We start from the raw sequence: 57,671 nt of genomic DNA, 5'->3' as shown, positions 1-57,671 counted from the left end.
ATATCATTTAGGAGGATAAAAAATGGATTATGAAAAGGAATTGAGCAAATTAAAAGATGATTTAAACAAAGCCACAAATCTAAAATATAAAGCAGAAGCGCAATTAGAACAGCTAAAAAAGCAAGAGGAAGAGATAATTAATGAACTAAATAAGTTAGGAATAAAACCAGAGGATTTAGAACAAGAAATTGATAAATTGAAATTGGAAATAGAATCTATGTTTAAAGAGGCGAATGAATTATTGCCCAAAAATTTATTAGAAAATAAGTAGGTACTATTATGGTTATTGAGCTTGAAAAACTAAAAAATGATATTAATTTGCTCGGTGAATTTGTCAATAAAGAACAAGGAAAAAAAGAAAATTTATTAGAACTAAAAGAAAAGATTTTAATAGATATAGAAAAATCAGATGAAGAACTAAAAATTTTAGATGAAGTACTTATTTTGCTTAATAAGACTTCAGAATATGCAAGGTCCCAAGCGAAGAATCAAATTGAATTAATTGTTACAAAATGTTTGCAGTATATATTCGAATCAAATATTAAGTTTGAAATTGAAATTGAGGAACTACGAAGTAAGGCGAGTGCGGAATTTTATGTTATTAATGAAACAGAAGATTTCTCATTAAAGACTAAGCCGGAGATATCTAGGGGTGGAGGGGTCGTTGATATTGTTTCTTTAGCCCTTAGAATAGCCTTTTTACAAACTCACAAGCCATTAATAGAAGGCCCATTAGTACTAGATGAGCCCGCTAAACACGTTAGTGAGGATTATATATATAACTTAGGTGAATTTATAAAACAGACTTCAGAAATGTTTCATAGGCAAATAATTATGGTTACACATAACTCTCATCTTGCAGCACTTTCAGAAGTTTCTTATAGAGTAGATTTAAATGGATCGGTAAGCGTTGTAAAACCGATAACAAGCTCTTAACAGTTGACAGTTTAATATAAAAGTTATAAAATTAAATTGTATTTAACCATATGTAATATAAAATGTGTATCGTACAATCTGAGGCAACTGATTGTACTTGATTTTTAATGTAGTTTTGCATTAATAATTTAATAGTATTATTATATGGAACTTGAAAACTAAATATGACGGAGGTGTTAACTATTGATAAGTTAATTTATGCTGTATTAGCGTTAATCATCGGCATTGTTGCTGGTTATCTAATAAGAAGATATATTAGTGAAGGAAAAATAAATAATGCTGAAGAATTAGCGAAAAAAATAACTGAAGATGCGATTAAAGAAGGCGAAGCTCGTAAAAAAGAGCTTTTATTAGAAGCCAAAGAAGAAATTCACAGATCAAGAAGTGAGTTAGACAGAGAAATCAGAGAAAGAAGAAATGAGATTCAAAAATTAGAAAAGAGACTTCTAAACAAAGAAGAATCTCTAGACAGAAGAAGTGAAATGTTAGAAAAGAAAGAAGAAACTCTTTCTAAAAAGATTAAAAACTTAGAAGATAAAGAATTAGAAATTGAAGAACTTCATCAGCTACGAACAAAGGAATTAGAAAAAATATCAGGTTTAACTGTAGATCAAGCTAAAGCTATATTATTGGATGAAACGAGAAAAGAAATATTGCAAGAATCTGCAATGATGATTAAAGAAATGGAAGCTAAAGCAAAAGATGAGGCTGATAGAACAGCAAGGGAAATTATTTCCAGAACTATCCAAAGAGTAGCTGCGGATCATGTAGCAGAAACAACAGTAACAGTTGTAAATCTTCCAAATGATGAAATGAAAGGAAGAATTATTGGGAGAGAAGGACGAAATATTAGAGCTTTGGAAACTTTAACTGGTATTGACTTAATTATCGATGATACTCCAGAGGCTGTAGTTTTATCTGGATTTGATCCGATAAGAAGAGAAGTGGCGAGAATTGCATTAGAGAAACTCATTGTAGATGGTAGAATTCACCCTGCAAGAATAGAAGAGATGGTAGACAAAGCACAAAAAGAAGTTGAAAATTCAATGAAAGAAGCAGGAGAACAAGCTGCTTTTGAAGCTGGAGTAAACGGTTTACACCCAGAACTAATAAAGCTATTGGGCAGACTAAAATATCGAACAAGTTATGGCCAAAATGTATTAAGACATTCTGTTGAAGTAGCTCAACTTGCAGGGATGATGGCAGCAGAATTAGGAGCTGACGTAAAAATTGCAAGAAGAGGAGGACTACTTCATGATATTGGCAAAGGTGTTGATCATGAATATGAAGGCCCTCATATTGAGATTGGAATTGAATTAGCAAAAAAATATAAAGAATCTAGTGAAGTAATTCATGCAATAGCAGCACACCATGGTGATATAGAACCTGAAACTGTTGAAGCTGTACTTGTACAAGCAGCAGATGCTATATCTGCAGCTAGACCTGGGGCAAGGCGTGAAACATTAGAAGCATACATTAAAAGGCTTCAAAAACTAGAAGAAATAGCAAATTCATTTGAAGGTGTTGAAAGATCTTTTGCTATACAAGCAGGTAGAGAAATAAGGATTATGGTAAAACCTGAACAAATAAGTGAGGCAGAAATAATTCATACAGCAAGAGAGATTGTAAAAAGAATCGAATCAGAACTCGATTATCCAGGGCAAATAAAAGTAAATGTTATTAGGGAAACTCGAGCTATAGAGTATGCAAAATAAAAATTGAAAACTAAACAAACCTGCATGTGGGCAGGTTTGTTTTTTAAATTTTAGGCGAAAAATTAGGAGAAAAATATGAGATTATTCGATTTACATGTTCATACAAATTATTCAGATGGAATATATTCTGTAGAGGAGATTATTGAAAAGGCATCATCTAAAAAAATAGTTGGTATTGCAATAACTGATCATGATACAATAGATGCAATAAAATATATTGCCAACAATTCGGTAGATACCAAAAATATTTTTATTGTTCCAGGGATTGAGCTTAGTGCAGACGTAGAAGGAGAAGAGATACATATACTCGGATATTATTTAGATTGTGAAAACGATATGCTCAATGAAAAATTGTCTATCTTAAAAAGAGATCGCTTTTACAGAGGACTAGAAATTATCGATAAGCTATCTTCACTAGGAGTAGAGATAGATAAAGAAAGCATAATATCAGAAAGTAAGCAACATAACAATTTCATAGGTAGAGCACTAATTGCAAGAAAACTTGTTTCAGAAGGCTATGTAATGAATATTAAAGAAGCTTTCGACAAATATTTAGCCGAAGGGAAGCCTGCATTTGTTAATAGAAGAAAATTGTCTTTAGAAGAGAGCATATCTTTAATAGAAAATGCAAATGGCATACCCATACTAGCGCACCCAGGCATTATAAAAAATAAAAGAGTAATAACTATGGCAATAGAATTAGGTGTTAAAGGAATTGAGTGCTTTACTTCTAAACACTCTAAGATAGATGAAAAAAGATTCATAGAGTATTGTAAAGCCAATAATTTAATTATTACGGGTGGTTCTGACTACCATGGAGATAATGAAATCTTAGGACAATATTACATTGATATAGATAAAATTGAAGCATTTAAGAATAGAGATTTTTTATATAATAATTAAGATAATCATTTTGAATTAGTTTATTATTTTATATAATAATTAAGATAATCATTTTGAATTAGTTTATTATTTTTTAGAATAATATAAATAATATGTTAGGAGATGATTAATTTGCCAAGTTTATCAAAAAAAGGTCTTTCTATTGAACCTTCAGTTACACTTGCAATTGATGCAAAAGCTAAAGCTATGATTAGTTCTGGAGAAAACGTAATTAGTTTTAGCATTGGAGAACCTGATTTCAACACTCCCAAGAATATTCGAGAAGCAGGTATTGAAGCAATTGAAATGGGAATAACTAAATATACGCCTGCTAGTGGCACATTAGAATTAAGAAAATCAATATGTAAGAAATTTAAAGATGATAACAATTTAGATTATTCACCATCACAAATTGTTGTTTCTAATGGTGGAAAACATTCAATATATAATGCATTAATGGCAATTTTAAATCCGCTAGATGAGGTAATTTTTAGCATTCCCTACTGGGTAAGTTATCCAGAATTAGTTTCGATTGCCGGTGGAACTCCTGTAATGATAAAAACAAAAGAGGAAAATGGTTTTAAATTTAATTCTGAAGATTTAGATAAAGTTAAGTCGGATAGGACAAAAGCTATAATAATTAATAGTCCAAATAATCCAACTGGGTCAGTATATACAAAAGAAGAGCTCCTTGATATAGCGAATTGGGCAGTTAAAAATGATGTATTTGTTATTTCTGACGAACTTTATGAAAAACTAGTATATGATGGAGAAGAACATATTAGTATTGCTTCTTTAAATGATGAAATTAAAAATTTAACCATCGTTATAAATGGAATGTCAAAAGCATATTCTATGACTGGCTGGAGAATTGGTTATGCAGCGGCTAATCAAGATATTGCTACAATTATGGCAAATTTACAAAGCCATACAACGTCCAATCCATGTAGTATCTCACAATACGCAAGTGTTGAAGGACTTACAGGGCCCCAAGATAGTTTAATAGATATGAAAATGGAATTTAACAATAGAAGATTAAAAATGACAAAGTTAGTTAATGAGATAAAAGGAATAACTTGTAATATACCAAAAGGTGCTTTTTATATCATGATGAATTGCTCTCAATATATTGGAAAGGAAGTAGCAGGCGTTAAAATTAATTCATCTGTAGATTTTTCAGATATGCTTTTAGAAAAATGTAAAGTTGCTGTTGTACCTGGTCTTGCATTTGGAGATGATAATTACGTCAGATTATCTTATGCTACATCAATGGAAAATATTGAAGAAGGAATCAAGAGAATTAAAAATTTGCTCGGAGAAAAATAAAAATAGGCTATAGATGTAATATCCGGTTTACATAATTTTATTATGTAAACCGGATATTTGTTTTATCAATTCTTTAATAATTGATTGTGCAATTTATTATAAAATTATTATAAAAAAATTAATAAAACTTCATGCTAGCTTTTATTTTATGTCTTATTGAAATAAATAGCCTCAAAATAGCCCCTATAACGAGATTATTTATATAAGATATACATTTATATTAATAGAGTGTTTAAATTCAAATATGAAGCTGTTTTAGCCATTTAAATTTATTAAACTTTATTTCGTTTTAAATTGATATAAAATATACTTTATTTGATGTTTAGACAAGTATTAAATAAGAAATGATTAAAATTACGTGTGTAAATAAAATATTAATCTAAATAGATTTTATAATATAAGATAAATAAATAAGACATATAAAAGATGTAAAAGATTTCTTATAGTATAGTAAAAGTTAACAGTAAAAATTTGTACAAGATTTAATGCAATATTAATTTGAAATAATAAATTATATTGTAAAGTTCTAGTATTTATATTATAATATATATTAGTCACAAAATACTTATTTTGTGACTAATATAAGGCTAAAAAGAGGTGTATTTATGCAAAATCCCATTATTTTAGATGATTTCTTAGATTATTTAGAAACGATTAAAGGTACTTCACCTAATACAGCTAAAGAATACTACTATGATCTAAAAACTTTTTTTAAATTTTTGAAAATCAGATATGCATCAGAGCAAGCAAATGTTGAATTTGAAGATATAGATATCAGTGATGTAAATATAGAGTTTATTAGAAAAGTTAATATACAAGATCTTTATGCTTTCATGTCCTTTTTAGACAAAAAGAAAAATAACAGAAATTCTACACGATCAAGAAAAGTTGCCTCCATTCGATCGTTTTTCAAATATTTAACTGACAAAGTAAACTTACTAGAAAAAAATCCAGCTGCACAATTAGAATTTCCTAAAATAGAATCAAGACATCCAATTTATTTAACTTTAGACCAAGCTTTAAATTTATTAAAAATAGTTTCTCAAAATACTAATGAGTATTTTCGAAAAAGAGATTATTGTATTATAACTTTATTTTTAAATTGTGGTCTTAGACTGTCGGAATTAGCGAGTATCGATGTTGATAGCTTCAATGGCAAAGACACCTTAACCGTTATAGGAAAAGGAAACAAAGAAAGAACAGTTTTTCTAAATGAATCTTGTGTTAGTTCAATTAAAAATTATCTTCAAATAAGACCTGTTGTAGCTAATGAAAAAGCATTATTCTTAAGCAAAAGAAAACAAAGGTTAAGCAATCGAGCAATTCAACACATGATTGATAAATATTTAGAGAAATCTGGACTAGACCCTACTATCTATTCTACTCATAAATTAAGACATACTGCTGCTACTCTAATGTATAAATATGGTAATGTCGATATTCGTGCTTTACAAGAAATTTTAGGGCATGAATCTGTTTCAACAACTCAAATATATACTCATATAGATGATGAAAGACTTAGAAAAGCAGTGAACAGCAATCCTTTAAGTGAAATATCTGTTGAAGATATTGAGCAATTAAAAGATATTGATATTACAAACAATAACCAAGATGACGATATAAATAATAATATTAAAAACAAGAAAAACAAGACAGATAAAAAAAGTAAATAGTTTTTTATTTGTTAACATTGTGTTATAAATCAGGTAATTTGAGTGTATCTCCTTCGTAAATGATATTATCTTCCAATTCATTTAGATGTTTAACTTGATATATTAATTTCCTAGGATCATATTTATTGGAATAATGATTATTAACTATGCTCCAAAGTGTATCTCCTTTTTTTACTACATAATAATCATAATCAAACTCTTTATTTGCATATTGTCCGTATGATTTATTTAAGTTAAAAATATTAGCAATGATAATACTAAAAATCAAAATTAATATTGTAGTAAATAAAAAAAATCTTTTTGGGTTATAAATGACAATTCTTTTAGATTTCATTAAATCATCTCCTATTCATTGATACATATGTTCGATATATTAATTATATCAAACATATGTTCAATGTCAATAGATTTAATCAATTTTATCGAACTTTTGTTTGATTATAAATCTTATATATGCTATAATGGTCATAAGTTAGGCAGCTATGCTTGTTCAAACAATTTATAGAGGTGATTATATGTACGAAGATTTATCAAAAATACAGATTGAAATACTATCTTATATAGTTACATTTACTTCTAAGCAGGGCTATCCCCCTTCAGTAAGAGAAATTGGGCAAGGTGTTAATTTACATTCCACATCATCTGTTCATAATAATTTAATTGCACTAGAAAAAAAAGGTTATATAAGAAGAGCATCTGATAAACCTAGAGCAATTGAAGTATTAAACGTAAATGATAGCTTGTATCCAAAAAAAGAAACTGTAGATATACCTATATTAGGAAAAGTAACAGCCGGAGCTCCTATATTAGCAGTTGAGAATATTGAAGATACTTTTCCACTTCCGGTTGAAGTTGTAGAAGGCCATGATGTCTTTTTCTTAAAAGTAAAAGGCGAAAGTATGATTGATGCAGGAATTTTAGATGGTGATTTAGTATTAGTAAGTTCTCAATCATATGCAGAAAATGGCGATATAGTAGTTGCACTACTTGGCGAAGAAGCTACAGTTAAAAGATTTTTTAAGGAAAAAGACTATATAAAATTACAGCCTGAGAATCAATTCATGGAACCTATTTATGCTAAAAATGTTCAAATATTAGGTAAAGTTAAAGCTTTGTATAGGACGTATTAAAAAACAAATGGATTTAAATATGAGATTTAAATCCATTTGTTTTTTTTATTTCAATGTAATTAAGTTTTTATTTAATAAATTATTTAAAGTTTTCATCACTCCAAGTTTACATTGTTCATAATTTACTCCGCCTTGATAATACACATAGTATGGGTCTCTCATAGGCGCATCAGCACTTATTTCAATTGATGATCCTTCAATAAAACCCGCAGCAGCCATAATTACTTTGTCTTCATACCCCGGCATATCCCAAGCTTCAGGAGTAATGTAAGAATCAACAGCACCTGATTCTTGTACACCTTTGCAAAATTCAATTACTTTTAATGGATCTTCAAATCTTATAGATTGAACAATATCGTTTCTTTCATCTTCAATTGAAGGAGTTACCTCAAATCCTAATTTTTGATAAGTGGCCCCCATTAGAATAGCTCCTTTTAAGGCCTCAGAAACAACGTTAGGAGCCATGAATAGTCCTTGCAATGTTATTCTGTTCGTACCAAACGTCAATCCACAGTCTTTGCCTAATCCTGGAGCTGTTAGTCTGTTTGCTATGCGCTCAATATATTGTTGTTTCCCAGCTATGTAACCTCCTGAAACAGCTATGCCTCCCCCTGGATTTTTTATCAAAGATCCAGCTATAATATCGGCTCCAATTTCTATTGGCTCATTTATTTGTGTAAATTCTCCATAACAATTGTCAACGAAAATAATGATATCATTGTATTTTTCTTTTATCTGTAAAAAAGTTGTTTCCATTTCTTTAAGCGAGATTGCATTTCGATCACTATAACCTGTGGATCTTTGAATTGCAACAATTTTAGTTCTCTCATTAATTTTATCAAGTGTTTTGTTGATATCTATATGACCGTTAATTAAATCTACTTGTTTATAACATATCCCATTTTCAATTAAATTACCAGGTTCATTACCTTTAATTCCAATGACTTTTAACATTGTATCATACGGAGATCCAGTAATATACAGAAGTTCATCTCCAGGTTTTAATAAGCCGCTAAAAACTAAACTTATTGCATGAGTTCCCGATGCTATAGACGGTCTGACTAAAGCGCTTTCTGCTTTAAAAACTTCAGCATATATATTCTCTAGCTTTTCTCTGTGTACATCTCCATATCCATAACCAGTATTCCACCCAAAATCAGTACTCCCTAATTTCATTTTTTGCATTGCATGTAAAACTTTGTATTGATTATACATTTTAATTTGGTCAATCTCAGAAAACTTATATAAAATGTCTTTTTCAACTTCATTAACAAACTCTATTACCTGCTTGTCAATATTAAAATGTATAATCAACTCATCTTGTATTTCTTTCGACATATTTTCACCCTTTAAGTTAAATTCTTTAATTATTTATTCTTTTATTTTTAAAATTTTTGAAGGAATTATTGTAGATATCGCGTGTTTATATATAATCATTTGCTTACCTTCACTATCAAGAACAATTATAAAATTATCAAAACCTATTATCTTACCTGTCATTTTATAGCCATTTATTAAATAAACTGTAATTTCATTTTTACTGACCCTTGCTTCATTTAGTAAATGATCCTGAATATTAATTTGTTGATTCAAAATAATTACCTCCTTTAGTTAACTTCTTTTTTATATCCGAGCATATCCATACACATAGATCTTCAACATCCGAAAATTCATCAAGGTTTATCCATCTATATCTTTCGTCTCTCTTAAACCAAGTCAATTGTCTTTTTGCATAATTTCTACTCCTTTTCTTTATTAATTCTACTGCTTCATCTAAACTAATTTTGTTTTCAAGATAATCTACAATTTCTTTATAGCCTATCCCTTGCATAGAATTTAAACTCTTTTCATATCCTAATTTTAGTAATGTTTCTACTTCATTTATTAATCCATCCTCAATCATTTTATCTACTCTTGCATTTATTCTATCATATAGTTTATTTCTATCCATATACAACAAATACATCGATAAATTGTATTTTGTAGAAGGCTTTCTGAAATCTTTATTTTGCTTACTCATAGGTGTTTTAGTAACATCATATACTTCTAAAGCTCTAATAATTCTCTTTGTGTCATTGATATTTAATTTTCTTGCAGTTTCATAATCTCTCTCTAATAGTAGTTCATATAGGTATTGTTTTCCTTTTTTTAATGATATAGATTCATAATATTCCCTAATTTCTTTGTTTGATGCAACATTTGTAAAATCAATGTCATAAACTATAGAATTAATATATAAACCTGTGCCGCCTACTAATAATGGGATTTTTCCTTTTTTATTTATATCATCAATAATTTCCATTGTAATTTTTTTAAAATCAGATACACTAAATTCTTCATTTGGATCTACGATATCTATCATATGATGCTTTATCTTATCTCTATATTCTTTTTCTACTTTTGCTGTACCTATATCCATGTATCTGTATATTTGTCTACTATCAGCTGAAATGATCTCTCCATTTATTTTATCAGCTACACAAATAGATAAATCAGTCTTACCTACTCCAGTTGGTCCTGCAATTACTATTAAATTATTATTCATAGATTATCTCCCAATATAATATTATATTATTCGCAAAAATTTCTTTTCTATATCTTTTCGATTGAATTTAATAATAGTTGGCCTACCATGAGGGCATGTGTATGGGTTGTCACATTCATTTAATTGTGTTAACAAGGATTGTATTTCCATTTGCTTAAGATTGTCTCCAGCTTTAACAGCAGAAGTACAGGCTATTTTCATGATTTTTTCAAGTTTAGTTGAGTAAATTCCTACATTATTATCCTCTAGGCTATCAAGAATGTCTAAAAACAATTTTTCTCCATCCGGTTTGCCAAAAACCAAAGGTATCCCTCTTAATATAATACTTTTGTCGTCAAATAACTCTATGAGAAAACCAATTTGATTAAAAATTTCAATATTATCTTTCACATTTAAATAATCTGGTGGAGACAAATCAATTATTTGTGGTGTAAGCAATTGTTGAACCACTATTGATTCAGTATGGAATTCTTTCATTAATTTTTCGTACATAACACGTTCATGAGCTGCATGCTGATCAATAATAAATATTGTATCAGACTCATAGTTTTCTAAAATTATATAAGTGCTGAAAGCTATGCCGATAAGTTTTAATCTGTTAAAATTTATCAACGTATTGTTATCAGAAGATACATCATCTTTCTCTCCAATATTAGAATTTTCTATAAAATCAACAATAATTGTTTCATTAACTATATCATTATCTTGGTATAAAACGTCTTTAAAATCAGTTGATGTATAATCCTCAAAATCGAAAGATTTACCTTCTCTTATCACTTGTTGATTTTTTGTGATATTTGAGTCAAAATTATAATCATTATTATTTTGTAATTCCCATATATATGGATATTTTTCAGTTTGCTTTTTTTCTTTTTCCTCTAAGTTTGGACTTGGGATATTAACAATTTTATTAATATTCTTTTTAATTTGATTTGCAATTATTGAATATATCTTGTTTTCTTCAATAAATTTTATCTCCTGCTTAGTTGGATGTATATTCACATCAATCAAAGCTGGATTAATATTGATATAAAGAATAAATATTGGATGTTTATTTATAGGTAACATAGAACTATATTGTTCTTCAATTACTTTCGCTAGCTTATAATCATAAACATATCTGTTGTTAACAAATAAATACTGAGAATTTCTATTACTTCTATAAATGTTATTGTTTGAAAAATAACCTTTAAAACTTAGATCATCATCTTCGAATTCTATCAGGTTAATTCCTTTAGCAATATCTTTGCCTAACAGCTGATATATGACATTTGTCTCCTCAGATGAACCATTTGTATTTAATGCTAATTTACCATCTCGAATTAGCTTGATTGATATACTAGGATTTCCTAAGGCAATTTTTGTTACAATATCAGCAACATATCTTTCTTCAGTGGAATTAGTTTTTAAAAATTTTTTTCGTACTGGTATATTAGAAAAAACATCTTTTACTATTATCGTTGTTCCAACATTTGCACCTATAGGTTCTATGAATTTAAGTTTTCCATCTTCAAAAACCGCTTTATTACCTACTGAATTTTCTTTTGTTCTAGAGATAATCTCGACATTTGATACTGATACTATACTAGACAGAGCTTCTCCCCTAAAACCCATAGAAACAATTTTATATAAATCTTCAATATTCTTTAGTTTTGAAGTTGAATGTCTTTCAAATGCTAAAATGATATCTTCTTTTTCCATTCCTATTCCATCATCTGTTACCCTTATATATGTTGTTCCACCATCTTTTATTTCTATTATTATTTGACTAGAATTAGCATCAATTGAATTTTCGACTAATTCCTTAACAATTGATGAAGGTCTTTCTATCACTTCTCCAGCTGCTATTTTTCTTATTGTATTATCATCTAATAAATTAATTTTAGGCATACTATGACTCCTTTAATTTTAAAGCTTCTTTTACTAGATCATTTAATGTGTTCATCGCATTTATAGGAGTTAATGATTCTATATTGATTTTAGATATTCTTTCAATAAAATAATTTTTCTTATAATCCAATAAACTTATTTGAGATTCATTATTATTCAAGCTTTCCGACTCCTGTTTAGTTAGCTGACGATTTTCTATTACCTCAAGAATTTCATATGCTCTTTCTATAATGTTTTGGTCTAAACCAGATAATTTTGCTACTTGTATACCAAAACTTTTATTTGCTTTTCCTTGGATAATCTTTCTTAAAAATACAATATCATCACCATTTTCTCTGACAGTGACGTGATAATTCTTAACTCCTTTTATCTTGTCTTCTAATTCAGTCAACTCATGGTAGTGCGTTGCAAACAATGTTTTAGCTTTAATATTTGATGCAATAAATTCAACAACAGCCCAGGCTATGCTTATCCCATCATAAGTGCTTGTTCCTCTACCAACTTCATCTAGAATTATTAAACTTTTTGAAGTGGCATTTTTAATTATGTTTGAAACTTCATTCATTTCAACCATAAATGTGCTTTCTCCTTGCGATAAGTTATCTGACGCACCTATACGTGTAAATATTCTATCAACAATAGATATATTAGCACTTCTTGCCGGAACAAATGATCCTATTTGTGACAGCAGAGTTATAATAGCAATCTGTCTCATAAATGTAGACTTACCTGCCATGTTTGGTCCAGTTATTATATGAATCATATTATCTTTTCCATTTAAAAAAACATCATTAGGTATAAACATATTATCTTTTATGACATTTTCTACTACAGGATGCCTACCGCCAGATATCTCAATGATTCCATCATTATTAAACCTCGGACGTGTATAATTATTGTCAATTGCAACTTGAGCAAAACTTGATAATACATCTAAGTATGATAAAGTTCTGCCACATTCTTGTATTCTCTTAATTTGTGATTTAATATTTTCACGAATACTCTGAAATAATTCATATTCTAGTTGTATTGCTTTTTCTTCGGCATTAGTTATTTTTTCTTCAATTTCTTTTAACTCTTGTGTAAAGTATCTTTCAGAATTAGATAAAGTCTGTTTTCTGATATAATAGTTTGGTACCAAGTTCAAATTAGTCTTAGTTACCTCAATATAGTATCCGACGACTCTATTATATCCAATTTTTAAATTTTTAATTCCAGTCATATTCCTTTGTTTAGTTTCAAATTCAGCTAATAATTGTTTTGAATTAGTAGAAATATTTTTTAATTCATCCAAGTCCTTATTAAAACCCGGCTTTATGATGTTACCTTCTTTAAGTGAAATTGGAGGATCATCTTCTATAGAATTTTCGATAATTAAATAAATATCTTGTAAGTCGTCTAAACTTAAACTTATTTTTTTTAATATATCTGAAGAAGAATTTATAAGCAATTTTTTTAGTTCTGGCATTATTTCTATTGAAAGCTTTAAAGATAATAGATCTCTTGCATTGCAAATCCCATTTGTTATTTTAGTTGATAACCTTTCAATGTCATATACTCTTTTTAATAAATTCCTGATTTCATCAAGCAAGATAAGATTTTTTGTAAAATATTCAACAATATCCAGCCGCTCTTCTATTTTATTTTGATCTATTAGAGGCTGTTCAAGCCATTTTTTCAATAGTCTCCCGCCTATAGCTGTTTCTGTTTTATCAATTATATCTATCAATGCACCTTTTTTTGTTTTCCCTCTTATTGTTTCATTTATCTCTAAGTTATTTCTCGTATTTATGTCCATGACCATAAATTGATCTGGTTCATAATATTGAAAGTAGTTTATATGTTCAATCATATTGAATTGCGTGTCTTTTAAATAAATTAAAAGTCTAGCTAGGCTTAATAAACAATATATTTTTTCGTTTAAATTTGATTTTACAATGATCTTTTCATCAAAAAAATCATAAATCAATTCTTTATACTTGTTTAGGTCAATGGTATTATCCTCATATACATTAATAAAAGGATTCAATTTGTTTTTGATTAGGTTTAATTCTTTTTTTTCCTTAGAAAAATTCGAGTTAATTATCAACTCAGACGGCATTATCTTTCCTAGCTCATCTATAATAAATGACATTCTATATCTTTCATCACCAATGAACTGGGTTGTATACATCTCGCCGGTTGAATTATCAACATATGACAGACCAACACCATAATCATCGTAATATATGCTAGCTAAAAAATTATTGCTTTTCTCATCTAACGACATTGGGTCTAGTATTGTTCCCGGAGTTACTATTTTTATAATCTCTCGTTTGACAATTCCTTTTGCTGTAGCAGGATCTTCTACTTGTTCACAAACTGCAACTTTATAGCCCTTATCAACTAATCTTGAAATATATTGATCAGCTACATGATGAGGAACTCCACACATTGGCGCTTTCTCATCTAAGCCGCAATCTCTCCTTGTAAGTGTAATTTCAAGCTCTTTAGATGCAATTATTGCATCATCAAAAAACATTTCATAAAAATCGCCTAGTCTGAAAAATAAAATAGAATCTTTATATTGTTTTTTTATACTCATATACTGTTTCATCATTGGAGTCAGTTCATTCATTGTCTTAACCTCCGGATATTACACTAATCTTCCTTCTAAGGTGAAGGTTTTCGCATCTGTAATCTCTACATCTACTATCTGGCCAATAATATTATTGTTGCCCTTAAAATGGACTAATTTATTACTTTCAGTTCTTCCAGATAATATATTCTCATCACTCTTACTAGTTTCTTCAACTAATATTTTTTGTACTGTATTAATCAATTTTTGGTTAGATTCAAGCCCTATTGGATATAGTACATCAAGCAGTCTTTGAAACCTTTCATGTTTAATTTCATCTGGGATTTGATTGGTCATCTTTGCTGCATTTGTACCCTCTCTAATAGAATATAAAAAAGTAAAAGCAGAGTCAAATTTAGCTTTCTTTACTAAGTCAAGAGTTTCTTTAAAATCTTCCTCAGTTTCTCCTGGGAACCCAACTATTATATCTGTTGTAATTGCTATATCTGGAACACATTCCCTTATTTTGTATATCTTATCAAGATATTCTTCTTTAGTGTATTTTCTATTCATTAACTTTAAAATTCTATTACTACCAGATTGAACTGGCAAATGTAAATGGTTACATAACTTATCTAAACTTTTGTAAGCATCAATTAAATCATCGGAGAAATCTTTTGGATGAGATGTCATAAATCTAATTCTTTCAATACCTTCAATATTATTTAATATTGTTAATAATTGAGAAAATGTTATTTTCTCATCCAATGTCTTGCCATATGAGTTGACATTTTGCCCCAATAAAGTTATTTCCTTGCAACCTGTTTGCGCTAAATTCTCCACCTCGTTAATTATAGATTTAACCGATCGGCTTCTTTCTCTTCCTCTAGTATAGGGTACTATACAGTAACTACAAAAATTGTTGCATCCATACATTATATCTACAAAAGCTTTATAAAAATATTTTCTATTCGAGTCGATATTTTCTGATATTTCTTTTGTATCTTCTATTACATCTATCACTTTTTCATTTGTACGTAGATATCTATCTATTAGCTGAGGCAATTTATGAATATTATTTGTACCAAAAACAATGTCAATATGTCTATGCTTTTTTAGAAAATAGTCTCTTATCTCTTCCTTTTGCATCAAGCACCCACAAACTGCAATTATTAGGTTAGGATTTTTTCTCTTCAGGTCCTGAAGTTCACCTAATTGGCCAAATACTCTATCTTCAGCTGTCTTTCTAACAGCACAAGTATTAAATATTATAATATCAGCTTCGTCTCGATAACCAGTTTGCTGATATCCTATTTTTTCTAAAGTCCAAATTATTTTTTCTGTGTCATGTTCATTCATTTGACAACCAAATGTACTTATATTAAACTTCATCATTAGTTTTATCTCTCCTCATTATGTTTATAATACCACTATATTATACCATAAAGAATTAATTACTTAATTAAATATAAATTAAAAACAATCAAGTAGATTTGTATTTTTACTTGATTGCTTTTAATTTATACTAATATATTTTTGCAATATGATTTATTTGCTTTGTGCCGCTAATTCTGCAATATTTTTCTTAAAAACTCCCAACAACAAAGCTGTTACTACTGTTCCGACTACTATAGATATAATATAACCAACTAAATTTTCAACGGCAAAGAAAACAAATATCCCACCATGAGGAACAGCTAGGGTAGCTTTAAAAGCCATACTTAAAGCGCCTGTGATCGCGCTACCAACCATCAAAGATGGAATTACCCTAATAGGGTCTGCAGCTGCGAAAGGAATTGCTCCTTCTGTAATGAAACTTGCTCCAAGCACCCAACAAGCTTTACCCGCTTCTATTTCAGCTTTTGTAAATTTATTTTTAAATAAAATAGTTGCTAATGCAATTCCTAAAGGAGGTGCCATACCTGCTGCCATAACAGCAGCCATAATTTCTGAACCAGTTCCCACAGCAGCTGTCAATGTTGCGGTTCCAAATGCGTAAGCAGCTTTATTTATTGGTCCGCCCATATCTACAGCCATCATTAGTCCAAGAATAGCACCTAAAATAATTGCATTTGTACCAGACATACTCATAAGGAAGTTATTCATTCCGTTATTGATTGCAGCTACTGGTGTACCTATAACATAAAATAATAACAGACCCGTTGATAATGATCCTAAAACTGGTATTATTAAGACTGGCATAATTCCTTGTAAATTCTTTGGTAATTTAATATATTTTTTAATAGCTAATACAATGTATCCAGCTAAAAAGCCTGCAACTAATCCTCCTAAAAATCCAGCATTTATCTGTGTTGCTACCATTCCACCAATCATACCTGGTGCTAATCCTGGCCTATCAGCTATTGAATAAGCTATATATCCTGCTAATACAGGAATCATTAATCCAAACGCTCCAGTCCCTCCGCCAATGCCCATCAAATATGCTGCTAAACTTCCTTCATTTGATGCAGAATCATAACCAAATAGAAAACTAATTGCTATTGCTATTCCTCCCGCAACTACAAATGGTATCATATAAGATACTCCATTCATCAAGTGCTTGTAAATACCTGTTGGTTCTTTTTTATTTGGTTCTGAGCTGCTAATATTTTCTTGATTTTTTACATTTGGCTTGTATATATTTGCATTTAATGATCTATCTATCAACTCATCAGCATTTTTTATAGCCTCAGAAACTGATACATTTAACAATTTTTTACCTTCGAATCTCTCCATTGGTACTGCGGTATCGCAAGCTAATATAATTGCATCAGCTTCTCTTATTTCAGCATCTGTCAGCTCATTTTCAACACCGACTGAGCCTCTTGTCTCAACTTTGATGTCATAACCTCTTTTCTTTGCTGCTTCTTCTAAAGCTTCTGCTGCCATATAAGTATGTGCTATTCCAGTAGGGCAAGCTGTTACTGCTAAAATTTTCATAGGATCACCTCTTTTAATTTATAATTGTTTGATAATTATACTTTCTGCCATATCTTGGATATCCATTTTAGTTAAGTCGTCTATAGAGTCTTTAGATACCGCTAATGTACCACATGCTGAACCAAATTTAAGAGCTTTGTGCTTATCCATGTTGTAATTTAACATTCCATGAATAAAACCTGCAACTAAACTATCTCCAGCTCCAACAGTGCTTCTCAATTCTACTTTTACAGGTTCGGCTTTTAAAACTATTTCTTTTGACACTAGAATGCTTCCATCACCTCCCATTGAAACTAGAATGTTTTCAATTCCGTATCTATATATTAAGTCTAAACAAGTTGTGACAATTTTTTCTATGCTATTGAGTTCTATGTTAAGAGCATCCTCTAATTCATGTATATTTGGTTTTATTAAATAAGGACTATTTTTAAACACACTTATCAACTGTTCTTCCTCAGTGTCTACAACAAATTTAGTGTTAAACTTGGTATTTTCAATTATTTTTGAATATATATCACTTGGAACACCTTTTGGTAAGCTTCCACTTAATACAATAAAATCTGATTTAATTAAATTGCTTACTATAAATTCTACAATATCAGGTATTATAGCTTGTTCAATCTCAAAACCAATCTCATTTATGTCAGTTGTTATGTTATTCTTAAGGTCAACAACCTTTGTATTAGTTCTTGTCAATCCTTCCACTTCATAATATATAGAATCTATATTTGCTTTATTAAGTAGTTTTTTTACATAGCCTAAATTGTCACGTCCTAATATGGTAATAGCACTAGTAGCATCATCTAATTTTGATAATATCTTTGATACATTTATACCCTTTCCACCAATATTTTCTCTACTTCTTAACACTCTATTTACTTTTCCCAAGTTTAACTCATTTAATATGAGTGTTTTATCTATTGCAGGGTTTAAAGTAACTGTAGTAATCAATTTTTCACCTTCTTTTTATTGGTAATAATCTTCACATCCAAATTAGTGTATTCTTTTAAAGTACTGTCCTCTAATTTACTATCAGTAATAATCGCGTCAATCTGAGATAAATCTGATATTTTAACCATTGCAACAAGTCCAAATTTTGAGCTATCCGCTAATACAAATACATTATTAGAGATTGACATCATAGCTTTTTTTATTTGAGCTTCCTCTAAGTCAGGAGTTGTTAAACCTTTCTCTATACTTAAACCATTAGTCCCAATAAATGCTATTTGAACATTAAAGTTCTTGATGAAATCCACGCTGTAATTGCCTACACTAGCTAGAGTATTATTCTTTAGTTTTCCTCCCACTAGGTAAATAGTACAATTTGGATTAAGTGATAAAGCATTTGATATATCTGATGAATTCGTAACAACAGTTACAGCTAGTTTTGATTGACCGATAAGTTTTGCCAACTCTAATGTTGTTGTACCTGCATCAATTACTATTGAAATATTTTCTTTTATTAAAGTAAAAGCTATTGATGCAATTTCTTTTTTCTCATCTAGGTATTTATTGATTTTTTGTTTAACATTTTCTTCATACTCTAAAGTATAAAATTCTTTTAAAATCGCTCCACCATGTGTCCTTTTTAATCTTCCGTTTTTTTCTAATTCTCTTAAATCTCTTCTAATAGTTGACTCTGATGTGCCTAAAAAGTCACATAGCTCTTTTACTGACATACTTTTATGCTTTTTAAGCATTTCGATAATTTGATATTTCCTTTCATCAGCTAACATAACAATCGCCTAAAATCCTAATTCACTCTTATTTAAAAAGTCTAATAACTCAGCACTTGTTTTTATGTTTCTTAAAGAGTTCCTAAAATCTTCTTTCATTAATTTTCTTGATAAATTAGCTAGGATCTTCAGATGTAATGAACCTGCATCTTTTTCTGGCACTCCTATTAAAAATACAATATCAACAGGATTTTGATCTGGTGCATCCCAATCGATATCTTCTGATTTTGCAAAGGCTAAAAATGGGTCAATAACACTATCACTCTTTCCATGGGGAATAGCTACACCAAATCCTACTGCTGTACTATATTCAGCTTCTCTTTTTAAAACAGCTTTGATATAATCTTCGATATCACTTATTTTACCATCTTTATAAGCCAATAAAGCTAGCTCTCTAATTAATTCTTCTCGATTTTTCGCTTTGGAATTTAATAGTACCAATCTTTCATTAATTAACATTTTTACCTCCTATTAAAGCCTGATAGGCTGATTTAGCATCTTTTTGTTGCATTAAAGTATCCTTTATTTTTGACAATTCTTCCATACTGTACTGTGCTATTCTATCTTTAACTATGGGAATCATTGCTGCACTCATCGATAGTTCATCAATTCCCATACCAGTTAGTATCATTGCATAGTCAGGATCACCGGCTGTTTCACCACATACCCCAACTTCAATATGATTTTTCTTTGCAGATTCCACTGTCATCTTTATCAATCTCAATATGCTTGGATGATATGGCTCATAAAGGTATGAAACGTTTTTATTCATTCTATCAACTGCACAACTATATTGTATTAAATCATTAGTTCCAATACTGAAAAAATCAACCTCTTTAGCTAAAATATCAGATGATATTGCCGCTGCTGGTATCTCAATCATTATCCCAACTTCTATATTTTCATCAAAATCTATGGCTTCTTGTTTTAGTTCACTCTTACATTCTTCTATTAATTTTTTACTTTCTAATATCTCTTCTAGATTGCTAACCATAGGTAACATGATTTTTACCTTCCCAAATGCGCTGGATCTCAATATTGCTCTTAATTGCGTTTTAAATATTTCTTTGTTTTGCAAACAAAATCTAATTGCCCTAAGACCTAAAAAAGGGTTCATTTCTTCAGGGAACTTGTAATATGGTAACATCTTATCTCCGCCGATATCTAAAGTTCTAATGATAACTTCATTCGGAATTATTTTCACGATTTCACTGTAATACTTAAATTGTTCTTCTTCAGTAGGAAAATGATCACTATTCATATAAATAAGCTCAGTTCTCAATAATCCTATTCCAAATCCTCCATTTTCTTTCACTAATAAAGCTTCTTCTCTTGATCCAACATTACCAAAAATCTTTATTTCGCGTCCGTCTTTTGTTAAGCACTTTTTATTTTTATATGTGGATAGTCTAATTTTTTCTTTATTCTGTTCATTTTCTAATTTAGAATAATAATTTATTTGTTCTTCTGAAGGATTAACAATTATCTCAGTATTATCACAATCCATTATCACAATTGAATTATCTTTTATTAAATCTAATGCACTTTCTACACCTACTAATGTTGGAATACCTTTTGCTTTTGCTACTATCGCAGCATGACTAGTAACACTACCTTCTTCAAGTATTATGCCCTTTACATAATTATTAAGTTGAATAGTCTGAGATGGTTTAAGATCTTTAGCCACAATGATTGTATCTTTTGATATATCAGCTAAATTTTGAGTTTCTATCCCTATTAAATTTCTCAAAAGAGTGTCTGTTACATCAATAATGTCTTTAGCTCTAGCTTTAAGATATTCATCTTGGATGTTCATAAAAGTATTAACGATCTCGTTTCTAGCTTCTAACACAGCATATTCAGCATTATTAAGATTTGAATTAATTTTGTTAATTACTGAATCTATGAACATCGGATCATTTGCCATATCAAGATGAGCTTCAAAAATTTGAGCTTCACTTGTGCCAACTGTCGATACAGCTCTCTCTTTGATTCGTTCTATATCCTCAATAGTTTTCTTATGAGCTTCTTTAAATTTATTCACTTCTTTTTCTATATCATCTTTTTTCATTACTTTTTTTTGAATCATTTTTTCTATATTTTGCTCATTTACTACAAATGCAGTCCCTATAGCAACTCCGCCATATACTTTTTTCCCCTTCATTTTTAACCTCCACATATATGATTTAACTTGACATATTATGCTCACTTTTGATTGTTTTAATTCTACCATAATATATACCACTAATCAACAAAAAAAACTAAAAAAAATTCACGTTCTTATAAATATAATGCCTTGGATATTATTTTAACTCCAAGGCTTTTGAAAATACTTATTTAATGTATAATTTAATTAGTTCCAAACACATTTTTACATCATCTTTAGAAACCATCTCTGATTGAGAATGTATATATCTACAAGGTACAGATATTGCACCTGTTTTAACTCCTGATTTTGACATATGAATAGCTCCGGCATCTGTTCCACCATGTTCTAAAACTTCTATCTGGTATTTTATACCTGTTTTTTCTGCTAATTCAATCAATGAGTTTTTTATATCTTTATCTGCTATAAGTGAATAATCCATTGCTTTTATAGCAGCTCCATTGAATAATTTTACACTTAGTTTCTCATTTTTAGGGGTGTCAAAAGTAGAAGTTACATCAATTGCCAAACCTATATCAGGATCAATTGAGAATGCTGCAGTTTTTGCACCTCTTATTCCCACTTCTTCTTGCACAGTAAAAACAAAATATAAATCATACGAATTACTAGTGATATTTTTAATTGTTTCTATTAATATATAACAACCAATCCTATCATCTAAATATGGAGAAATAATTACTTTTTCAGTTTCTATGAATTCATTTTGAAAAATACAAATATCTCCGATTTTTACGGCCTTCATTGTATCTTCTCTTCCATCAGTCCCTATGTCTATATACAATTTTTCTATTTTTAACTTATCATTATCTTCAAGTTTTTCTGAGCAAATTACTCCAATGGTTCCATTTTCAAATCTTACTCTATAGCCTAGAATTAGGTTTGGATTAATTCCCCCTATGTTAGTAAATCTAATAAATCCCTTTTCATCTATATCTATTACCATCAAGCCTATCTGATCCATATGTGATGAAATCATCATTTTCTTGCCAGATCCCATTTTATGTGCAATTAAATTACCAAGGGCATCTATTTTTATTTCATCAACATATTCTTTTATTTCATTTACTATTAAATTTCTTATTATTTCTTCTCTTGACGAAGGTCCATAAGTTGTAACAATTTTTTTTAATAAGTTAGAATCTATCATTTTTTTCCCCCTCACAAAGAATTGGCACTAAATGTTTTATTAATAAAACAGTATTGTAATAATCATCTTTGTTTATTATTGATGAAGTGCTGTGTATATATCTTGTGGCTAAAGATATTGCTAATGTTTTTGAACCAGATCTAGAAACTTGTATCTCTCCAGCATCATTTCCGCCACTTGAAGTTTTTCTATATTGATATGGAATATTATTCTTCATTGCAGTATTCACTGCAATCTCTCTCAATTCATAGTCGTATAAGGAATGCCTATCTACTAATGAAATTACTGGTCCATGTCCTAGTTTTGTAGGTACTAAATGTGAATCTAATTCTGGCATCTCATAGCAAACTGTGCCCTCAAGGATAACACTTATATCAGGGTTTATGCTGTAAGCAGCTGGCCCTGCACCTACTAAGCCAACTTCTTCCATAACAGTAAAAACAGCGTAAAAATCATACTCTATATTTTCATCTTTTATTAAATCTATTAGAATAGAGCAGCCAACTCTGTCGTCTAATGCTTTTGCTTTAATATTTCCATCACCAAATTCCTCATACTTAGTATTAAAGGCAATATAATCTCCTATTTCTATTAATTGCTCGGCTTCGCTTTTGTTATCAGCACCAATATCTATATATAAATTTTCTAGAGGAATTGTATTGTCTCTCTCGTTATTTTTTTGCAAATGTATTGGTTTAGCACCTATAACTCCAGGAACTTTATTTTTTCCAATAATTACAGTTTTTGAAACTAAAACTCTTTTGTCTATTCCACCTACAGTAGTAAATTTAACGAACCCCAGCTCATCTATATCTGTTACAATAAGACCTACTTCATCCATATGAGCAGCAAATAATACTTTATTTTTTGATTCTTTGATCCCTTTCTTATGAACAATTAGATTCCCGATTTTATCTATTTTTATTTCATCTGCATATTGCTTCACTTCTTTAAAAATTATATCTCTTACTTCTTTTTCATTTCCAGACACACCATTAGCTTGTGTTAATATTTCTAATAACATAAATTTTCCTCCACAAAACTGTAGTTAATTTTTTTAGTATTCTTAATAAAATTTGATAATAAAATCGAAGTGAATCTAATATCTTTTAGATCAACCAGTTCTACTGAAGTATGCATGTATCTAAGTGGTACAGAAATAACTAGTGTTGGTATCCCTTCCTTGGTTATTTGAATTGCAGAACCATCAGTACCTGTGGGGCCTGGCTCTATAGAATGTTGATATGGAATATTATATTCTTTTGCAACCTCAATTAATTGTTTTCTTAAGGTATTATCAATATTCCCTCCCAAAGTTATTCCAGGGCCTTTACCCAATATTAAAGTTTCAGATTTCTTCAATTCAGGAGTATATCCAAAACCAACATCTATAGCAATTCCGATATCAGGGTTTATTGAATATGCACTTGTTCTTGCACCACTCATTGTAACTTCCTCTTGCACAGTACATACCATATATACATCCGGATAATGTTTAATACTATTTAACCTCTTTACTAAATCATATAAAACTGCCACGCCAACTCTGTCATCCATTGATTTTCCAGCCATTCTGTCGTTTGACAAAAGCATAGACTCTCTTTTAATGCTGATAAAATCACCAATATGTACATACTTAATAAGATTTTCTCTGCTGTAACCCGTATCGATAATCATGTCTTTTAATTTCAAGCTTTTTTCTTGTTCTTCTTTTTCTATCATATGAGGTGGCTTGGTTCCAATGACTCCAGGGATAACTTTACTTCCATGTACAAGTACCTCCTGCCCAACTACAGTTCTCGGATCGATGCCACCAACTTCAGCGAATCTCAAAAACCCGTTATCTTCTATTTTTGTTACCATTAATCCAATTTCATCCATATGAGCTGCTAGCATTATTTTAAAACCATCATCATTTGTTCCCTTTTTAAAAAAAATAATATTCCCCAAGGAGTCTATTTCAGTGCTATCTACATAATCCTTAAATATGTTTATGATCATTTCATGTAAATTATACTCTTGACCAGATACCCCATATGAATTTGTTAAAGTCATTAATGCTTCTCTAATATCCATTATTTCACCTCATTACTATGATTATATGAGAAATGGGCTGTATATACAGCCCATTAACTCTATATTTGCTATTCTTCACTAGAATTATTTATATTATTCTCAACATTCTTATGACTTAAATTCACTTTTTTATTTTCTTCATCAATATCGACAATTTCTACCTTTATTTTGTCTCCAATCTTCAATACATCACTTGGCTTTTCTATATGATCATTTGAAATTTGCGAAACATGCAACAAGCCGTCTACCCCATTAATTAATCTAACGAAAGCACCGAAGTCCAATAAATTTACAATTTCACCCTCAATTACATCTCCAACTTTGTAATTCTGAATAAATTCTTCCCATGGTTCTTGTAAAGTTTGTTTCAAGCCTAGTGAGATTTTTCCTTTCTCTTGATCAATACTTAATACTTTTACTTCTACTTCTTGTCCTTCTTTTAGGACTTCAGAAGGATGTTTTATTCTGTACCAAGCCATGTCTGAGATGTGTATCAATCCATCTACTCCACCTACATCTACAAAAGCACCAAAATCAGTAATTCTTTGGACTCTTCCTTTAATGATATCATTTTCATGTATGTTTTCCCAAAGATCTTTCTTCTTTTTATCTTTTTCTTCCTTTTCTACGGCTTTGCTAGATAATATTAATTTCTTCTTTTCTACATCAAAATCGATAATCTTGCATTTAAGAATTTTCCCAACAAATTGATTTAAATCCTTAACAAATTTTACAGATATTTGTGATGCAGGTATGAATCCATTTATGCCATTAATTGAAGCAATCAGTCCACCTTTAACTACATTTTTTACTTTTGCTTCAACAATTTCATCATTTTTGAATTTGTCTTCTAGTTTTTCCCAATCTTTTAAGTACTCTACACGTTTAGTTGAAAGTACAACATTTCCTTCGCCATCATCTAATTTTAAAACATAAACATCAATCTCATCACCTACTTTAAAGATATCTTTTGGATTTACATTTGAGTCTTTTGATAGCTCTTCTTTTTGAATAATTCCATCACTTTTATAATTGATGTTTACCATAACTTCATTGTTTGTTACATACAAAACTGTTCCCTTTAATACATCTCCACGATTAATTCTCTTGAAAGAACTATCGATGGCCTCCATCATTTCATCCTTGTTGAAATTTTCCATTACCCTAACAGCCTCCTTAATTATCCAATCAGGTGTTGAAGCACCTGCTGTTATACCTATTTTATTAAATTTATTTAATTCTTGCAAAGAAATTTCTGATATTGATTCTAAAAGATAAACATTGTCATTATAAATTCTACTTATGTCTGCTAATTTCTTTGTGTTTGAACTATTATTGCCTCCTAGGACTATCATAGCATCAACCTGTTTTGCTAATTCAGCAACAGATTCCTGTCTTAATCTAGTTGCATTACATATCGTATTAAAAATAATAGCTTCATTTGCTTTTTCTTCTACAATTTTTGATATTTCGGTAAATTTATCTATGTTATTGGTCGTCTGTGATACTATGCATATTTTATCCATAAAATCTAAGTTTTTTGCATCTTCAATTGTATTCACTATATATGCTTGATTGTCACACCAACCATTTATCCCTATCACTTCTGGGTGATCTTTATCTCCAACTATTATTATATTATATCCTTTACTGCTATATTCAGAAACTTTATTATGAACAGATTTTACAAAAGGGCAAGTACAATCAACTATTTTAAAACCTAGTTTCTCTATCTCCTCTATTGTATGTTTAGGCAATCCATGAGATCTTATGATAACTGCACCAGTATCTTTGCCCATTAAGCCTTCTATAGAATCTACCGTAATGATCCCTTTGTCTTCTAAATAATCAACCACTTGTTGATTATGGACCAGCGGACCATATGAGTAAACAATTTCTTCATTTTCGATTGTTTTTAAAGCAGTATTTATGGCTCTTTCTACTCCGAAACAAAATCCTGCATTCTTTGATATAATTACCTCCACAATTAACCTCCTAATTCATAAACTTTTCGCATGATATCTTTGCTAATTTCGGTATATTTTTCATTGCTAAGTTTTACATTATCCTCTAACTCAATATAGATAGGGTGCCCTATTATTATTTTTATCTTACTAAATAATTTATAATTTCCTTCACTATATACTGGGAGCACAGGAGATTGTGACTTTACTGCAATTAAAGCCAAACCTGATTTTATAAAGTCATCATTAAAGTATTTAACACGAGTCCCTTCTGGGAAAATGCCGAGTACTCTTTCTTCTTTTAATATTCGAAGAGATTTTTTAATCGCTGTTAAATCATTTCCTTCTCTATCAACCGGAAACACTCCAAGTGAAAATAATAATTTAGCAAATATCTTATTCTTAAATAATTCTTTTTTTGCCATCCAATGCACTTGCCTAGGGAAAAAAACTGCTAGAGTTACAGGATCCCAATTACTATGATGATTTGAACACAATATAAGTCTCCCACTCATTGGTATATTTTCTTTGCCATAAATCTCTATCCTAAAAAATAGTTTTTGAAATATAAATACTATGCCCTTAGCAAAATTATAAAACAATTTTATTTACTCCTTTAATCAATTCTATAATTAAATCCACTACTTCATCTACTGTTAGGTTTGTTGAATCTATAACAATAGCATCATCAGGAATTCTCAATGGTGATTCTTTCCTAGTGCTATCTATTTTATCTCTTTTATTAATATCATCTATAATATCAGCTAAAATAATATCAGTTTCCCCTTTTTCTATTAATTCCATATACCTTCTCTTCCCTCTTTCCTCGGGTTGAGCGGTGATGAAAAATTTATACGAAGCATTTGGCAACACAACAGTTCCAATATCTCTACCGTCCATAATAACATTATTCTTCTTTGCCATTTCTTGTTGAAGTTCAACCATCTTTTTCCTAACTTCTGAATAGCTTGATACATATGATACATTCTTGCTAACTGAATTATTTCTTATTTCCTCATCGACGATTTTGCCATCTAAGTAAATATGATTATTTAAAAAAATTATTTCTGTGTTTTCAAGTAAGCTTAATACTTCATTTTCATTTTTTGGATCTAATCCATTTTCTAAAACTTTTAAAGTAAAAGCTCGATACATCGCACCCGTATCTATATATTCTAAATTTAATTTTTTTGCAATTTTCTTTGCAACAGTACTTTTGCCTGCGCCAGCAGGTCCATCAATTGCAATAGATAATAAAGTTTTATCCATACTTTCCTCCTAATGAATATAGCCACCAAAAGGTGGCAATCTAACTTGAAAGATCAGGCCTTAGAACGCTGGCATCTCTTAAGTACACATGTTCAACTCCATCTTGGTTTGTCTCAGATAAATATAAAATCAATACTCTAATGCATTTACTAAGACTTCCTTTTACAGCCATTTCTTGAAAGCACATCAAGCTGCATTGAGTATATCCCAACATTCTAGCTGCTTTTGCTGGATATGCAGCATCCAAATCAATAGTTGCCGTAAATAGCATGCATATGACATTGTTTTTTATTAGCTTATTTCTTTTTTCGATTGTTTCTATGAGCTCTTTAGTTGAAGATAAAATGCTCTCTTCTGTATTATCATCGACGGTTATAGCTCCTCTTATAGAGACAGTATTCATGATTATCTCCTTTTAATTATATAATATTAAGTGCCTATTAACAAGCAATTTATATATTAATTCCAGCTAAGTAACCTGTTGAAAATGCAATCTGTAAATTATAACCACCAGTTAATGCATCTATATCAATAATTTCTCCAGCAAAATATAAGCCAGGTACTATTTTTGATTCCATGGTTGAAGGATTGATTTCATCTACTTTTATTCCACCACTAGTTACTATGGCTTCTTCTATCGGTCTCAACCTAACAAACTCTAAATTTAATCTTTTAATAGAATTAATTAATTTTTTTCTTTCTGATTTAGTGATCTGATTTACTTTCTTATTTGGATCGATAGATGAATTGTTAATTATCCAATCTATCATATTTTTTGGCAATAAATCAACAAGTGCATTTTTTATATCTTTGTTTTTGTATTTCTCAAAATCTCTTAATATTCGTAATTCTAATTTATCATCGGTCAAAGCTGGTTTAAAATCTATAAATAAATTTACATTTGGAATATATTTATTTATATAATTACTCATAGTCAATACAATAGGCCCAGAGATACCAAAATGTGTAAATATCATTTCTCCAAACTCTTTATGAATTAATTTGCCCTCACGTGTTTTTGCTATTAATTCTACATTTTTTAATGAAAGCCCTCTTACTTGATCTAAATAGTTACTCTTTATTTCAATTGGAACTAGAGATGGTTTCAAAGAAACAATGGTATGCCCTAATTTTTTTGCAAATTTATATCCATCGCCTGTAGAGCCAGTAGCTGGATAACTAACACCTCCAGTTGTTATTATAATTTTATCAAATATATATTTTTCATTATTATCATTCTCAATCTTAAATTTACTTTCATCATAATAAATATCAGTCACTTTAGTTTTAAGTAATAATTTTACTTTTGATTTAAGCAAATATCTTTCAAGCGCTTTACTTACATCAATAGATTTATCAGAAACTGGGAAAACACGATTACCCCTTTCTATTTTAACTTCTAACCCATACTCTTTTAGTAAATCTAAAAGCATATCATTAGTAAAAGTATATAATGCACTATACAAAAACTGAGGATTAGTGACAATATTATCAAAAAATTCATCTATTGAAGAAGAGTTAGTAATGTTACATCTACCTTTACCAGTTATCAAAAGTTTCTTGCCAATCATGTTATTTTTTTCAAACAGAGTTACTTCATGTCCTCTATTAGCGGCAATGCAGCTTGCAATTATTCCTGATGGGCCTGCCCCAATTACTCCAACTTTGGTCATTTGCATACCCCCTTAATTGTATTATCATTATTATATAAGTATAATATATCATATTAGATAATAAGTTATATTAATAATACAAAAAAACAACTAGATTGAACTAGTTGTTTTTTGTATTACTAGATTCATTATAAGTACCATATTTCTCCCAAATAGACTCTAACTCTTCAAAATAAGGAGTTATATCTTCTCTTCTTTTAGCTGCTATTGCTAATATAAATGTATTTATTAGGCTCATAGGAGCTACTAATGAATCGACAAATGATAACATTTCCGATTTAGCTATTAGTGATATATCGGATCGACTATATGCAGGAGATAAACTGCTATCAGTAAATGTTATTATTTTACTACCTTTAGTATTCACATAATCTAAAGCATCTAATGTCCTTTTTGAATATCTAGGATAAGTTATGCAAATAAGAACATCGCTTGGTTTAATTTTTGCTAATTGTTCAAATATATCATTGGCTGAAGGTTGAATTAATTTAACATTATCAAATATAAAATTTAGATAAAAATTTAAATACCCCGCTAGAAATGTTGAACTCCTTAATCCAATGATAAAAATATTTTCGGCTTCTATGATACTATTTACTGCTAAATTAAAATTAGGTTCATTGATTTCTAACATGGTTTTTTTCATATTTTCCATATCTTTTCCCATAACTTTATCTATAAATTCACTACTTTTACTTAGCTCATCTGATAAAGATATTCTTTGAACGGTAGTCAATTTGTTTCTTATCAACTCCTGTAAATCTCTCTGCAACTCTTTATATCCAGTATAACCAAGTACATTGGCAAATCTAACTACTGTTGATTCACTTACATTCAATTGATTTCCTATCGCTGCTGCTGTCATAAATGCCGCTTTATCATAGTGATTAATTATATATTCAGCTATGATTTTCTGTGCCTTGCTGAGACTCATAAAATTTTCTTGAATATTTGTAATTACGTTCTGATCCATCAGCAATATCCTCTCTATACTATTAAATTTCTTCCTTCAATTAAAGCATTTCTGTTTAATTCTTCTGTTCCTTTAGGGACTCTATCCAAAACAGCATTTTCAAGTGATTTTTCCGATACGAGATTCAGAATTTTATTAAGAGCTCCAAGTGCTACAATATTTGCAACCATGGATTTTTTTAGTTTCTCATTAGCTGTCTCTATTATTGGAATTTGATACACGGTAATATCATCCCTATCGGGTTTATCGACTGAGCTGTCGATTACTAGAATTCCACCTTTTTTTAGAGATTTAAGATATTTCTTACATGCTACATTAGTAAGAGCTAAAAGTAAATCACATTCAGTTATCTTTGGAAAAACAATCTCTTTATCGCTAATGATAACTTCTGCTTTACTTGCTCCACCCCTTGCTTCTGGACCATATGACTGTGATTGAAGTGCATTTTTACCATCAAGTATCGCAGCTTCAGCAAGTATAATGCCTCCAGTTATAAGGCCTTGTCCCCCTGAGCCTGTTAATCTAATTTCATATTGTTTCATTAATTCCTCTCCTTTCCAAGAGAATCAATCAGCATTTGATACTGCTCAGTATATTCTTTTCTTTCTTTCGAATACAACTTTCCAATAGGGAATTTACCTATTTTCTTTTCATCACTCATTTTTTGCCAAGCAGAATACATAACTCCATTTTCTTTCAAGTATTGAATCATGTCCACTGCTGAACCTTTTTTATTTTTTCTACCATAATAAGTAGGACATGTGGTAACAGCTTCGATAAAAGAAAAGCCTTTATTTAAAATCCCTTCTTGTATTACTTTTTCAAGTATATTAACTGCATAAACAGTACCTCTTGCAACATAAGTTGCCCCAGCGGCATTTGCTAATTCGCATAAGTCAAAATTTGGATCAATATTTCCAAAAGGAGCAGTTGTTGCTTTATCACCAGTAGGCGTTGTAGGTGAGTATTGTCCTCCTGTCATTCCATAAATACTATTATTAAAAACTACTGTAGTTAAATCTATATTTCTTCTTGCAGCGTGAATTAAATGATTGCCTCCAATTGCAGAAGAATCACCATCACCTGTAATTACTATCACATGCAATTTAGGATTCGCTAATTTTACTCCAGTAGCAAAAGCTAATGCTCTTCCATGTGTAGTATGGAGTGTATTAAAATCTAAGTAACCTGCTGCTCTTGAGGAACAGCCAATACCAGATACAATACAAACATCATCTTTAGATATATTTAAGTTATCAATAGCTTTTACTATAGCTCTAGTTACTATTCCATTTCCACAACCAGGACACCAAATATGTGGAAGTGTTTCCGTTCTAAAATAATTGGTTATTAATTCACTAGGCATATATATCCTCCTCAATAAATGAAACTATTTCCTGTGGAGTAATTATTTCCCCATTAATCTTACCATATTTTCCTATCTTACATTGACCAGATACTATTCTTTGAACTTCTAATAAATACTGACCAGCGTTTAACTCAACTACATATATTTTTTTTACTTTTTTGCTAAGCTCAGATAATTGTTTTTCAGGTGAAGGCCATATTGTTATAGGTCTAAACATTCCAATTTTAATCCCTAATTCCCTTAGCTCATTTACCGCTACTTTAGATGATCTTGAAATTGCACCAAATGAAACTATAGCATAATCTGCATCATCTAACATATATTCTTCGTATGTTACAATATCATCTTTGTTGTTCTCTATTTTATTAATTAATCTCTTCAGTAATTTGTCAGCTACTACCTCATTTCCACTAGGAAATCCAGTTTCGTCATGAACTAATCCAGTCACATTATATCTATAACCTTCCCCAAAAGCTGCCATTTCTGGAACTACGTCATTCTCGCTTACTTTATAAGCTAAATATTTATCAGGAGGTACTGTAGGTTTTTTTCGATCATATATTTCTATATCTTTTAATTCTTCTAGATCTATTTTTTCCCTCATATGCCCAATTATTTCATCCATCAACAAAATAACTGGGGTTCTATATTTCTCTGATAGATTGAAAGCTCTAATTGTAGTAGTATAAATTTCTTTTACTGAGGCTGGATAAAGTGCGATTATTGAATGATCTCCATGTGTTCCCCATCTTGCTTGCATTATATCACTTTGTGAAGGAGAAGTAGGCATGCCTGTGCTTGGTCCACTTCTTTGAACATCAACAATAACAATTGGAATCTCAGCCATTATGCCATATCCAATATTTTCTTGTTTAAGGCTAAATCCTGGACCAGATGTCGCAGTCATAGATTTTATACCTGTTAAAGAGGCTCCAAGAGCTGCTGCAATACCTGCAATTTCATCTTCCATTTGAATGAATTTGCCCCCATGTTTTGGCAATAATTCAGCAGATAATTCAGCGATTTCTGTGGATGGTGTTATTGGATACCCCGAATAAAATCGCATTCCAGCATGTATTGCCCCAGCTACACATGCTTCATTGCCTTGCATTAGTTTTATTTCTGACATTACTTTTCCTCCTCTAAATATATAGCGTAATCTGGACAATGGTATTCACATTGGCCACACTTTATACACTTATCTACATCTTTAATTACTACTTTTTCATTTTCAACTGCTAAAACTTGCTTAGGGCATACAAATACACAAATTCCGCATCCTTTGCACCAAAGAGTATTTGTCTTTAAAGACAGTTTTTCTTTTATAAGCATTTTAGTACCTCCTTTAATTCATCTAATAAAATAATATCAAACTAAATATTATTTTGCAAGTTTTGTTTCATATTTTTTAAATTTTAGATTTTGTTGAAAGTTATCCTTCAATTCTTGAAAAGATATTAATAAATTTGAGTATAAAAATACAAAGAACAAATTAATATTAATTTGTTCTTTGTATTTTTATACTGGATAAGTTTTATCTTCTTCATTTAATAAATCAGTTTCAATTTTATATTTAGATGCCATTCTTTGTTTGAAAAAATTCATTGCAACTTGAGGAAATAAAGCATAACTTAAAACATCTTCTTCCTGTTCGATATATTGTTTGATTTCATTTCGATATTTGTCAAGTTCTGGCTCTAATAAATCAGCTGGCCTTCCTTCATATATTTTTTCTTCGCCTATTATTATCTTCTTTATTTCATCTTTTATTGGTACAGCAGGTTTCCCATATAAACCTTTTACATAATTTTTAACTTCATTAGGTACCATTTTATATCTTTCTGAGGATAATACATTGAATAGTGCTTGAGTTCCAACCATCTGGCTCATTGGAGTTACTAATGGAGGAAATCCTAAATCTTCCCGTACTTTAGGTATTTCTATTAAGACTTCTTCGTATTTATCTTCCTTTCCCTGTGCTTTTAATTGGGAAACAAGATTTGACAACATACCTCCTGGTACTTGATATTTTAGAGTGTTTACATCTACTGATAGCACCTTATTATCCAATAGTCCTTCTTTCTCATATTTATTGCGTAAACCTCTAAAGTAATCAGATATTTCCAAAATTAAATCAAAATCAATATCTGGATAGTAACTACTCCCTTCTAATGAAGCAATCATAGGTTCTGTTGCAGGTTGACTCGTACCATTTCCCAATGGAGAAATTGCAGTATCTATTATATCTGCACCTGCCTCAATAGCTTTCAGATATGTTTGATTAGCGATTCCACTAGTAAAATGCGAATGAATTTCAAGTGGTAAATCAATTACTTTTTTAATTTCGCTAACTAACTCATAAGCAGTATAAGGTAACAATATTCCCGACATATCCTTGATGCATATTGAATCTACACCCATTTCAGCCATACCTTTAGCTACATTTACATAATAGTCAATATTATGCACTGGGCTTACAGTGTAACTAATTGCTCCTTGTGCAAGCCCTCCGTATTTCTTAGTTGCTTTTACAGAAGTTTCTAAATTTCTTAGATCGTTTAAAGCATCAAAAATTCTTATTATGTCTATGCCATTTTTGATTGACAATCTGATAAATTCTTCAACTACATCATCAGGATAGTGTTTATATCCGAGTAAGTTTTGCCCTCTTAATAACATTTGCAACTTTGTATTTTTAAATGCTTTTCTTAATGCTCTCAATCTATCCCATGGATCCTCATTTAAAAATCTTAAGCAAGTATCAAATGTAGCTCCACCCCATACTTCTAAAGCATAATAGCCAACTTTGTCCATTTTTTCTGCTACTGGTAACATATCTTCTGTTCTCATCCTTGTTGCGATGAGAGATTGATGTGCATCTCTAAAAGCTGTCTCAACTATTTTAACTTTTGTCATGATTTCCCTCCTCTATTTTCTATACAAAATAATCTTGGTGGGTTATTTACTTGATTTATAAAGTTCACTTCGAATATATTGTATTTCTTTTGATCTTGCAAACTTAAATAACTTCGCACCGATGTATATTCTTTAAAACCACCATCATGACTAATATATGAAATGATCACAACTAATCCATTTTCTTTTAATAAGCCCAGCGTTTTATTTATACTTTCTAATGTTGTAGATGCAATGGTAGTGATATCTTTATGACTACCAGGTAAATATCCTAAATTATAGATAGCAAAATCTATTTTTTCTTTGATGTATTTATCAACTTCCGTATGACTATCATTTATTAAAACAGTTTGGTCCAATAAATCAGCTTTTGTTAATTTTTCTTTTGTTATTTCTATGGCGATTTCCTGAATATCAAAACCATAGACTTTACCATTCTTCCCAACTTTTTGAGATAACTTGATTATGTCATTTCCATTACCCACGGTAGCATCAAGGCATGTATTACCACTTTGAACAAATCTATCAATTAATATATCTTCAATTGAAATTACATTATTTAAATAATCTTTCATAAACAGCTCACCTATAATTGTTTAAGAAACTTTAGTTCTCTTTCTGTTAACTCTCTCCACTCACCAACTTTTAAATCACCTAATTTAATTTCGCCTATCGATACTCTTTTTAAACGCTTAACAGGATGACCAATCATTTCACACATTTTTTTTACTTGATGATTTCTGCCTTCATATATTTCAATAGAAAGTACAGCATCGTTATTAATTTTGTCAACAACGTAGGCTCGTGCTTTTGCAGTTTTTTTATTGTCAATGATTATTCCATTTCTTAATTCATCTAGTTCTAGTTCATTCGGTATTCCCTCTACTGTTGCTAAATATTTTTTATAGACTTTTTTGCTAGGGTGCATTAATTTGTTAGCTATATCTCCATCATTAGTTAGAAGAATCAACCCAGAAGTGTCATAATCTAATCTACCAACTGGGTAAATACGCTGTTTTATGTCTTTAGTAAGATCCAAAACTGTTTTTCTGTTTTTCTCATCTTTTACACTTGTTATGACTCCTGACGGTTTATTTAAAACTATATAAATTTTATTATTATCAAGTTCAATTAACTTATTGTCAACTTTTACTTTATCTTTCGATATGTCGACTTTAAAACCCATGTCCGTTATCAAATTATTATTTACAGATACTCTCCCATCTGCAATCATCTGCTCAGCTTTTCTTCTTGAACAAACTCCAGCTTTCGCAATGAACTTTTGTAATCTTATTAAATTTTCATTGTCTTTTTCACTCGTCATACTTATCTCCTGATTTTCTTAACTCCTCAATATTGGGCAAATCTTCAATACACTCTATTCCAAAAAATTTTAGAAATTCATCTGAAGTACCATACAATATAGGCTTTCCTGGTCTATCTAGTCTACCTATTTCTCTGATTAACTTTCTTTGCATCAATGTTTCAATGCTCTTATCGCTCTTCACTCCTCTGATTTCGTCAATCTCCATTTTAGTTATAGGCTGTTTATAAGCAATTATAGATAATGTTTCTAAAGATGCATTTGAAAGATTTCTTTGATTTCTTGAAATTACAACTGCTTTGATAAAATCATAATGTTCTGGTCTGGTTGATAGTTGATAAGAGTTATTTATTTTAATTATTCTAATACCTCTATTTTGTTCCTCAAATTCAACTTTCATCTCTTGTAAATATTTATTAACGTCTTTTACAGATATATTAACTACTTTTGATATTTCCTTATCTTCTAAGGGATCTCCAAACGCAAATAGAAGTCCTTCAATAATGGACTTCAAATTTCTCTCATCCACTTCTATCTACCCTCTCTATGACTATATCTTCACAGTCATTGCTTTGATAAGCAACTATAAATTTCTTCTTAAGCAACTCTAATATAGCTAAAAAATAAGCTATTGCATAACTTTTAGTCTGTATTGTAATTAATTCACTAAAAGTAACTGTGCTTTTGTTTGATAACACTCGGATTATATTATCTTCACAAATCTCTTGTTTTATTTCAGGATATCGAATCAACTTGACAGATTCTTCAGCGCATTTTTGATCTTCTATCCGCTTTATAATGTGGTTAAATGCTATTGATAGTTTTTCTAAATCGATTTCTTTTAATTCATCAATTGGATCTGTATACTCACTAAAATCTTCCTGCATTTTATAAAAAGACTTCAGATGATTTTCTTGCATTGTTTTGAGTATTATGCTCAATTCTTTAAACAACTTATATTCTTCCAGTTTTCTTACTAAATCAATTCTAGGATCAATTTCCATTTCTACTCCATCTTGGAATACTTTCTCAGTTGGTAATAACAATTTAGATTTTATCTCAAGCAATATGGATGCCATTACGATAAACTCACTTGCTATTTCAATGTCAATTTCATTCATTTTTTGAAGATAATCTATAAATTGATCTGTAACCTCATGAATAGGAATATCATATATATCAATTTCATTTTTATCTATTAAATTTAATAAAAGATCCAACGGTCCCTCAAATGCTTCAATTCTTACTTTATACTCCATAATAACCTCATCAGTACAAAATCCTAATAATACCGTTTAATGATATATTTATAAGAGGAACTAATATTTTATTTATAGTATTAGTCATTATCAACAACAACAGAACAAAATAAAAGTATCTTTCATATTTGTAAAATAGATACTCTAGTTTTGTAGGCAATAGACTAGCAACAATTTTTGAACCATCTAAAGGTGGAAAAGGCAAAAGATTAAAGATTCCAAGCATCAAATTATACCACATTGCAATTAAAAACATTTGATATAAATAATCATTTGATATATCAAAATTAATTATTATAAATCCAAATAATATTGCTAATATGAAATTGGTCAATACGCCTGCTACAGAAACTATAATCATATCCCTTTTCCTGTTTTTGAAATATGATGGATTAATTGGAACAGCTTTAGCCCATCCAAATTTAAATACAAGCATAAATAAAAAACCAACTGGGTCAATATGCTTTATTGGATTTAATGTCAATCTACCTGCGTTTTTAGCTGTTGGATCTCCAAGTTTATATGCTGCATATCCATGTGCTAATTCATGAAAGATTATGGCTATTAAAAGCCCTGGTAAACTAATCAAATAATTCATTTAAACCCTCACTTATTGTATTACTTCATATACATATGGTTTGGGTTCTGGTAACTCGTCTTTAATTGTATATGCATCATTTATTTTTTTAGTAGCTTCTTCTACATTATCAAAGTCAGTATGAAGTTCACACAAAACCTCACCTTTTCTAACATAGTCGCCAATTTTCTTCTTTAAGCTGATACCGGCTCCATAATTTATAGAATCCTCTTTAGTTTTTCTTCCTGCCCCTAATAACATTGCTGAAATTCCTATAAGTTCAGCATCAATTTTATTTACATAACCATCAACTTCCGAATATACACAGAAAGTATTTTTTGCTTTTGGCAATAAATCTGGGTTGTCAACAACTTCTGGATTTCCACCTTGAATTAGTATCAATTCTTTTAACTTTTCTAAAGCTAATCCTGAGTTTATCTTGGTTTCTAATTCCTTATATGCTTGCTCAAAATCATCAAATGCTCCTCCTAATAAGCACATATAAGAAGCAATCGTTAGAGCTACTTCTGTTTCATCCTTAGCTCCTTTACCGGATAACACTTTTATCGCTTCCTTCACTTCATTGCTATTGCCAACTTCATGCCCAAGAGGTTGATCCATATTTGTGATGATAGCAATTGTATTTCTATTCAAATTTTTCCCTATAGACACCATTGTTTTCGCCAATTCTCGTGCTTCATCTATATTTTTCATAAAGGCACCAGAACCAACTTTCACGTCTAAAACTATAGCATCAGCACCCGAGGCTATCTTTTTGCTCATTATCGAACTTGCAATCAAAGGTATACTATCTATAGTAGCAGTTACATCTCTAAGAGCATATATCTTTTTATCTGCAGGTGTTAAATTAGCTGTTTGTCCAACAATAGCCATCTTGTAAGTATTTACATTTTCAATAAATTCCTCTGGAGATAATTCCACTCTAAATCCTTCTATTGATTCAAGTTTATCAATAGTGCCTCCGGTATGGCCTAAACCTCTTCCGCTCATCTTAGCAACAGGTACTCCACATAATGCAACTAATGGAATAACAATTATGCTAATTTTATCTCCAACTCCACCTGTAGAGTGTTTATCAACTTTAACTCCATGAATTCTAGATAAGTCAACTGAATCGCCTGAATTTACAAAGCTTTCAGTCATATTAGCTATTTCATCATAGTTCATCCCGTTAAAATAAATGGTCATCAAAAAAGCTGCCATTTGGTAATCAGGTATTTGACCTTGAGTGTATCCTTGTACCATAAAGTCGATTTCTTCTTTAGTAAGTGGATTATTTTTTTTCTTTTTTTCGATTATATCAACTGCCCTCATAATTTTCTCTCCCTTTCAGATAATTTAATAGCTTTGAATATTTGAATCTTCTTTTAATTTAATAGCTTTGAATATTTGAATCTTCTTTCATTAAATTTGCCATAAAAGAATTTCTTATGACTTGAGGTGTGACAGGTTTATCTATTATACCGTTTGCATAAGATTTTATTATTTTCCATAAACCTTGCCTTGTTAATCTTTCCCCCAAATAATTAATAAATAATGGTTCGCTATCATCATACTCTTTTCTAAATTCTCTTAAGTAAATTTTAATTGCATCTACAATATCATTAGGTAAATTTATCAATTTAAAACTGTCATTTCTTTTAATTGATATTGAGTTATTAATCAAGTCAATATCTTTTATAGATAATTCACTTAATTCAGAAACTCTAAGACCGGTAAAATATGCAACTTGTAAAATAATTTTATCTCTTAGCCCTTTTTCGGTCTTTGTATCAGGCATGCTTATTAATTTTATAATATCTTGTTCCTCAAGAATTTTAGGCTGTTTCTTCTTTTTTCTGGGAACTTTTAAATTGTATGTTGGATTTTCACTTATCAATCCATGATCCTCTAAATAATCATAAAAGGACCTTATACTAGCCAAATGCCTTGATATTGTAGCTGATGATTTCTCTAACTTTTGTAAGTTTAACAAATACATCAACACATTTGTATTGTTTGCTTCAATAATGTCAACTTCACTCTTTAACAAAAATTCTTTATACCGTTTTATATCGCTTAAGTAAGCTTGAATTGTATTTTCACTTAAATTTTTCTCATTTCTTATATAATTTAAAAATTCCTCTACATGAGCTGATCCCATCCCACTTCTCCTTTACTTATTGATCAAATTATAATAATAATTTATGCCAACTATTGTCTTGCTATCAACTATTTCACCAAGTTTGATCATTTTCATCAATTCCTCTAAGCTGTATTTTTCTACATCTATATATTCGCCAATCTCAAGCTCTTGTTCGCCCGGAGTGAGACCTTGTGCAAGAAAAAGATATATTTTCTCATTACTGAATCCAGGTGAAGTATAGAATTCCATTACATATTCAATTTTATCTGCGATATATCCTGTCTCTTCTTTTAATTCTCTTTTTGCAGATTCAATCGGTTCTTCATTTAATTCTAATTTACCAGCAGGTATCTCCAATAATACTCTGTCAATAGCTTTCCTATACTGTCTAATTATAATCAATTCGTTCTTTTCATTGACAGCAATAATAGCCACTGCTCCAGGATGCTCAACAATTTCTCTCTTTGAGTATTTTTTATCCGGCAATTCTACAGTATCTACTCTTAAATTTAATATTTTACCATCATATATCCGTTCGGATTTCATGGTTTTTTCTATATATGGCATCATGTACCTCCATTATAAATTTAATTCGAGCTTATTATATCATATTAAACAAATCAATGCTTAGCATTCGTCATTTCTAGCATTTCTTTGGCATGCCTTAAAGTAGTATCTGTTATAGAAACACCTCCTAACATTCTAGCCAACTCTCTTATTCTTTCCTCAAAAGACAATTTAGATACTCTTGTGATTGTTATATTATCCTCTGATGACTTATATATAGAAAAATGTGAATCCGCTAAGGCAACAATCTGAGGCAAATGAGAGATTGCAATAACTTGATGGGTTTTGGATATTTCTTTAATTTTTTCTCCAACTAATTGAGCAGTTCTCCCACTAATACCAGTATCTATTTCATCAAAGACTAAAGAAGGAATATTGTCCCGGTCTGCAAAAATAGCTTTTAATGCTAGCATAATTCTAGACATCTCTCCACCAGAAATTATCTTAGATAAAGGTTTTAATTTTTCACCTAGATTTGTCGAAATTAAAAATTCAATTTCATCAATGCCATTTCTTGAAATAGTTTGTCTCTTGTTAAAATTCACAACAAAATTTACATTTTCCATATTTAAAAACAATAATTGTTTTTTAATATTCTCTTCAAGTTCTTTTGCAACATTTTGGCGATATTTAGTTAACTTATTAGATTTGTTTATTATATTTTTTTCTAGAATATTTAATTTTTCATCAAGAATCTTTAGTTCATTTTCGAGATTTGTTAATAACTCATATTTTTCTTCTAAATTATTTTTATAACTTAGAATTTCATTTATTGAATTGCCATATTTCTTCTTTAATGAATTTATAGTATCTAATCTTTCTCTAAGAAATAATAATCTTTCTTCGTCATAATATAAAGAACTTAAATAATTATTAATCTTTAAAGACAACTCGCTGATTTCAAATCTATAATTTTGCAATTCATCGTAATAGATTTGAAAAACATCATCTAACTTAAGCAAATCTTTAAGTTGTGAGAGACTCTTATCGATCATATCTAAAGCATTTTGTTCCAAATAATCTCCCTTTATATAATCCAGAGCTTTATTTCCATACTTAAATATTTCTTCTAAATTGTTAATTTTTTTATACTCATATTCTATATTTTCATCATCAGAAGTTAAACTTGCTGAGTTAATCTCATCTATTTGGTATTTTATTAAATCTAGCTCTCTTTCACGCTGTATGCTGTCGATTTCCATGTCTTTCTTTTTTTCTCTAATCGCTAAATACTCATCATAAAGCTGGTTTATTTCAAGTAATAGTGATTTTGATTCATCAAATAAAAACGAATCTAATATTTGTATGTGATTCTTTTCATCTAATAAAGATTGGTGTTCATGTTGTCCAAATATGTCTATTAAATTTGATGTAATCGCATTTAATACATTATTTGTAACTGTTTTATTGTTAACTCTAGCTATGCTAGGTTGACCAGCATATATTTCCCGAGATATCACCAGTAACTCGTCATACTCAATACCAAATTCATCTAATTTATTTTTAATATAGGAATCCACATAAAACAAAGCTTCAACATATGCTGAATCTGAACCAGTTTTAATCATTTCTTTATTACTTCTTCCGCCAAGCACAACTCCTAGAGCTTCGATTATAATTGATTTCCCTGATCCTGTTTCTCCTGTCAAAACATTAAAGCCATTATCAAAATCGATAGTTAAATTATCTATGATGGCAAAATTCTTTATATGTAGTTTCCTAAGCATATTCTCACCTACTATAATTGTTCATGTGCATTTAATACCACTTCTTCTGCACTATTACTCGTTATTCCTTCTTTTCTATTTAACATAATAAGAAATTCAATATTTCCAGTTGTTCCTTTGATAGGAGAATAAGTCAATTTTTTAGCATATAGGCCAATAGTTTTAGAAAAATCAATTACTTTATTTATTGTTTCTACATGAATATTTTTATCTTTTATAATTCCTTTTTTCCCAACCTTGTCTTTGCCCGCTTCAAATTGTGGCTTTATTAGAGCTATAATAATGCCATCATCATTTAATAGTTTTTCAGCTACAGGCAATACCAATTCAAGACTAATGAAACTTACGTCTATACTTATAAAATCAATTTTATCTTTTATTGTACTTATGTCAAGTTTTCTTATATTTGTACGTTCTAGCACAACAACTCTGCTATCATTTCTTATCTTCCAATCAAGTTGGCCATATCCTACATCAACTGCATATACTTTTTTTGCACCGTTTTGAAGCATGCAATCAGTAAATCCACCAGTTGATGCTCCAATATCCATACAAATTTTATCAACTAAGTTTAATTCAAAATACTCAATAGCTTTTTCTAATTTTAGTCCGCCTCTACTAACATATTTTAATGGATTTGATTTTATTATAAACTCAGTATCATCTGAGTATAATTCTCCCGGTTTTTCTACTTTGTTTTCGCCAACATAAACTACACCTTCCATTATAACTCTCTTAGCCTTTTCTCTTGAATCAACTAAAGCTTTTTCATATAACAGTACATCTGCTCTTTTTTTTTGCATAAAATACTCCTTATCTTATTTGTTACTCTTATTATTCTTTTCCGGGAAAAATTTTATTTTAAAAGTAATTTCAATGAATTTTAAAATTTTTGCCAACCAATAAACAATTCTTTCATCGTTATTCATTGCAATACTCTTGCCTATACCTTTGCCACCTACTGTCATAGATGCAGTAAAAGCTGTCAATAATATAGTTATTATTGTGATATTTATAAATGAGAAACTTTCGACAAGTTTGATAACTATACTTGCAGAAATAGCTCCAGACAATATTCCACTTATATCTCCTATAACATCATTACAAAAATTACTTACTTTCCCAGCATTTCTAACCAATTTAATTGCAATTTTAGCTTCCGGAATTTTATTAGCTGCCATCGCATGAAAAGGTTTCTCATTTGCACTTGTCACCGCTACTCCAACAACGTCAAATATAATACCAATTAAAATTATCACAAGCAATATAATGAAAGCTACAACTAAATCAAATCTTTTTACTAAACTTTCAGAAAAAATTGACAATATTATCGAAATAACAAAAGTCCATATAGTTATGGGAATTACCCATTTTAAATTATATTTATTATAAAAATTATCTTCACCTATTTTTGACATAATTCCTCCTGGTAATGTATATATGTAAAAAAGCTGACAGCACTGCTATCAGCTTAACGAGTGGTAATAACTAGAGTAAATCTTACGGCTTTAGGTCCAGCAGGATTTCCCTGACAAGAACTGCCCGTCGCCGGTTCAGCGGTTTCCCTTTAATCTCGCCACTGCTTTGTCGCCAAAAGCAAGACTGGATTGCCACTTAGTCCGCACTGTAATCCCCTAGTTATCTCAACAACGTGAACAGTCTAGGAGTTTTCCTCTACAGCCATACTATTTCCTATCCTCTTTTGCAGGTTAGGTTTCGATAACAGAGAACTAAAGTTTCGGGCCCTGAACCTTTAATTCTGAACTTATCATCCGCACTACCCCACTCAAGGCAAGCTACTCTGCAAATTTAATTTGATGTTTTTGTTGCAGGTTTATCATAGTATAGTACTATTTATCACTATACTATGTCTCCACGAAGGTAGGGTCTACGCCCGCATGCCATTGCAGATCGCCCCATCCTTCTTACTCCTTATGAAAGCCCACGACTGGGCGTCGCAAGCCAAACATAAGGAACTTCATCGATATGCTCTTTGACGGATTTTTAGGCCCGCCCTCAGAAATAGCTGAGCTGACTAGAATACTGTACCACTATAACTATAATTAGTATAACATAATTTCTTGTATTTTTCAACTTTTAAATATTTCGATAAGCTAATTTGTTGACTAATTCTTCAAAAAAAGAGGTGTTTAAATTATCTAATTGTGATAATAAGTTCAAACATTTTTCATTTGATTCGTTAATTAAATTTATTAATTGATCTTTTGAATGATATTTTGACAGTGTCAACTTATTAATTTCTTTATCTTTATCCAAATCTAAAATATCATCTTGAATTTGATATGAAATCCCTAAATATTTGCCAAATTCATCTAATATTAAGATTTGCTCATTGTTTGCTCCGCCGAGTATAGCCCCAGTAGAAATACTTGCTCTTATCAATTCAGCTGTCTTTAAAGAATACATGTACATTATTTCGCTTGAGTTTAATTCATCTTCACATGTATCTATAACTTGACCTAAAATCATGCCAGAATATCCAGCAGCCTTTGATATTTCATAACCTGCTCTTCTTACCCGATAATCATTTATCTCCATAGTTAATTTCAAAATTGTTTCGTAAGCTAAATTAAATAGCGCATCGCCTGTTAAAATAGCTAAAGATTCTCCAAACATCTTGTGGCTAGTAAGTTTTCCTCTTCTATAATCATCATTATCCATGGACGGCAAATCGTCATGAATCAACGAATAGGTATGAATCATCTCTATCGAAGCCGCAAATGGCAAAGCTATTTTTAAATTGTTTGAAAACAAAGTATATGACATGAGAAATAGCATGGGTCTTAATCTTTTTCCTCCAGAGAAAAGGCTGTATTTCATTGATTCATATAATCTTTCTTGATACATTTTTTTAGGTGCTATAATGCTTTCTAGCTCGTTATCTAATAAAGGTATATACTCTTTAAATAATTCTTCAAGCATAATCATTCTCCCTATACTCGTCATTAAAATCAACTTCACTTATTTTATCATCTTCTTTGAGAAGAACTTTTACCTCCCCTTCAAATTTATCTAAAGTACTTTTGCAATACTCATAAAGACTCATTGCTTCCTTGAACTTCATAAATACATCGCTCAAATTTAAACCACCATTCTCTAGTTCATCAAGAATCAAATTTAATCTCTCGTATGCTTTTTCATAGGTCATATCTTCATTATTCACGAATATCTCCCCTTTTTAGAAATTGATTTTACCTCTGTATTAACTTCTCCATCTTTTAAATTAAGTTTTAAATTCATTCCATTTACAACAGTTTCTACACTAGTTACTATTTTCCCATTTTCATCAGTTATTAGTGCATATCCTCGTTGTAAAACATATTCAGGATCATATGAATTTAGTTTTATTTTTTGTCTTTCTAAGTTTATATTTTTCTCATCAATTGTTTTATTTACAATAAAAGTGATTTTTTGAATTGTATTATCCAATTCAACTTTTTTATCATCTAAGATAAACTGTGGATTATAGAATTTTAAAGCTTTTTCAGTCCTATGCAAATCACTTGTATACTGGAATAAAAAATTTAATACTGTTTTTATTATACTATTTCTCATTTCTTCTATTTTGCTCAATAGAACATTTATATCCTTTACCGCTAATTCTGCTGCTTCTGATGGTGTAGCTGCTCTTAAGTCGGCTACAAAGTCTGCAATGGTAAAATCCGTTTCGTGTCCTACTGCTGAAATTATGGGTTTATGTACATCATAAATTGCTCGTGCTAATCTTTCATCATTAAATATGAATAATTCATCGATGGCTCCGCCGCCTCTAGCCAATATAATAGTATCTATATCTTCTATAGAATCTAAATATGAAAGTCCTTCAATAATTTGGTCAATAGCTTTTTCTCCTTGTACTTGAGAGGGATATATTATTATATTAACTGGAGGAAATCTTCTTTTAATTATCCTCAAAATATCTCTGATTACAGCTCCTGTAAGTGATGTAATTATACCTATTTTCTTAGGATATTCTGGAATTGATATTTTATGATTTACATCAAACAAGCCTTCTTTCTGTAACTTTTGTTTTAGTTCCTCAAATGCTGTATAAAGTTCTCCTATGCCATCTTTTTGAATTTTTTTTACATATAACTGATAAATACCATCTTTCTCATAAATAGATATATTTCCCGATGCTATAACTTTCAATCCTTCTTTTAATTCTATATCAGATGATTGAACATAGGATTTAAACATCACACATTTTAATTTTGAATTCTCATCCTTAAGATTAAAATAAATATGCCCACTAGCATAATGCTTAGATAAATTTGAGATCTCCCCGACAATGCTAACTTCAGGCAGTAAGATATCTTGAGAAAATATTTTTTTTATATAATTGTTTATCTCAGTTACCCTTAAGGGCTTCATATTAATCCTCCCAGCCAAGTTTATATTTGCCCAAATATGCAATGCCTACTGCATTGTCAGAAGATAGATTTTTTTCAGGAAAATATATTTTAGCCTCATAAAAACTATTGGACAAATAATTTTTAATTATATTATTTGAAATAACCCCACCAACAATCAAAACACTTGATATATGATGTATAGATATAGCTTCTCTGATTAATCTATCTATAAAAAGAGCAATATTAAAAAATAATGTATAAAAAATATCTTCAGTTTTGTATTTATTGCTGTCAATTAATTTTTTATAGAAATTTTCTAAACCTGATAAATTTACCCATATTGATGCTTGAGGTTTAGGCAAATCAATGTTTAAAATTTTTCCGTTTCTTGAAATTTCCTCCATTCTTCTGCCACATGGGAAACTTATTCCAGCATAAACACCAATTCTATCGATAAGCTGTCCAATACTGATGTCTTCCGTTCCACCTAAAATAGTTGTGTAAAAATTGCCAGCATTATTTACAAGAACTACTTCAGTTGTTCCGCCAGATAAATGTAAAGCTATAAATACATCTTCAAAGACATCATTTGTATATATTAAAGAAGCTATATGCCCTTCTTGATGACTAAATAATTTTATAGGTATATCATTTAAATGTGATATGACTTTAGCGTAACTTAAACCAACATTAAAAACAGGCATGTAAGAATTTGGTAGTTGTCTTGGTTTTATGCTTACCGCTATAGCATTTACCTTATTAATGTCAAAATCAGTTTTTTCAAACAATAATGGTATGTTTTTCACATGCTGAAATACAGCTTCCTGCTGTCTTAAACCTTTCTTGCCATATGGAACATCTAAAATAATTCTCCTATCCTCCAAAATTGTACCATCGTCATTTATAACAGCAATAGATGAAGTATAATTGCTTGTATCTATACCTAAATATAAGTCATTCATAATTAATCCTTAGCCCTCACAAAGCTACCTAAGACACCATTAATGTATTTAAAAGCATCAGGAGTACTATACTTTTTAGCTATTTCTATGGCTTCATTTATTGATACTTCAACCGGAATATCTTCTCTGTATATGATTTCATAAAAAGCAATTCTCAAAATAGATAAATCAACTTTAGGTAATCTATCTAAAGTCCAACCTTCGGTATATTTTTCAATCAATTTATTAATATTCTCTAAATTATCAATTACTCCATAGGCAGATTCTTGTAAGTAACCAATTTCACAATCACTCATATCAAAATTATCCAAAAAATTAATTACTTCTTCCTTAGAAAAATTTTTGTTTAAATCCATTTGATAAATTAATTGCATTAGTGCTTCACGAGTTTGTTTTCTTCCCATATTTATCCCTTCTAATCATTGTCAATAGTTTCACTAATCTCTTCTTTTCCTGTTATTAAATTCTCTATGTGCACATTTATTTCTTTTACATTCAAATCCGTCATCTGTTCAATTGAGTCTTTAACTTTATTTTGAATATCATAGCCAACTTCATTAACCTTATATCCATATTTTACTGAAATGAATAAATCAATAGTCACGTCACTATCTTTAATTTCAACTTTAATACCTTTTGATATATTTTTTCTGTTGATTATATCAGCAATCCCGCCACCAGTATTTGATAGTTCTACCCCTTCAATTGAAGAGATTGCCTTAGCAGCTATAGATAATAAAACATCTTTTGATATTTTTATATTCGCATTATTTACATCTTCAATGTATTCGTTTTTAGACAATTAAATCCCTCCTCTTGAAACAATTATACCAAAGCCATTTTCTGTTTACAATTGTCATGACATATGTGTTTTTAATATTAGAAGCCTAAAGCTAGGCTCTAGGCTTCTAATATTAGTCTTGTTTTACTTCTTCATCTTCCATATACTCTTCTAAGCCATAATTGTCTTTATTACAATCACAGCTACCATCTCTGCAGCATTGATCATCATCATATTCTTCAAAATCAAAATCGTCATCGTCAAATTCGTAGTCACTTTCGTCACCATAAATGTCTTCTTCAACATCAGCTAAATCTTCATCTATGAAGTTAACATACTCTTCTAAATCCATATGATCTTCAATTAAATCATCAATAACATCAGAAAAATCCTCTAAAGTCTCAACAATACTCAATAACAACTTTCCTTCTTTTGTGTTATCATCAATTCCTAAACCATCTGCAAGACCTTTTAAATAAGCTACCTTTTGTGCTAAATAATCCATTTAAACCCCTCCTATACTCTTGATAAGTACTCACCAGTTCTTGTGTCAATTTTTATGATATCTCCCTCATTGACAAATAATGGTACATTAATAGTCATTCCTGTTTCTACAACCGCATTCTTAGTCGCTCCTTGAGCTGTATCACCTTTAACTCCCGGTTCTGTCTCAATTACCTTTAGTTCAACGAAATTTGGTGGCAATACTTCAAAAGCTTTACCTTGATAAAATCTAATAATAGCTGTATCATTTTCTCTTAAATATTTTATTGCTTCTTCTACAGCAGTATAATCTAATGGTAATTGTTCATAAGTATCATTATCCATAAAATAATACAATTCACCATCTGAATAGAGGTATTGCATCTCTTTTGTTTCAATTACTGCTTTTTCAAATCTCTCTGTTGGATTAAATGTAACTTCTTTTAGCCCTCCTGAAAGTACATTTCTTATCTTTGTTCTTACAAAAGCTGCTCCTTTTCCTGGTTTAACATGTTGGAAATCTACCACTTGGTAAACATCTCCGTCCCAGACGAAAGTTACTCCTTTCCTAAATTCACCTGCTTGTATCAAAATATTCCCTCCTAATCTCAATTCATTAATGATTTCCTAAAATATTATATCAGTAAGTCATATGTCTAACAAGTTAAATGTTTTGTAATTGTCAATAATCTCATTAAATATAGTTTCATCATTCTTGTTTGTGAGGTCAATTTTAAAATGGCAAGCATTTATATACAGTTTTTCTCGAAGAATAGACATATTACTCAATTGTGAAAATAAATCACCTTTGGTATTTAGTAAAGGCCTTTTGATATGACTATTTTTTAGGTTGTTGCAAATATTATCTAATGTATCATAAAGGAAAAAAACTACTGCCTCAGATCTCATCAAAGTAATATTATCTTTATCTAATATGATACCCCCTCCAGTTGAAATAACACAATTTTTTTTAGTCAGGGCTCTTTTAAAAACTTCTTTTTCTTCTTTTCTAAAATACTCTTCTCCAAACCTAATAAAAATATCCTCAATGCTCATTTTGTTTTTCTCAATGATCAATTCATCAGTATCAACAAAATCAAAATTGAGTTTTTTAGCTAATTTTTTCCCTTTTACAGTCTTCCCTACTCCACTCATACCTATCAATACTATTGCTTTCATATTTACTCCATTCAATAAACAATTTTACTATTTCTCAATTCACCTTTTATGTAAAAAGGCAAATATATTCCATATTTATTCATTATCTCAGGTGAGTACTTTAATTCTAATCCTTCTGGTATCTCAAAATTATCACTTGCGATTAGCTTCCCAGTTATTATAGCACTTTTACCATCTTCAATGTATATTTTCCCTCCATTTAAAATGATTATTCCATTGAATTTGAAATTATCTACTATGTACACATCACCTTCAACATAGATTATACCTTTAAAATAATCATTATTATTATCAGAGTCTATTATCAACTTTACTTTATCATAATTAGCTTTATTTTCAATATATATAAAAGCTTCATCATTTAATAGATTGTAGTTGTCATAAGCCTCTTTCCTATAAACATGGTACTTATTGCTATCTATTCTTTTTAATGTGATTTCTTCACTATGATATAAAGAAATGGATTTCATACCGCTTTTTAGAGGTGGTATTAGATAATTATCGTTTAAACTTGCCCAAAAATCATAAAATTCTTGTTCTAAATCTGATCTAGATGTAAATGTCGAATTGTTTAGAAATGATAAATTATTAAATGTGAATATTTCATTGACAAACTCAATTTGAGCGTTTAAAAATGCACTGTAGTTCTTAATGGGGGATTTTATGACAACATCCATAATAGTTTTATTATCATCCAACTTATATTTTATATTTGCAACTGTTGAGACTCGTTTATCGCTTATGTTTAAGTTGATTGTGTCTTTATAATCTCTTAGTGGTGCATTGCAATATTTAATTATGGATTTATATATTTCACTTTTATCGTCATTTAAATCATTTATTAAGACATTTAGAACTGTTTCTAAATCATAATTATTCTGTAATTTATCTCGAAGATTATTTTGTAAATGGCTCTGCATAACTGCCATGTGAGATAAGTACAGACAAATCATGAAAACTACAAGCATCGCAATCAAAGCAAAAACCGTTATAGATCCTTTTCTCATTTTGCCCTCATCTAATTATTTTATTTTCTACATTTACTGCACTTCTCACTTTAAATGTAGTTTTATCTCCAAAAGTAAGGTCTAAATAAACAACGTTATTATCTAAATTTAGTCCTGAATCTCCAATATCACTTACTCCTAAATCGAGCTTATTATATCCATCAAATTTTGAAATTTCTGGTAAATTATTTGAACTTGTTTTATGACTAATCCTTACAATTTCCTTTCCTGTGTAGTAATATGTAATGTATTCATTTATATCGTCGCTTTTGTTTAAAATAACAAATTTAAAATTGTAAGGATATGTGATGTCTAAATTTTTTATCAAATATGATGGTAAAATATAGTCTCCACTTCTTATCTCATCAGAAATATATTCAACTACATAAGTACCGCTTACTAAATAATCATCTGCCTCATCTTCAATGCCCATAGCATTTGTAGAGAGAAAAATTAAATTGTATATTCCTAAAACTAAAATAGAAATTATTGCAAGAGAAATAATTAGCTCAATTAATGTAAAGCCATCATTCGAAAAATCTTGAGCATTCAAGTGTTACCTCCATGTCATGGAACATATTGTTTTTTATAGTGCATGTATAAAAAATCAAATTCCCTTCTTGTTTAATTAATTTCAGTTCACATTGGTATTCTTTTCCAATTTTATCATTATCAAACAAATAACTACCTTTTTCTATCAAGTTTTTCAATACATTGTTATTTTCAGATGTATCTGATTTTAATTCTTCTATCACTTCTTGGCATAAATATGTCATTAATAACTTCGCTTCTACTTTATCAGTATTTTTGAAAGATATATTTAGTAAATTATAGCTAGTAATGCCAATAAGCCCAAATATAGCTAAACCTACGACCACCTCAATAAGCATGTATCCTTTCTTATACATATATTCACCTAATCGTTTTTATATTTATTCTACCTGTAGCTACACTTAAAGTTATATTATACTTTCCGTGAAATCTAGTATCAAATTCAATTGTAGCAGCACTAGAAGGAGCTCCTGTGGTTTTAAATTCAATGCTACTTCCTCCTGATGTCAAATATCCATTAGAGGTATTTATAGATTTTAAGTTTACTCCTTGCTGAAATTTATATTCTTTTACTACTTTATTATATTGAATTATCTTATATCCATTATTAGAAATATCAAAATTAATAACAATCGGCGAGTTTTCAATCAATGCTTTAGCTCTCACGTATTTAATATCTTTTTCAAATTGTTTTACTTCATTGTATTCTCTGTATTTGTGCAGAAATGAAAGATTCGGAACGCTAAAAAGCAATAAAATTGAAAATAGGGCTAACACTGTAATTAGCTCAATGAGTGTATAGCCCTTTCTCTTAGACATCAGTACCTCCACTCGTTTAAATGATATAACATATATGAAGCTTCTGCTCTAGTGATCTTATTATTCATATTATCAAAGCTTTTAGATCTAACCGTCTTATCGTACATCATCTGAGTAGCAATGTCAGCCCATTTAAAGTTTTTATTTTTAGTTACCCTTTGAATAATGAGTTCTACTTCCTTATATGAAATATTGTCATTGGGTCTAAAAGTTCTATCAGGATAACCTTTGATGTATCCCATTGATAAAGAATAACTGATTATCCTATCATAATTTTCAAATGTCTTATAATCTTTAAAATAGGTTGCATTCTCTACATAGCCAGGTAATGTCCAATCTTCAATTCTACTTAAAAGTATCAAAAATTCAGCTCTTGTAATTTTATTTTCTGGTTTAAAAGTCTCGTCAGGGTAGCCTAAAATTATATTTCTCCTTACCATAGTATTGATTTCGTCTTTAGCCCAATGAGTTCTTGTGTCTATTAAAGTTTTCAAGCTATTATCAATGAAAGCCGCATATATACTTTCTTTATTTGTGATTGTGCTCGGCATAACTGAAGCTTTTATTTTTCCTTCAGTTGCTAAAGTCGGTAAATAGTACCATTTTTCATTGACTAATTTGTAAATTCCTACTTTATCAGGTTTTCCATAATAAGGGAATTCAATATCTATGAGTCCTTCATTATCTAACGATATTGAAGGATTATCAAGTTTAACCTTGAATATATCTGATACTAAAGTCATCCCGTTGGTATTAAAATATTCGCTATATTGATTTTCTAAACTGACATAAACATCTTTGTAAAAAACGCCAGCTGGTATGGTTACACTAAATCCATTATTATGTGCTATATTATCTCCTGAAATTCCAATGATTTTATACACAGTTCTGTTTTGAGCTTCGCTTGCGGCTAGTGATCTATAGGTCTGATTATAAGATACTTCGTAATTGGCAATAAAGCCTTGTATAAAAGCATCTTTGTATTCATTGGTATCTTTAGTTAAATTAAACATAGTTACAATTTCTTCATCTGTAGGTAAATCTCTCTTGTAATTTATATTGTATTTCATCATGAAGTCCCGTTCTGCAAGTGTTTTTCCCATGATATTACCGGCGTTATTCCCGTCGCTTAATCCTTGTGACATGCTTGTTCTAACTGGTTCTATAAGTGCCTTTTCGTAAGCCTCGTTGTATCCCTTTTCAAAAGCAACTTTAAATGTCTCTAAAAATTTAATTCTGTACTCAGCATTCATCACTGTTAAATTGTATTTTGTTACTATCTCTGAATCAGAAGGCAATCTATATTTCCAATTGCTACTAACCCCAATTTTATAATCTCTAGCACCAAAGCGAGTTCCTTCTGCATTCCCTAATGCCTCTGCATAGTTTACTGAAGGAGATACACCATTCAATGCATCATTATAGCCAGCTTTAAACCCTTCACTATAATCTTTCCAACCATTAGTTGCATCTTTTGGTACATATCCATCATAACCATTTAATGCATGAATAGTGAGTGCATTCTCAGCATTAAGAGCAGTTCCATATTTTGCAAAATATTCTCTACCAACCGAGTATCCTGCATCATAGTCAGGACTGTATGCACCATAAGCTACTCCCGAAAAAGTCAGGAGGAGTATAATAACTGATAAAAAAACTAATTTATTCCTTTTCATCTTTACCCTCCTATCTCTTTTTCAATACTAAGATTCTTCCAGGTGCAAGAATTTCACCTGATGATATGTTGTTATTCTTCATGATCTCGTTTTTATAATCAGCTGTTCCATAAAATCTCCTTGATATGTCAATAACTGTATCTCCTGAAACCACTTTGTAAAAAAAGTATTCGCTTGTCTCTACCCATTCAGTTTCGTAGTGGTGTGGATAAAACACTTCTAATTTGTCAAATAGAATTACACCAAAATCGTCAGTATTTTTAGGAACTTCATAATATATGCTTGTAATGTTTATTGGATACAATGGAAGTTCTTTTGGTAAATCTATCTTTATATTCTTCCACCCTAACCAAGATATTCCTTCTTGAATATTTAGATGAATAGCATCGCCATTATTTGTTACTAATCTTACTCCTAGATTTCCAGGACTATATGCAAAAGAATAAACCCACAGCGATAATTTTTCAGGAGAATAGTTTAGTTGAATTTTTTGGTTTGTCATATCTAAATAAACTCTATTCTCATCTTGCAAAGCAATTATATTATATTCAAGTCTTGCTGAATATTTTCCAGATTGTTTAATTGTACTATTTAAAGTATTTCCACTAACATATTCATGTGATGGAATGAAGAAATAATTTTTCACTTCAAAATCGTTGATTATATCTCCCTTTACTTCTATCTCTCCTTCTGATTCACCTGGTGTTGTTCCTGTTTCACCATTTTCTCCGCCTTCTTCTGGTACATTGCCATTTTCTCCATTCCCTGCTGAAGTGGCAAATCCTTCAAAGCTATCGATTATATTGTTATCTTCTGAATTATCAGCAATATCTACAAATATTACATTTGGATCTTCTTCTACTAATCCTTCTAAACTATAGACTTTAAAACTTAAATTACCAGAAACATCTTCATCGTCAATCCTATCCATAGATAGGTTTTCAATAGACATCCTGCGAGGACTCTCTTTTATGGTGCTTACTAATTCGAGCATTCCATCATAATTACTCTTAAATGGAATAGTAACATCCATTCGTTTTACATCGGTATCACCAATTGTTTCTGTTGCAGGCTCACTAAATGAAAAATCAGATATTTCCACATTGTCATATGGCAATAAATCATTTAATAAGTAAATAATTTGAGCTTGATCAAGTGCAGGAAAATAATTTTTTAAAATTTCATTTCTTTCTCTTTCAAGCATCTGCCACTCTTTCTTTATGTCCGCTTCCTTTTTCATCATTGTATTTATTTCTTCTATTTGAGTGTCTAAATCATATTTTTTAGTTTCAAGTTCAGTTATTTTTGCAGCCTGGGGTGTTAATATAAAATAGTTGCCGAGAAAAATAATTAATGCAATTCCTAAAATGGCCAATAATACTTTTTCATTTTGTGTTAATGGCCTATTTAATAGTGATTTTCTTTTATTGACCTTCTTGGCCTTCTTGTTCTTCTGTTCCGTCTTCTTGTTCTCCTGTTCCATCTTCTTGCACCTCCTTGATTCCGACATTCATATCAAATCTATAGTATGAATCGACTTTTGTGATGCTTGGAACAAAAGCACTAGTAATGATATCTATTGTTTCCAAACCCTTTTGAAATTCTGCTATCGAATACTTATCCATTGCAAAACCAGATACATTTAGGCTTGTATTTGAAGCTTGTAAAGTCGAAATGAATACGCCTTCAGGCAATTTTTTACTAATTTCTTTAAAAAGAGCAGGTGTAATATTTTCGTTTTCAACTATATTTTTATCAAGTGCTATGATTTTTTCTACTTCTGTTTTAAATAGAGCCACTTCTTCATCAAATTTTTTTATTTCATTTACTTTTTCAACCGTATTTGGATCATTTACAATCTCTTCACGATACTTTACGTCTTTGCTTAAATTTGATATTTTTATTTGGTTATATACGCCTAAAATCAAAACAGTAATCAATGAGAGCGCAACTAAAAAATATAAAATAGTTGTAAAATTTAACTTTGTACTTTTTTTTTCTACATAAGGTTCAAAAAAATTTAGATCTTTCATTTTTTCACCTCATCTAATCTTATTAGACCGCCAACAGCTGAAGCAAAGAGATTTAAACTAGATGGAAGCTTTACATTTTCCATATTTTTTAAAGCATAGGAGTCAATATCAAAAAATTCTTTAAATAAGTCTGCTATACCATCCATTTCAGCCCCTATACCTCTTATTACGAAGTAATTTATTGGGTTTGTATTTTCTCTAGATCTATAGTATCTCAGTATGAGTTCTATCCTTTCAAATATTTCATAGAGTTCTTCTTTTGCTATTCCATAAAAAATTTGATCATTCTGGTCTGAACTATCTTTTAATTTATTGAATGAGAAAAATTTCTTGTATATATTTTCAGTTTCTATACCAGCAATTTGTGATTCAATGTTATTTAAACAATCTTTAATAGTCTTGTCTATTATTCTAGATATTTTTAATCTTTTATTGTCCACTATAACAAAATCTGTTTGCTTTAAACTTAAGTTTACTACTGCCACACTGTTTAATTTTGGGACTAAAGTATTTATTCTTCCTCCATAATTTATTAATTTATTTATTGCGTTACCTTCATAATCCATAACAGCTGGCTTTAACTTGCATTCCTTAAATAAGTTCATATGAGCTTGAATTAAGCTATCTTTAATCCCTATAAGTAAAACTAATTGTTTTTCGAGCCCTTCATCAATTATAGTCCCTAAATCTAAATATTTGACTACATAATCTTCTGTATTCACAGGTATGTACTCATCTAATTGATATGAGATGATTGAATCAAGCTCATTCTTTTCGACTTTAGGGAATGTGGCTTCTCTCATAATAACCGAGGAAGAATTGATTACAGCTATCGCTTCATTTGTATTGATTTTATTTAGAGATAACTCATTTTGTATAGTATATGCCAATTTCTCCATATCAAGTATCTCGCCATCGTCATAAACATTATCTTCAAGCTCAACTCTAAACGCTTTATCAACGATTACAATTTTCTTGTTGAATTTCCCAGAAACTATATTTAGACTATCTGGTGTAAAATTGATGCTTACCATTTTTTTGGAATTAAAAGAGACCAAATATTATCCCCCCTTTGTAGTAAATAATCTAGCTCGTTGCAGAACTCTACAACTCGCATATTTACTGCCTTTGTTTATATTGAAATGGCTAGATTCCCCCCATTTTGGGTATATATACAGTGTCAAAATGTGTATAACTCAAAACAAAAACAGAAAGGAGAATCTTATGCCAGTTTCAGCTAAGCAATTAAATCTTTGTGATATTTCTAATGATTTTGATAAGTTTTATAATCAAAATCAAGATGACTTTCTTTCTCTATT

The 57,671-nt window shown here is 30.0% G+C and carries 62 protein-coding genes (1 of these 62 running past the window's edge); 8 read left to right on the top strand and 54 right to left on the bottom strand.

Annotation, left to right across the window (positions count from 1 at the left end; translation table 11 throughout):
* From E4100_RS07140 to E4100_RS07110, 7 genes are all read left to right on the top strand, one after another.
* Nucleotides 1–19, top strand: the 3' end of a protein-coding gene (locus E4100_RS07140) for an AAA family ATPase (RefSeq protein ID WP_135271353.1). The gene continues 1,427 nt to the left of window position 1, outside the view; 19 of the gene's 1,446 nt are visible here — the last part of the coding sequence; its start codon lies off the left edge, out of view; the stop codon is at nt 17–19.
* A gap of 3 nt (nt 20–22) precedes the next feature.
* On the top strand, nt 23–271 hold the full coding sequence (locus tag E4100_RS07135; RefSeq protein WP_135271352.1) for a hypothetical protein: 249 nt from the start codon (nt 23–25) through the stop codon (nt 269–271).
* Nucleotides 272–279: 8 nt separating this feature from the next.
* Nucleotides 280–936 carry an ATPase gene (locus E4100_RS07130; protein ID WP_209315306.1) on the top strand — a complete coding sequence of 219 codons (657 nt, stop codon included), beginning with the start codon at nt 280–282 and terminating at the stop codon, nt 934–936.
* A gap of 164 nt (nt 937–1,100) precedes the next feature.
* Nucleotides 1,101–2,651 (top strand): ribonuclease Y, encoded by a 1,551-nt coding sequence (gene rny / locus E4100_RS07125; protein WP_135271351.1) that lies wholly within the window; start codon nt 1,101–1,103, stop codon nt 2,649–2,651.
* A gap of 75 nt (nt 2,652–2,726) precedes the next feature.
* Entirely contained in the window at nt 2,727–3,554 is an 828-nt protein-coding gene (locus E4100_RS07120; RefSeq protein ID WP_135271350.1) for a PHP domain-containing protein, read from the top strand.
* Nucleotides 3,555–3,665: 111 nt separating this feature from the next.
* The gene (locus E4100_RS07115; protein ID WP_282097114.1) at nt 3,666–4,859 is read left to right on the top strand and encodes a pyridoxal phosphate-dependent aminotransferase; all 1,194 of its coding nucleotides are present in this window, start codon (nt 3,666–3,668) and stop codon (nt 4,857–4,859) included.
* Between the two features lie 605 nt (nt 4,860–5,464).
* The gene (locus E4100_RS07110) at nt 5,465–6,532 is read left to right on the top strand and encodes a tyrosine recombinase XerC (RefSeq protein ID WP_135271348.1); all 1,068 of its coding nucleotides are present in this window, start codon (nt 5,465–5,467) and stop codon (nt 6,530–6,532) included.
* A 22-nt stretch (nt 6,533–6,554) separates the two neighbouring features.
* On the opposite strand, the gene E4100_RS07105 is transcribed toward E4100_RS07110, so the two are convergent.
* Nucleotides 6,555–6,866, bottom strand: coding sequence for a LysM peptidoglycan-binding domain-containing protein (locus tag E4100_RS07105; RefSeq protein WP_135271347.1), 312 nt, complete (start codon nt 6,864–6,866; stop codon nt 6,555–6,557).
* 181 nt (nt 6,867–7,047) lie between these two features.
* Here E4100_RS07105 and lexA point away from each other — a divergent pair, with 181 nt between their 5' ends.
* Nucleotides 7,048–7,662, top strand: a complete 615-nt coding sequence (gene lexA / locus E4100_RS07100; protein ID WP_135271346.1) for a transcriptional repressor LexA — start codon at nt 7,048–7,050, stop codon at nt 7,660–7,662.
* 45 nt (nt 7,663–7,707) lie between these two features.
* Here lexA and E4100_RS07095 read toward each other — a convergent pair whose 3' ends face one another.
* From E4100_RS07095 to pilM, 53 genes are all read right to left on the bottom strand, one after another.
* A complete protein-coding gene (locus E4100_RS07095) occupies nt 7,708–9,000 on the bottom strand; it encodes a methionine gamma-lyase family protein (RefSeq protein ID WP_135271345.1) in 1,293 nt (430 codons plus the stop codon).
* A gap of 33 nt (nt 9,001–9,033) precedes the next feature.
* A complete protein-coding gene (gene hfq / locus E4100_RS07090; protein WP_135271344.1) occupies nt 9,034–9,255 on the bottom strand; it encodes an RNA chaperone Hfq in 222 nt (73 codons plus the stop codon).
* Nucleotides 9,239–10,207 (bottom strand): tRNA (adenosine(37)-N6)-dimethylallyltransferase MiaA, encoded by a 969-nt coding sequence (miaA, locus tag E4100_RS07085; RefSeq protein WP_135271343.1) that lies wholly within the window; start codon nt 10,205–10,207, stop codon nt 9,239–9,241. Before miaA ends, hfq begins: the two co-directional genes overlap by 17 nt.
* Nucleotides 10,208–10,228: 21 nt before the next feature.
* Nucleotides 10,229–12,097: a DNA mismatch repair endonuclease MutL gene (gene mutL, locus E4100_RS07080; protein ID WP_135271342.1), complete on the bottom strand. Its 1,869-nt coding sequence runs from the start codon at nt 12,095–12,097 to the stop codon at nt 10,229–10,231.
* 1 nt (nt 12,098) lies between these two features.
* Nucleotides 12,099–14,714, bottom strand: a complete 2,616-nt coding sequence (mutS, locus tag E4100_RS07075; RefSeq protein ID WP_135271341.1) for a DNA mismatch repair protein MutS — start codon at nt 14,712–14,714, stop codon at nt 12,099–12,101.
* A gap of 18 nt (nt 14,715–14,732) precedes the next feature.
* A complete protein-coding gene (gene miaB, locus E4100_RS07070) occupies nt 14,733–16,049 on the bottom strand; it encodes a tRNA (N6-isopentenyl adenosine(37)-C2)-methylthiotransferase MiaB (RefSeq protein ID WP_135271340.1) in 1,317 nt (438 codons plus the stop codon).
* 153 nt (nt 16,050–16,202) lie between these two features.
* Nucleotides 16,203–17,594, bottom strand: coding sequence for a PTS fructose transporter subunit IIC (locus E4100_RS07065; RefSeq protein ID WP_135271339.1), 1,392 nt, complete (start codon nt 17,592–17,594; stop codon nt 16,203–16,205).
* Nucleotides 17,595–17,612: 18 nt separating this feature from the next.
* Nucleotides 17,613–18,545 carry a 1-phosphofructokinase gene (gene pfkB, locus E4100_RS07060; protein ID WP_135271338.1) on the bottom strand — a complete coding sequence of 311 codons (933 nt, stop codon included), beginning with the start codon at nt 18,543–18,545 and terminating at the stop codon, nt 17,613–17,615.
* Nucleotides 18,542–19,330 (bottom strand): DeoR/GlpR family DNA-binding transcription regulator, encoded by a 789-nt coding sequence (locus E4100_RS07055; protein WP_135271337.1) that lies wholly within the window; start codon nt 19,328–19,330, stop codon nt 18,542–18,544. Before E4100_RS07055 ends, pfkB begins: the two co-directional genes overlap by 4 nt.
* Nucleotides 19,331–19,339: 9 nt before the next feature.
* The gene (locus E4100_RS07050; protein WP_135271336.1) at nt 19,340–19,789 is read right to left on the bottom strand and encodes a PTS sugar transporter subunit IIA; all 450 of its coding nucleotides are present in this window, start codon (nt 19,787–19,789) and stop codon (nt 19,340–19,342) included.
* Nucleotides 19,779–21,494, bottom strand: coding sequence for a phosphoenolpyruvate--protein phosphotransferase (ptsP, locus tag E4100_RS07045; RefSeq protein WP_135271335.1), 1,716 nt, complete (start codon nt 21,492–21,494; stop codon nt 19,779–19,781). Before ptsP ends, E4100_RS07050 begins: the two co-directional genes overlap by 11 nt.
* Before the next feature lie 169 nt (nt 21,495–21,663).
* Nucleotides 21,664–22,644 (bottom strand): M42 family metallopeptidase, encoded by a 981-nt coding sequence (locus E4100_RS07040; protein WP_135271334.1) that lies wholly within the window; start codon nt 22,642–22,644, stop codon nt 21,664–21,666.
* Nucleotides 22,631–23,668: a M42 family metallopeptidase gene (locus E4100_RS07035; RefSeq protein ID WP_135271333.1), complete on the bottom strand. Its 1,038-nt coding sequence runs from the start codon at nt 23,666–23,668 to the stop codon at nt 22,631–22,633. Before E4100_RS07035 ends, E4100_RS07040 begins: the two co-directional genes overlap by 14 nt.
* The gene (locus E4100_RS07030) at nt 23,659–24,720 is read right to left on the bottom strand and encodes a M42 family metallopeptidase (RefSeq protein ID WP_135271332.1); all 1,062 of its coding nucleotides are present in this window, start codon (nt 24,718–24,720) and stop codon (nt 23,659–23,661) included. Before E4100_RS07030 ends, E4100_RS07035 begins: the two co-directional genes overlap by 10 nt.
* Before the next feature lie 68 nt (nt 24,721–24,788).
* On the bottom strand, nt 24,789–26,705 hold the full coding sequence (locus tag E4100_RS07025; RefSeq protein ID WP_135271331.1) for a bifunctional 4-hydroxy-3-methylbut-2-enyl diphosphate reductase/30S ribosomal protein S1: 1,917 nt from the start codon (nt 26,703–26,705) through the stop codon (nt 24,789–24,791).
* 2 nt (nt 26,706–26,707) lie between these two features.
* The gene (locus tag E4100_RS07020) at nt 26,708–27,286 is read right to left on the bottom strand and encodes a lysophospholipid acyltransferase family protein (RefSeq protein ID WP_135271330.1); all 579 of its coding nucleotides are present in this window, start codon (nt 27,284–27,286) and stop codon (nt 26,708–26,710) included.
* Nucleotides 27,276–27,953: a (d)CMP kinase gene (gene cmk / locus E4100_RS07015; protein ID WP_135271329.1), complete on the bottom strand. Its 678-nt coding sequence runs from the start codon at nt 27,951–27,953 to the stop codon at nt 27,276–27,278. The genes E4100_RS07020 and cmk overlap by 11 nt, the downstream gene beginning before the upstream one ends.
* A 40-nt stretch (nt 27,954–27,993) precedes the next feature.
* Complete coding sequence (gene aroH, locus E4100_RS07010) at nt 27,994–28,356, bottom strand: chorismate mutase (RefSeq protein ID WP_135271328.1); 363 nt, start codon at nt 28,354–28,356, stop codon at nt 27,994–27,996.
* A 49-nt stretch (nt 28,357–28,405) separates the two neighbouring features.
* Nucleotides 28,406–29,626: a BaiN/RdsA family NAD(P)/FAD-dependent oxidoreductase gene (locus E4100_RS07005; RefSeq protein WP_135271327.1), complete on the bottom strand. Its 1,221-nt coding sequence runs from the start codon at nt 29,624–29,626 to the stop codon at nt 28,406–28,408.
* Between the two features lie 100 nt (nt 29,627–29,726).
* On the bottom strand, nt 29,727–30,599 hold the full coding sequence (locus tag E4100_RS07000; RefSeq protein WP_135271326.1) for a MurR/RpiR family transcriptional regulator: 873 nt from the start codon (nt 30,597–30,599) through the stop codon (nt 29,727–29,729).
* 14 nt (nt 30,600–30,613) lie between these two features.
* A complete protein-coding gene (locus E4100_RS06995; RefSeq protein ID WP_135271325.1) occupies nt 30,614–31,141 on the bottom strand; it encodes a 2-oxoacid:acceptor oxidoreductase family protein in 528 nt (175 codons plus the stop codon).
* A complete protein-coding gene (locus E4100_RS06990) occupies nt 31,141–31,965 on the bottom strand; it encodes a 2-oxoacid:ferredoxin oxidoreductase subunit beta (protein ID WP_135271324.1) in 825 nt (274 codons plus the stop codon). Before E4100_RS06990 ends, E4100_RS06995 begins: the two co-directional genes overlap by 1 nt.
* Nucleotides 31,958–33,097 carry a 2-oxoacid:acceptor oxidoreductase subunit alpha gene (locus E4100_RS06985; RefSeq protein ID WP_135271323.1) on the bottom strand — a complete coding sequence of 380 codons (1,140 nt, stop codon included), beginning with the start codon at nt 33,095–33,097 and terminating at the stop codon, nt 31,958–31,960. Before E4100_RS06985 ends, E4100_RS06990 begins: the two co-directional genes overlap by 8 nt.
* Nucleotides 33,097–33,300: a 4Fe-4S dicluster domain-containing protein gene (locus tag E4100_RS06980; RefSeq protein ID WP_135271322.1), complete on the bottom strand. Its 204-nt coding sequence runs from the start codon at nt 33,298–33,300 to the stop codon at nt 33,097–33,099. The genes E4100_RS06985 and E4100_RS06980 overlap by 1 nt, the downstream gene beginning before the upstream one ends.
* A 186-nt stretch (nt 33,301–33,486) precedes the next feature.
* Complete coding sequence (locus tag E4100_RS06975) at nt 33,487–34,884, bottom strand: oxaloacetate decarboxylase subunit alpha (RefSeq protein ID WP_135271321.1); 1,398 nt, start codon at nt 34,882–34,884, stop codon at nt 33,487–33,489.
* Nucleotides 34,881–35,459, bottom strand: coding sequence for a tRNA 5-(aminomethyl)-2-thiouridylate-methyltransferase MnmM (gene mnmM, locus E4100_RS06970; protein WP_135271320.1), 579 nt, complete (start codon nt 35,457–35,459; stop codon nt 34,881–34,883). Before mnmM ends, E4100_RS06975 begins: the two co-directional genes overlap by 4 nt.
* A gap of 11 nt (nt 35,460–35,470) precedes the next feature.
* A complete protein-coding gene (locus tag E4100_RS06965) occupies nt 35,471–36,208 on the bottom strand; it encodes a pseudouridine synthase (RefSeq protein ID WP_135271319.1) in 738 nt (245 codons plus the stop codon).
* Nucleotides 36,198–36,737: an SMC-Scp complex subunit ScpB gene (gene scpB, locus E4100_RS06960; protein WP_135271318.1), complete on the bottom strand. Its 540-nt coding sequence runs from the start codon at nt 36,735–36,737 to the stop codon at nt 36,198–36,200. The genes E4100_RS06965 and scpB overlap by 11 nt, the downstream gene beginning before the upstream one ends.
* Nucleotides 36,730–37,467 (bottom strand): segregation and condensation protein A, encoded by a 738-nt coding sequence (locus E4100_RS06955; protein ID WP_135271317.1) that lies wholly within the window; start codon nt 37,465–37,467, stop codon nt 36,730–36,732. The genes scpB and E4100_RS06955 overlap by 8 nt, the downstream gene beginning before the upstream one ends.
* 10 nt (nt 37,468–37,477) lie before the next feature.
* On the bottom strand, nt 37,478–38,065 hold the full coding sequence (locus tag E4100_RS06950; RefSeq protein WP_135271316.1) for a site-2 protease family protein: 588 nt from the start codon (nt 38,063–38,065) through the stop codon (nt 37,478–37,480).
* 12 nt (nt 38,066–38,077) lie between these two features.
* A complete protein-coding gene (locus tag E4100_RS06945; RefSeq protein WP_135271315.1) occupies nt 38,078–39,379 on the bottom strand; it encodes a pyrimidine-nucleoside phosphorylase in 1,302 nt (433 codons plus the stop codon).
* 58 nt (nt 39,380–39,437) lie between these two features.
* Nucleotides 39,438–40,208, bottom strand: coding sequence for a tyrosine-type recombinase/integrase (locus E4100_RS06940; protein WP_135271314.1), 771 nt, complete (start codon nt 40,206–40,208; stop codon nt 39,438–39,440).
* 12 nt (nt 40,209–40,220) lie between these two features.
* Complete coding sequence (locus E4100_RS06935) at nt 40,221–40,757, bottom strand: NUDIX hydrolase (protein WP_135271313.1); 537 nt, start codon at nt 40,755–40,757, stop codon at nt 40,221–40,223.
* Nucleotides 40,758–40,810: 53 nt separating this feature from the next.
* Nucleotides 40,811–42,484, bottom strand: coding sequence for a DNA repair protein RecN (recN, locus tag E4100_RS06930; protein WP_135271312.1), 1,674 nt, complete (start codon nt 42,482–42,484; stop codon nt 40,811–40,813).
* 11 nt (nt 42,485–42,495) lie between these two features.
* On the bottom strand, nt 42,496–43,287 hold the full coding sequence (locus E4100_RS06925; RefSeq protein ID WP_135271311.1) for a TlyA family RNA methyltransferase: 792 nt from the start codon (nt 43,285–43,287) through the stop codon (nt 42,496–42,498).
* A gap of 15 nt (nt 43,288–43,302) precedes the next feature.
* The gene (locus tag E4100_RS06920; RefSeq protein ID WP_135271310.1) at nt 43,303–43,902 is read right to left on the bottom strand and encodes a CNNM metal transporter family protein; all 600 of its coding nucleotides are present in this window, start codon (nt 43,900–43,902) and stop codon (nt 43,303–43,305) included.
* A 679-nt stretch (nt 43,903–44,581) separates the two neighbouring features.
* A complete protein-coding gene (locus tag E4100_RS06915) occupies nt 44,582–45,427 on the bottom strand; it encodes a polyprenyl synthetase family protein (protein WP_167792099.1) in 846 nt (281 codons plus the stop codon).
* Nucleotides 45,420–45,668, bottom strand: coding sequence for an exodeoxyribonuclease VII small subunit (xseB, locus tag E4100_RS06910; protein ID WP_135271308.1), 249 nt, complete (start codon nt 45,666–45,668; stop codon nt 45,420–45,422). Before xseB ends, E4100_RS06915 begins: the two co-directional genes overlap by 8 nt.
* The gene (gene xseA / locus E4100_RS06905) at nt 45,665–46,879 is read right to left on the bottom strand and encodes an exodeoxyribonuclease VII large subunit (protein WP_135271307.1); all 1,215 of its coding nucleotides are present in this window, start codon (nt 46,877–46,879) and stop codon (nt 45,665–45,667) included. The genes xseB and xseA overlap by 4 nt, the downstream gene beginning before the upstream one ends.
* 1 nt (nt 46,880) lies before the next feature.
* Nucleotides 46,881–47,822, bottom strand: a complete 942-nt coding sequence (locus tag E4100_RS06900) for a hypothetical protein (RefSeq protein ID WP_135271306.1) — start codon at nt 47,820–47,822, stop codon at nt 46,881–46,883.
* 2 nt (nt 47,823–47,824) lie between these two features.
* Nucleotides 47,825–48,226, bottom strand: a complete 402-nt coding sequence (nusB, locus tag E4100_RS06895) for a transcription antitermination factor NusB (RefSeq protein ID WP_135271305.1) — start codon at nt 48,224–48,226, stop codon at nt 47,825–47,827.
* A gap of 11 nt (nt 48,227–48,237) precedes the next feature.
* Nucleotides 48,238–48,624: an Asp23/Gls24 family envelope stress response protein gene (locus E4100_RS06890; RefSeq protein WP_135271304.1), complete on the bottom strand. Its 387-nt coding sequence runs from the start codon at nt 48,622–48,624 to the stop codon at nt 48,238–48,240.
* 112 nt (nt 48,625–48,736) lie between these two features.
* Complete coding sequence (locus tag E4100_RS06885) at nt 48,737–49,108, bottom strand: CD1247 N-terminal domain-containing protein (RefSeq protein ID WP_135271303.1); 372 nt, start codon at nt 49,106–49,108, stop codon at nt 48,737–48,739.
* A gap of 11 nt (nt 49,109–49,119) precedes the next feature.
* Nucleotides 49,120–49,677, bottom strand: a complete 558-nt coding sequence (efp, locus tag E4100_RS06880; RefSeq protein ID WP_135271302.1) for an elongation factor P — start codon at nt 49,675–49,677, stop codon at nt 49,120–49,122.
* 57 nt (nt 49,678–49,734) lie between these two features.
* On the bottom strand, nt 49,735–50,265 hold the full coding sequence (locus tag E4100_RS06875; protein WP_135271301.1) for a shikimate kinase: 531 nt from the start codon (nt 50,263–50,265) through the stop codon (nt 49,735–49,737).
* 11 nt (nt 50,266–50,276) lie between these two features.
* Entirely contained in the window at nt 50,277–51,272 is a 996-nt protein-coding gene (locus tag E4100_RS06870; protein ID WP_135271300.1) for a hypothetical protein, read from the bottom strand.
* A 7-nt stretch (nt 51,273–51,279) separates the two neighbouring features.
* Entirely contained in the window at nt 51,280–51,825 is a 546-nt protein-coding gene (locus tag E4100_RS06865; protein ID WP_135271299.1) for a prepilin-type N-terminal cleavage/methylation domain-containing protein, read from the bottom strand.
* Nucleotides 51,800–52,180 (bottom strand): type II secretion system protein, encoded by a 381-nt coding sequence (locus E4100_RS06860; protein ID WP_135271298.1) that lies wholly within the window; start codon nt 52,178–52,180, stop codon nt 51,800–51,802. The genes E4100_RS06865 and E4100_RS06860 overlap by 26 nt, the downstream gene beginning before the upstream one ends.
* 4 nt (nt 52,181–52,184) lie before the next feature.
* Nucleotides 52,185–52,643 (bottom strand): GspH/FimT family pseudopilin, encoded by a 459-nt coding sequence (locus E4100_RS06855; RefSeq protein ID WP_135271297.1) that lies wholly within the window; start codon nt 52,641–52,643, stop codon nt 52,185–52,187.
* Nucleotides 52,643–54,319 (bottom strand): S-layer homology domain-containing protein, encoded by a 1,677-nt coding sequence (locus E4100_RS06850; protein WP_135271296.1) that lies wholly within the window; start codon nt 54,317–54,319, stop codon nt 52,643–52,645. Before E4100_RS06850 ends, E4100_RS06855 begins: the two co-directional genes overlap by 1 nt.
* A 10-nt stretch (nt 54,320–54,329) precedes the next feature.
* Nucleotides 54,330–55,802 (bottom strand): LysM peptidoglycan-binding domain-containing protein, encoded by a 1,473-nt coding sequence (locus tag E4100_RS06845; protein ID WP_167792098.1) that lies wholly within the window; start codon nt 55,800–55,802, stop codon nt 54,330–54,332.
* Nucleotides 55,744–56,352 carry a PilN domain-containing protein gene (locus E4100_RS06840; RefSeq protein ID WP_135271294.1) on the bottom strand — a complete coding sequence of 203 codons (609 nt, stop codon included), beginning with the start codon at nt 56,350–56,352 and terminating at the stop codon, nt 55,744–55,746. Before E4100_RS06840 ends, E4100_RS06845 begins: the two co-directional genes overlap by 59 nt.
* Nucleotides 56,349–57,410 carry a pilus assembly protein PilM gene (gene pilM, locus E4100_RS06835; RefSeq protein ID WP_135271293.1) on the bottom strand — a complete coding sequence of 354 codons (1,062 nt, stop codon included), beginning with the start codon at nt 57,408–57,410 and terminating at the stop codon, nt 56,349–56,351. Before pilM ends, E4100_RS06840 begins: the two co-directional genes overlap by 4 nt.
* Nucleotides 57,411–57,671 lie beyond the last annotated feature (261 nt).

Source organism: Soehngenia longivitae (genome assembly GCF_004684055.1).
In the GTDB taxonomy this organism is placed as follows: domain Bacteria; phylum Bacillota; class Clostridia; order Tissierellales; family Tissierellaceae; genus Soehngenia; species Soehngenia longivitae.
This window is presented reverse-complemented; position numbering and strand designations above follow the sequence as displayed.

Excerpts from the sequence above, each read along its gene's own strand:
- E4100_RS07130 (WP_209315306.1), top strand. The coding sequence starts at position 280 with ATGGTTATTGAGCTTGAAAAACTAAAAAATGATATTAATTTGCTCGGT.
- rny (WP_135271351.1), top strand. The coding sequence starts at position 1,101 with ATGACGGAGGTGTTAACTATTGATAAGTTAATTTATGCTGTATTAGCG.
- E4100_RS06885 (WP_135271303.1), bottom strand. The coding sequence starts at position 49,108 with ATGGATTATTTAGCACAAAAGGTAGCTTATTTAAAAGGTCTTGCAGAT.
- E4100_RS06980 (WP_135271322.1), bottom strand. The coding sequence starts at position 33,300 with ATGCTTATAAAAGAAAAACTGTCTTTAAAGACAAATACTCTTTGGTGC.
- E4100_RS07000 (WP_135271326.1), bottom strand. The coding sequence starts at position 30,599 with ATGGATCAGAACGTAATTACAAATATTCAAGAAAATTTTATGAGTCTC.
- E4100_RS06915 (WP_167792099.1), bottom strand. The coding sequence starts at position 45,427 with ATGCTTGAAGAATTATTTAAAGAGTATATACCTTTATTAGATAACGAG.
- E4100_RS07055 (WP_135271337.1), bottom strand. The coding sequence starts at position 19,330 with ATGTTAGCTGATGAAAGGAAATATCAAATTATCGAAATGCTTAAAAAG.
- cmk (WP_135271329.1), bottom strand. The coding sequence starts at position 27,953 with ATGGATAAAACTTTATTATCTATTGCAATTGATGGACCTGCTGGCGCA.
- aroH (WP_135271328.1), bottom strand. The coding sequence starts at position 28,356 with ATGAATACTGTCTCTATAAGAGGAGCTATAACCGTCGATGATAATACA.
- nusB (WP_135271305.1), bottom strand. The coding sequence starts at position 48,226 with ATGGGAAGAAAACAAACTCGTGAAGCACTAATGCAATTAATTTATCAA.
- E4100_RS06840 (WP_135271294.1), bottom strand. The coding sequence starts at position 56,352 with ATGAAAGATCTAAATTTTTTTGAACCTTATGTAGAAAAAAAAAGTACA.
- E4100_RS07035 (WP_135271333.1), bottom strand. The coding sequence starts at position 23,668 with ATGTTATTAGAAATATTAACACAAGCTAATGGTGTGTCTGGAAATGAA.
- E4100_RS06920 (WP_135271310.1), bottom strand. The coding sequence starts at position 43,902 with ATGTCAAAAATAGGTGAAGATAATTTTTATAATAAATATAATTTAAAA.
- E4100_RS07050 (WP_135271336.1), bottom strand. The coding sequence starts at position 19,789 with ATGTTAATTAATGAAAGATTGGTACTATTAAATTCCAAAGCGAAAAAT.
- E4100_RS07030 (WP_135271332.1), bottom strand. The coding sequence starts at position 24,720 with ATGGATATTAGAGAAGCATTAATGACTTTAACAAATTCATATGGGGTA.
- miaB (WP_135271340.1), bottom strand. The coding sequence starts at position 16,049 with ATGATGAAGTTTAATATAAGTACATTTGGTTGTCAAATGAATGAACAT.
- E4100_RS06850 (WP_135271296.1), bottom strand. The coding sequence starts at position 54,319 with ATGAAAAGGAATAAATTAGTTTTTTTATCAGTTATTATACTCCTCCTG.
- E4100_RS06875 (WP_135271301.1), bottom strand. The coding sequence starts at position 50,265 with ATGAAAGCAATAGTATTGATAGGTATGAGTGGAGTAGGGAAGACTGTA.
- recN (WP_135271312.1), bottom strand. The coding sequence starts at position 42,484 with ATGCTTAGGAAACTACATATAAAGAATTTTGCCATCATAGATAATTTA.
- E4100_RS06955 (WP_135271317.1), bottom strand. The coding sequence starts at position 37,467 with ATGGAGTATAAAGTAAGAATTGAAGCATTTGAGGGACCGTTGGATCTT.
- E4100_RS07005 (WP_135271327.1), bottom strand. The coding sequence starts at position 29,626 with ATGACCAAAGTTGGAGTAATTGGGGCAGGCCCATCAGGAATAATTGCA.
- E4100_RS06935 (WP_135271313.1), bottom strand. The coding sequence starts at position 40,757 with ATGCCATATATAGAAAAAACCATGAAATCCGAACGGATATATGATGGT.
- E4100_RS07095 (WP_135271345.1), bottom strand. The coding sequence starts at position 9,000 with ATGTCGAAAGAAATACAAGATGAGTTGATTATACATTTTAATATTGAC.
- E4100_RS06965 (WP_135271319.1), bottom strand. The coding sequence starts at position 36,208 with ATGACGAGTGAAAAAGACAATGAAAATTTAATAAGATTACAAAAGTTC.
- mutL (WP_135271342.1), bottom strand. The coding sequence starts at position 12,097 with ATGCCTAAAATTAATTTATTAGATGATAATACAATAAGAAAAATAGCA.
- E4100_RS06925 (WP_135271311.1), bottom strand. The coding sequence starts at position 43,287 with ATGCAAAAAAAAAGAGCAGATGTACTGTTATATGAAAAAGCTTTAGTT.
- E4100_RS06950 (WP_135271316.1), bottom strand. The coding sequence starts at position 38,065 with ATGAATTATTTGATTAGTTTACCAGGGCTTTTAATAGCCATAATCTTT.
- E4100_RS07120 (WP_135271350.1), top strand. The coding sequence starts at position 2,727 with ATGAGATTATTCGATTTACATGTTCATACAAATTATTCAGATGGAATA.
- xseA (WP_135271307.1), bottom strand. The coding sequence starts at position 46,879 with ATGAAGCCCTTAAGGGTAACTGAGATAAACAATTATATAAAAAAAATA.
- E4100_RS07040 (WP_135271334.1), bottom strand. The coding sequence starts at position 22,644 with ATGATAGATTCTAACTTATTAAAAAAAATTGTTACAACTTATGGACCT.
- E4100_RS06995 (WP_135271325.1), bottom strand. The coding sequence starts at position 31,141 with ATGAAACAATATGAAATTAGATTAACAGGCTCAGGGGGACAAGGCCTT.
- E4100_RS06940 (WP_135271314.1), bottom strand. The coding sequence starts at position 40,208 with ATGGGATCAGCTCATGTAGAGGAATTTTTAAATTATATAAGAAATGAG.
- E4100_RS06945 (WP_135271315.1), bottom strand. The coding sequence starts at position 39,379 with ATGAGGGCAGTTGATATAATCGAAAAAAAGAAAAAAAATAATCCACTT.
- E4100_RS07135 (WP_135271352.1), top strand. The coding sequence starts at position 23 with ATGGATTATGAAAAGGAATTGAGCAAATTAAAAGATGATTTAAACAAA.
- ptsP (WP_135271335.1), bottom strand. The coding sequence starts at position 21,494 with ATGAAGGGGAAAAAAGTATATGGCGGAGTTGCTATAGGGACTGCATTT.
- miaA (WP_135271343.1), bottom strand. The coding sequence starts at position 10,207 with ATGAATAATAATTTAATAGTAATTGCAGGACCAACTGGAGTAGGTAAG.
- E4100_RS07065 (WP_135271339.1), bottom strand. The coding sequence starts at position 17,594 with ATGAAAATTTTAGCAGTAACAGCTTGCCCTACTGGAATAGCACATACT.
- E4100_RS06900 (WP_135271306.1), bottom strand. The coding sequence starts at position 47,822 with ATGAATGACTTATATTTAGGTATAGATACAAGCAATTATACTTCATCT.
- mnmM (WP_135271320.1), bottom strand. The coding sequence starts at position 35,459 with ATGAAAGATTATTTAAATAATGTAATTTCAATTGAAGATATATTAATT.
- E4100_RS07110 (WP_135271348.1), top strand. The coding sequence starts at position 5,465 with ATGCAAAATCCCATTATTTTAGATGATTTCTTAGATTATTTAGAAACG.
- E4100_RS06860 (WP_135271298.1), bottom strand. The coding sequence starts at position 52,180 with ATGTATAAGAAAGGATACATGCTTATTGAGGTGGTCGTAGGTTTAGCT.
- mutS (WP_135271341.1), bottom strand. The coding sequence starts at position 14,714 with ATGAATGAACTGACTCCAATGATGAAACAGTATATGAGTATAAAAAAA.
- E4100_RS06855 (WP_135271297.1), bottom strand. The coding sequence starts at position 52,643 with ATGTCTAAGAGAAAGGGCTATACACTCATTGAGCTAATTACAGTGTTA.
- E4100_RS06975 (WP_135271321.1), bottom strand. The coding sequence starts at position 34,884 with ATGACAAAAGTTAAAATAGTTGAGACAGCTTTTAGAGATGCACATCAA.
- E4100_RS07105 (WP_135271347.1), bottom strand. The coding sequence starts at position 6,866 with ATGAAATCTAAAAGAATTGTCATTTATAACCCAAAAAGATTTTTTTTA.
- E4100_RS06870 (WP_135271300.1), bottom strand. The coding sequence starts at position 51,272 with ATGAGAAAAGGATCTATAACGGTTTTTGCTTTGATTGCGATGCTTGTA.
- E4100_RS06990 (WP_135271324.1), bottom strand. The coding sequence starts at position 31,965 with ATGCCTAGTGAATTAATAACCAATTATTTTAGAACGGAAACACTTCCA.
- E4100_RS06985 (WP_135271323.1), bottom strand. The coding sequence starts at position 33,097 with ATGTCAGAAATAAAACTAATGCAAGGCAATGAAGCATGTGTAGCTGGG.
- lexA (WP_135271346.1), top strand. The coding sequence starts at position 7,048 with ATGTACGAAGATTTATCAAAAATACAGATTGAAATACTATCTTATATA.
- E4100_RS06845 (WP_167792098.1), bottom strand. The coding sequence starts at position 55,802 with ATGGAACAGGAGAACAAGAAGACGGAACAGAAGAACAAGAAGGCCAAG.